Source organism: Pseudomonas sp. KBW05 (assembly GCF_003852405.1).
Classification (GTDB): Bacteria; Pseudomonadota; Gammaproteobacteria; order Pseudomonadales; family Pseudomonadaceae; genus Aquipseudomonas.
On the sequence record NZ_QAJM01000016.1, the window covers coordinates 113,944 to 161,053 of the forward strand.

Below are 47,110 nucleotides of genomic sequence, written 5' to 3' on the forward strand. Positions count from 1 at the left end.
CCTGGGAGGCCAGCACAATCTCGTAGATCGCCTTTTGCTCGGGCGAAAACCTGCCGTTGACCGGCCAGGTGCGGGTGATATCGCTGGCGTAGCAGTCGATCTCGCAACCGGCGTCGATCAGCACCAGGTCGCCGTCCTTGAGCAGCGCGTCATTCTGCTGGTAATGCAGGATGCAGCTGTTGCGCCCGGCGGCGACGATGGAGCCATAGGCCGGCATTTTCGCGCCGCCCTTGCGGAATTCGTAGTCCAGCTCGGCTTCCAGGCTGTATTCGTGCAACCCCGCGCGACTGGCCTGCATCGCCCGTACATGGGCGGCGCAGGAGATGCGTGCGGCCTCGCGCATCACCTTCACTTCTGCCGCCGATTTATACAGGCGCATGTCGTGGAGCAGATGATCCAGGGCAACAAATTCGTTCGGCGGCTGGGCGCCGAGGTGCGCTTTAGAGCGGATCACGTTGATCCACTCCATCAGGTGCCGGTCGAATTCGGCATTGCTGCCCATGGCCGAATACACCCGGTCGCGGCCTTCGATCAGGCCGGGCAGGATGTCGTCGATGTCGGTGATGGGAAACGCGTCGTCGGCGCCAAAGTCACGGATCGCGCCTTCGGTGCCGGCGCGCAGGCCGTCCCACAGTTCGCGTTCGGCGTTGCGTTCGCGGCAGAACAGCACGTACTCGCCATGCAGGCGACCGGGCATCAGCACGATCACCGCTTCGGGCTCGGGGAAACCGCTCAGGTACTGGAAGTCGCTGTCCTGGCGGTAGACGTGCTCGACATCGCGGTTGCGAATGGCCACGGCGGCGGCCGGCAGGATCGCGATGCTGTTGGGTTCCATCTGCGCCATGAGCGCCTTGCGGCGCCGAGTGTATTCCGCTCTGGGGATATGAATCATGGGCAGATGGGCGTCCTTTCTCAGTGCAGCGACGGCTTGGGTGCGGCGGGTTCAGCGGACTTCTTGGTCTCGGTGAACAGCAGCAGCGGCGCGACGCGCAGGTATTCCATGACTTCCATGTAGTCGCCTTCGCCGTCTTCGGACTCTTCCAGGGCGTCTTGCACCTGGGAGATCGCTGCCAAGTCTTGCAACACTTCCTTGGCGTCGGTGCTCAGTTCCAGGCCGCCGGCGTTGACGCCGAAACCGTGGAGGAAACCCTGGCACCATTGGCCCAGCGCGGCGGCGCGTTCGGTCAGTGGCGCGTCGTCCGTCGGCAGCAGCAGGACCACAGTGACGTCGTCACCGGTCAGCTCGCCCTTGACCATTTCCTGCAGGCCGATCAGCGCATTACGCACGTTCTCGGTCGGCTCGGTTTCCAGCAGCTCAGCCACATCGGCCAGCCAGTTGTCGGCATCAAAGCCTACGCCGGTGCAGCTGCGGCCCAGCAACACGCCGTGCAATTCGGCCGGCGAGCAAGGGTGGCCGCTGGTGCTCAGCAGTTTGGAGAAAGCATCGTACGGGGAGTTCTGAATAGGCATGGTGAGCTAGGCGCCAGACGGCGCAATGTCTAGAATGGAGCGCTGTATCCTAGCACCGGCAGACGTACCAAGACTATCAAGGGCGTCAGATCGTTTATCCTGCAGTTGCCATTCATCAGACAAATCCAGTGGAACCCAATGGAAGACACCGACCTGCAAGCGCTGATGGCCAGACTCGAATTGCTAATTGATCGGGTCGAGCAACTTAAGAGTCAAAATGGACTCCTACTAGCTCAGGAAAAAACCTGGCGCGAGGAACGCGCTCACCTCATTGAAAAAAACGAAATCGCCCGGCGTAAGGTCGAATCGATGATTTCGCGCCTGAAGGCCCTGGAGCAAGACTCATGAGTTCAAGCAATAGCGTCACCGTGCAGATCCTGGATAAAGAATATTCGATCATCTGCCCCCAGGAAGAGCGCAACAACCTGGTGAGCGCCGCCCGCTACCTGGATGGCAAGATGCGTGAAATCCGCAGCAGCGGCAAAGTCATCGGCGCCGACCGTATCGCCGTGATGGCCGCGCTGAACATCACCCACGATCTGCTGCACAAGCAGGAACGCCCTGACGTACAGGCCAGCGGCTCGACGCGCGAGCAGGTGCGCGACCTGCTGGAACGTGTGGATCTGGTGCTTTCCACCGATTCAGACGCACCCAAGGGCTGATTGCCGCCGACGTTTAAGGTATACTCGCCCCACTCCCTGGCGTGTTTGCCAGTCGGCGATGTCCCTGAGCCGATTCGCACTACCCTGGAAGTTGCACGTTGGGCTGGTGTGCATGTCCGCTAGACGGAAAGCCTTAAAGCCTACTGCTTCTTCCACCTTGAACTTTCGGGTTCAAGGGCTAAGTCGACAGCGGCTCTGTCGGGGAGCCTGAATTCCCAAACTCAATGCCAGTCTTCGGACTGGCATTGTTTTATGAGCCGAACACCATGACCGAACCTGCGCCGCTTTCCCGTCCGCAACTTCGACGCATGTTGCGCAAAGCCCGCCGCGCACTCACGCCGAGCGAGCAGCGCAAGGCCGCCCTCGGCCTGTATCGGCAACTGGCACAGCAGCCGCTGTTTCGCCGGGCCAAACATATATCCCTGTATCTGCCGACGGACGGTGAAATCGATCCGCGCCTGCTGCTGCGCGCCGCCCAGCGCCGGGGCAAGGCCACCTACCTGCCGGTGCTCAGCGCGTGGCCGCGTACGAAGATGGTGTTCCAGCGCGTGCGCCCGGGGGAAAAGCTGCGGCCCAACCGCTTCCGCATCCTCGAGCCACGGGTGAACATCGGCCAGCAGCGCAACATCTGGGCGCTGGACCTGGTGTTATTGCCGTTGGTCGGTTTCGATGATGTGGGCGGACGCCTGGGCATGGGCGGCGGTTTCTACGACCGCAGCCTCGCTTACCTGGCGCGCCGCAAGAGCTGGCGCAAGCCGACGCTGCTGGGCCTGGCCCATGAATGTCAGAAGGTCGAACGATTGGCGCAGGCGAGCTGGGATGTGCCATTGGCTGGCACCGTCACGGATAAGCAGTGGTATATCGCGCAGACGCCGCAGTAAACAGCGGCGTCTGGAAGAAGGGTCAGCGCTTGAACGGTTGCGGTTGTTGCTGAGTCAGTTCAATGGGTGCATCGGTCTTGTTCGACCAGAGGCTTTGGGCATACCCGGTGGTCACGACGCCCAGACCAAACAAAATAACCAAAATCCATAGTAAATCCGGTTTACGTTGCATCGATTGCCCCCCTTCAGGCACCTCGTACACGATGACAACAACGTTCCAAAGAAGTCCGTTGCAGCGGCGTCAAGCTTAAAAGCGGGCATTCTGCGGTAACGTGAACCAACACGCAAACCTTGACGCCAACCGACTGTCGGTTTGTCATTTAATTGCCTGACAACTTGCCCAATCCCATTTTCAGGAGCGCACAAATGGCCTATTGGCTGATGAAATCCGAGCCCGATGAACTCTCCATCAAGGGCCTGGAAAAGCTCGGCGAAGCCCGCTGGGACGGGGTGCGCAACTATCAGGCGCGCAATTTCCTGCGCGCCATGGCCGAGGGTGACGAGTTTTTCTTCTACCACTCCAGCTGCCCAGAGCCAGGGATTGCCGGCATCGGCAAAATCATCAAGGCGGCTTACCCGGATCCCACAGCGCTGGAGCCGGAAAGCCACTATTTCGACGCCAAGGCCACCCCGGAGAAAAACCCGTGGAGCGCGATCGATGTGGCGCACGTCAAAACCTTTCCCAAGGTGCTGGGCCTGGGCTACCTGAAACAACAAACCGCCCTCGCCGAGTTGCCGCTGGTGCAAAAAGGCAGCCGGTTATCCGTGATGCCGGTGACTGCCGAACAATGGGCGGCGGTGCTGGCCCTGGGCTGATCGCACCGGAACCCGGCGGTCACGCGCCTGACGCATGCATCTGTGCGCCAAGCGCGTTAGGCTTGCGCTTCATTTGACCGGTATCAACCGCCTCTGGGCGCCGCCCGGTCAAACTAGGACGCTAATGCCGCAGGAAGCCGCCATGTCGCAGAACAACCACACCTCCCGTATTTTCGCCATCGCCTTGATCGCCCTGCTGCTCGGCGCCGGCGGCTTCGGTTACTGGCGCTCCACCCAGGACCGCCTGCCCGAAGGCCTGAGCATGGGCAACGGGCGCCTGGAATCCACTGAAGTGCAGATCGCCGCAAAGATCCCCGGGCGCCTGGCGGAAGTGCGTGTGGATGAAGGCGACAAGGTGCTCAAGGGCCAACTGCTCGCGCGCATGGACACCCGCACCCTCGAAGCCCAACGCGCCCAGGCCGAAGCCGAAGTGCTGCGCGCCAAGGAAAACTTCGCCGCCGCCGAGGCCAATGTGCAACTGCGCCAAAGCGAGCAGTTGCTGGCCAACCAGGAACTCAAGCGCACCCAGGAGCTGTACAAGCGCGGCTTCGCCAGCAGCCAATTGATCGACCAGCAGCAAGCCCGGCAAAACACCGGCAACGCGGCAGTGATCGCTGCGCAAGCCCAGGTCAATTCGGTAAAAGCCGCCATTGGCGCCGCCCAGGCCCAGGTCGCCCAGCTCAACAGCGAAATCGACGACAGCAGCCTGCGCGCGCCCATCGACGGGATCATCCAGCTGCGCCTGGCCGAGCCCGGTGAAGTGCTCGGCGCGGGCGGACGCGTGCTGCTGCTGATCGATCCAAATGACCAATACATGAACCTCTACCTGCCCGCCTCCGTCACCGGTCGCCTGACCGTCGGCAGTGAAGCGCGCATCCTGCTCGACGCCCTGCCCCAGCAACCGCTGCCGGCGAAAATCAGCTTTGTCGCCGCCAAGTCGCAGTTCACCCCCAAAGAAGTGGAAACCCGCGACGAACGCCAGAAACTGGTGTTCCGCGTCAAACTGCGCCTGACCCACCCCGACGCCGTGCCCCAAGCCAAACCGGGCATGCCCGGCGCCGGCTACGTGCGTACGGCCGATATCGACTGGCCGGCCAACCTGCAATGACCGGCCTGGCGCTGCACGCCACCGGGATCAACCATCGCTACGGCAAGCAACAGGCCCTGCTCGACATCGCCTTCAGCCTGCCCGCCGGCACGCGCTGCGGCTTGATCGGCCCGGATGGCGCGGGCAAGTCGAGCCTGTTGGGGTTGATCGCCGGGGTCAAAAAGCTTCAGGAAGGCCAATTGCAGGTGCTCGGCGGCTCGATCCAGGACCGCCGCCACCGCAACAGCCTGTACCCGCGCATCGCCTTTATGCCCCAAGGCCTGGGCGGCAACTTGTATCCCGAGTTGTCCATCAGCGAAAACATCCGTTTCTTCGCCACCCTGTTCGGTCTGTCCAAAGCCGATTGCGACCAGCGCATGCACAACCTGCTGCTGGCCACCGACCTCGCACGCTTTGCCGAACGCCCGGCGGGCAAGCTGTCCGGCGGGATGAAGCAGAAGCTCGGCCTGTGCTGCGCGCTGATCCATGACCCGGACCTGCTGATCCTCGACGAACCGACCACCGGCGTCGACCCGCTGTCGCGCCGCCGCTTCTGGGAACTGGTCGAAACCGTACGCAGCGAACGCCCGCAACTGACGCTGCTGGTGGCCACGGCCTACATGGAAGAAGCCGAACAATTCGAACACTGCCTGATGCTCGATCGCGGCAAGCTGATCGCCGATGGCCTCAGCAGCGAGCTGGCGGCTGTTACACCCAGCGGCAAATTGGACGAGGCCTTCACCCACTTCCAGGGCGACAGTGCCCACAACAACCAGCCGTTGGTGATCCCGCCGCGCGAGAGCGACAACACCGACATCGCCATCGAAGCCCACAACCTGACCCTGCGTTTTGGTGACTTCACGGCGGTGAACCAGGTCAGCTTCGCCATTGGTCGCGGGGAGATCTTCGGTTTTCTCGGTTCCAACGGTTGCGGCAAGACCACCACCATGAAAGTCCTCACCGGCCTGATGCCGGCCACCGAAGGCAGCGCCAAGCTGCTGGGCAACCCGGTGAACGCCAAGGACCTGGCCACCCGCAAGCGCGTGGGGTTCATGTCGCAAAGCTTTTCGCTGTACGGCGAACTCAGCGTGCGCCAGAACCTGGTGCTGCATGCGCAACTGTTCGATTTGCCCAAGGCCGACAGCGGCCCGCGCATTGATGAGCTGATCCAGCGTTTCGACCTCGGTGACGTGGCCGAGCAACCTTCCGGCGAACTGCCCCTCGGCTTGCGCCAGCGCTTGTCGTTGGCCGTGGCGGTGCTGCATCGCCCGGAAGTGCTGATCCTCGATGAACCGACCTCGGGCGTTGACCCGGCCGCGCGGGATGATTTCTGGCGCTTGCTGATCGAACTGTCCCGCGAACAGGGCGTGACCATCTTCCTGTCCACCCACTTTATGAACGAAGCCCAGCGCTGCGACCGCATCTCGCTGATGCACGCCGGCAAGGTGCTCGCCTGCGACACGCCCGACGCGCTGCAACGGCAATTCCACGGCGACACCCTGGAAGCCGCCTTCGTCACCTGCCTGGAACAGGCCCAGGGCGAACCCGAACCCAGCGCGCCCACTGCCACCGTCAGCGAAACCGCCGCGCCGCCCGTGAGCAAGCGTGGCTTCAGCCTGACGCGCCTGTTGGCGGTGGCCAGCCGCGAAGGCAAGGAGCTGCTGCGGGACAAAGTGCGCATGGCGTTTGCCCTGCTGGGGGCGATGTTCATGATGGTGATCTTCGGCTACGGCATCTCCCTGGATGTGGAAAACCTCGCCTTTGCCGTCTACGACCAGGACCAGACGCCCCAGAGCCGCGCCTACCTGGAAGCATTCCGCAGCTCGCGCTACTTCGCCGAGCAGCCTGCGATCCAGGATTCGAACGAACTGCACCGGCGCCTGCAACGCTCGGAAATCAAACTGGCCCTGGAGATTCCACCGGGCTTTGGCCGTGACCTCTACGCCGGGCGCCAACCCACCGTGGCGGCGTGGCTCGACGGCGGCATGCCATTTCGCGCGGAAACCAGCCGCAACTATGTCGAGGCCGTACACCAGGCCAACCTCCAGCAACTGGGCGAACTGAGCAGCCTGCCGCAACACAGCCAGGCAGCGGCCAAGCTGGAAACGCGCTTTCGCTATAACCAGGACGTGGTCAGCGTGAACGCCATCGGCCCCGGCGTGATGGCACTGATCCTCGCGTTTATCCCGGCGATGCTCACCGCCCTCGGCATCGTGCGGGAAAAAGAGCTGGGCTCGATCACCAACTTCTACGCCACGCCACTGACACGCCTGGAATTCCTGCTGGGCAAACAGGCGCCGTACCTGGCCGTCAGCCTGGTCAACCTGGCGCTGCTGGTGGCGATGAACCGCTGGCTGTTCGGCGTGCCCTTCAAAGGCAGCGGCCTGACCCTGGCGTTCGGCGGCCTGCTGTATGTGCTGGCCACCACGGGCATGGGCCTGCTGATTTCCGCATTCACCCGCACCCAGATCGCGGCGATCCTCGGCACCATGATCATCACCAGCCTGCCCACCATCCAGTTCTCCGGGCTGATCGTGCCGCGCTCGTCCCTGGAAGGCGCGGCGGCGTTGATGGGCATGCTGTTTCCGGCGGGGCACTTCCTGGATATCGCCGTGGGTACCTTCACCAAAGCCCTGGACCTGCGCCAGTTGTGGCCGCAATGCCTGGCGCTGTTCGGGTTCTTTGTCGGGTTTACCGGGCTTAGCCTGATCATGCTCAAGAAGCAGGAGGCCTGATGCACAAGTTCGCGCACATCCTGCGCCTGGGCCTCAAGGAACTCACCAGCCTGCGCCACGACAGCGTGTTGTTGCTGTTTCTGTTCTACGCCTTCACCGTGGCTATCTATATGCCCGCCGCCGGTTCGGTGATTGGCGTGCACAACGCCAGCGTGGCGTTTGTCGATGAAGACCACAGCGCACTCTCGCGGCAAATGGCCGAGGCCCTGCAACCGCCCGAATTCCAGGCGCCCGTGCCGTTGCCCTACGACCAATTGGACAAGGTCATGGACAGTGGCGAGTACACCTTCGTGATCAACGTGCCGGCGAACTTCCAGGCCGACCTGTTGGCCGGTCGCCAGCCCGGCGTGCAGGTGAACGTGGACGCCACGGCGATGAGCCAGGCGTTTATGGGCGCCGGTTACATCGGCAGGATTTTCCAGCGCGAACTACTGGCCTACGGCGGCCAGACCGACGCCGCCAGCCAGGCGCCGGCGCTGCTGACGACGCGGGCGCTGTTCAATACCAACCTGGAAGGTGGCTGGTTTTTGGCGGTAATCCAGATCGTCAACAACATCACCATCCTCGCCATCGTACTCACCGGCACCGCGCTGCTGCGCGAGCGGGAACACGGCACCCTCGACCACTTGCTGGTGCTGCCGCTGACGGCACTGGAGATCATGCTGGCGAAAATCTGGAGCAACATGCTGGTGGTGGTGTTGTGTACGTGGATTTCGCTGGAGGTGGTGGTGAAGGGTTTGCTCGGCGTGCCGCTGGCCGGGTCGCTGAGTTTGTTCCTGTTTGTGACGGCGTTGTACCTGTTTGCCAGTACGGCGCTGGGGATCTTCCTGGCCACGCTGGCCCGCTCGACGCCGCAGTTTGGCTTGCTGGCGATCCCGGTGATTATCCCGATGCTGTTGTTGTCCGGTGGCAGTACGCCGTTGGACAGCATGCCCGAGTGGTTGCAGTGGGTGATGCAGGGGTCGCCCTCGACGCATTTTGTGAGCTTGAGTGCGGCGATTCTGTTTCGGAATGCGGGGGTGGGGGTGGTGTGGCCGGATTTGCTGGCGCTGGCGGGGATTGGGTTGGTGTTTTTCTTGGTGGCGTTGGCCAGGTTCAGGAAGAGTTTGGCGTCTTGAGGTGACTGTCAGGGCCTCTTCGCGAGCAAGCCCGCTCCCACAGTTGACCGCATTCTCATGTTGAAACGCGGTCAACTGTGGGAGCGGGCTTGCTCGCGAATGGCGCGAAGCGCCCGGCTTACTGAATGATGAGGTTGTTGAACAACAGGTCTTCCACCACCGGCTTGCCGGTTTCGTCATTCATCACTTGCTGAGTCTGCTTCAGGGCTTCCTGGCGCAGCTTCTCCTTGCCTTCAACCGTGCTCATGGTCTCGTTGGTCTGTTGGGTAAACAGCGCCACCAACTGATTACGGATCAACGCGTCGTTGGCTTTGACCGCTGCGGCGGCTTCGGTGCCGGTCACGCGCAGGGCGATGTCGGCCTTGAACACCTTGAGCTTGGCCGTGCCATCCAGACCATAGTTGCCCACGAATGGCGGGCTGAGGCTGATGTAGCTGACTTTTGGCGCCTCGCCTTCTTTGGCTTCTTCGGCCTGGGCTGCCATCGGCAGGGTCAGGGCCAGCATCAACAGGATCCACGCTTTCACAGTTCATTCCTCACATTCGGTTGCGCGCTAGCATAACGCTAGCAACGCTGAGCACAAGCTTATGGCGACTTATCAGGCACGAGCATGCTCGTTGACCCACAGACCTGCCCTTCTACACTTATCGGCCACGACGCCCAAAGGAATAGTCCGATGAAAGCTGTGCTGTGCAAAGCCTTCGGCCCTGCCGAAACCCTGGTGCTGGAAGAGGTCGCCAGCCCAGCGATCAAGAAGAACGAGATCCTGCTGGACGTGCATGCCGCCGGGGTCAACTTCCCGGACACCTTGATCATCGAGGGCAAGTACCAGTTCAAGCCGCCCTTCCCGTTCTCGCCAGGTGGCGAGGCGGCGGGCGTGGTCGGTGAAGTCGGCGAGAAGGTCAGCCACCTCAAGGTCGGCGACCGGGTCATGGCCCTGACCGGCTGGGGCAGCTTTGCCGAGCAGGTCGCGGTGCCGGGCTACAACGTGCTGCCGATCCCGCCGAGCATGGACTTCAACACCGCCGCCGCCTTCAGCATGACCTACGGCACTTCAATGCACGCGTTGAAACAACGCGCCCACCTGCAACCCGGCGAAACCCTGCTGGTGCTCGGCGCCTCCGGTGGCGTAGGCCTGGCCGCCGTGGAAATCGGCAAGGCCATGGGCGCCCGCGTGATCGCCGCCGCCAGCAGCGCCGACAAACTTGCGGTGGCCAAGGCGGCCGGCGCCGATGAGTTGATCAACTACAGCGAAACTAGCCTGAAAGACGAGATCAAGCGCCTCACCGACGGCAACGGCGCCGATGTGATCTACGACCCGGTGGGTGGCGACCTGTTCGACCAGGCCATCCGCAGCATCGCCTGGAACGGGCGCTTGCTGGTGGTGGGCTTTGCCAGCGGGCGCATTCCCGAGCTGCCGGTGAACCTGGCGTTGCTCAAGGGCGCGGCAGTGGTCGGGGTGTTCTGGGGCTCGTTTGCCCAGCGCCAGCCGCAGGATAATGCGGCGAATTTCCAGCAGCTGTTTACCTGGTATGGCGAGGGCAAGTTGAAGCCGTTGGTGTCGCAGGTGTATCCCCTGGAGCAGGCGGCCCAGGCGATCAATAACCTGGGGCAGCGCCGGGCGGTCGGGAAAGTCGTCGTCCAAACCCGATAACAGCTTTGAAATGCAATCAGTGTGGGAGCGGGCTTGCTCGCGAAAGCGGTGTGTCAGTCAATACATTCAGTGACTGATCCACCGCTTTCGCGAGCAAGCCCGCTCCCACATTTGATCTGCTTTGATCTCAAGAATTGATAACGACCCACACTTATCCATTCGCGACATGTTCGTAAGAGAACATGCACTTGCGCTCATTTCCTGTGTTTGCAGATAAGAGGCGATGCTATTTTCGGTAACGAAACTGTAACATTCGCATCCGCAGTCAAAACAAGAAATTTGGAGCTCTTGAATGTTTGCTTTCTTTCGTCCTGCCGCACATCAGGCGCCCCTGCCTGAAGAAAAAATAGACAGCACTTACCGACGCCTGCGCTGGCAGATCTTCGCCGGTATTTTCTTCGGTTACGCCGGCTACTACCTGCTGCGCAAAAACTTCTCCCTGGCCATGCCCTACTTGATCGACGAGGGTTATACCCGTGGCGAACTGGGCTTGGCGATGTCGGCCATCGCGATTGCCTACGGCCTGTCCAAGTTCCTCATGGGCCTGGTGTCCGACCGCTCCAATCCACGCTACTTCCTGCCCTTCGGCCTGCTGGTTTCAGCGGGTGTGATGTTCATTTTCGGTTTCGCACCTTGGGCAACGTCCAGCGTGACCATGATGTTCATTTTGCTGTTCATCAACGGCTGGGCCCAAGGCATGGGCTGGCCGCCAAGTGGGCGGACCATGGTGCACTGGTGGTCGCAGAAAGAACGCGGTGGCGTGGTGTCGGTATGGAACGTGGCGCATAACGTCGGTGGCGGCCTGATCGGCCCGCTGTTCCTGCTCGGCATGGCGTGGTTCAACGACTGGCACGCGGCGTTCTACGTGCCGGCTACCGTGGCGTTGGCCGTGGCGGCGTTTGCCTTCATCACCATGCGCGACACCCCGCAGTCGGTCGGCCTGCCGCCGATCGAGAAGTACAAGAACGACTACCCGGAAGGCTACGACGCCAGCCACGAAGACGAATTCAGCGCCAAGGAAATCTTCGTCAAGTACGTGCTGCGCAACAAAATGCTTTGGTACATCGCCTTCGCCAACGTCTTCGTCTACCTGCTGCGCTACGGCGTGCTGGACTGGGCGCCGACGTACCTCAAGGAAGCCAAGCACTTCACCGTTGACAAGTCGTCGTGGGCGTACTTCTTCTACGAGTGGGCGGGTATTCCGGGCACGCTGCTGTGCGGCTGGATGTCGGACAAGATCTTCCGTGGCAACCGTGGCCTGACCGGTATCGTGTTCATGGCGTTGGTGACGGTCGCGACCCTGGTGTACTGGCTCAACCCGCCGGGCAACCCGATGGTCGACATGATCGCGCTGTTCTCCATCGGCTTCCTGATCTACGGCCCGGTGATGTTGATCGGCCTGCAGGCGCTGGAGTTGGCACCGAAGAAAGCCGCCGGTACGGCCGCGGGCTTCACAGGCCTGTTCGGTTACCTGGGCGGTTCGGTGGCGGCGAGTGCGGCCATGGGCTACACCGTGGACCACTTCGGCTGGGACGGTGGTTTTGTCCTGCTGATCGGCGCGTGTGTGCTGGCGATTGCGTTCCTGATCCCCACGCTGTGGCACACCAACAGCGTCAGTTCGGCGCGTTAACCGCCTGAACAATCCTTTGCACAACGCTTGAGCCGCGCCTCCAGATTCTTATCTGGCATGGCGTGGCTACGCAGGGCGTTGACGGTCTGCTCGACATAATCGCGCGTAGTGCCGTAACGCCCGCAAGCGCTTTGCAACACGTGGTTCAGCACAATGTCCGGCAAGTTGCCGGCGTAGCTGGGCAAGTGCCGCTCCAACACAAACCCCAACGCCTGCACCTGACTGCCATCTTCCAGACGGCAGCTGAGCCAGTGTGGCCGGTACGAGGGATAGGGCATTTCGCGGCACCACAGGGCGTACAGCGAGGCTTCCAGCTGATCTTCCGGCAAGCGGTAGGCAAACCCGCTGCACGAGCCGCCGCGATCCAGGCCAAACACCAAGCCCGGCACTTCCGGCGTGCCCCGATGCTCGTGGGACCACAAATACAGGCCCCGGTGATAACCGTGGACCCGTGCCCGCACCCGTTGCGTCGAGGAACATTCCGGGCGCCAGATCAGCGAACCGTAAGCAAAAAGCCAGACCGGCCCACCCTTGTGCCGGCCCATGGTGGCCTGCATCGAGCTCATCAACTGTTCGTGAGTGAGTTGCGGCCCCAGATCGAGCCGCGGAGGGTAAGCCAATTGCATAAGATCGGATTCAATAACGGTCATGGCAGATCGCTTAGGTCTCCTGTTTGTTACCAGTTGTAAGCAACTTTACCGTAATAAAACGCGCCGCTGTAACCGTACGGCGAAAAAGTGCTATAGGCGAGGTTGCCGCCGCTGCTGGCGAACGCGTTGACCTTTTCCGGGTACTTGTCGGTGACGTTGTCGCCGCCCAGGGTGAAGGTCCAGTTGTGCAATTTGTAGTCTGCCGACAGGTCCAGCACCCACGCCGCCTTGAAGGTCTGGTCGTTGACCTTGTCCGCCTGATAGCTGGTGAATTCACCATAGCGCACCAAATTGCTGTGCAGCGCCCAATTGCCGAAGGTGAAGTCGTTGCCCAGGCTCAGCTTGTGTTCCGGCGTGGTGTCGCCGAGCAAGCCGCTTTTCTCGCGACGGTCCACGCGCACCAGGTTGGCGCCGAGGCTGTCGAGGATCGCCGGGTTGGCCTTCACGTCCGTGACTTTGGTGTGGTTGTAGTTGTAGCCCACGGTGCTGTTCCAGCGGATGCCGTTATCGAACTGGTAGCGATAATTGGCCACCAGGTCGACGCCGTCGGTGCTGGTGTCGGTGGCGTTGGTGAAGTAGCGGGCGGTGGTGTAGTTGATGTTGCCGACGCCGTTGGCTTGCAGGTAGGCCTGGGTCGCCGGGCTCAGGTTGAGGTTGGACGACAGGCTGATGCGGTCGCGAATATCGATGCGGTACACATCCACCGTGAGCGTCAGGTCATCGGCGGGCTCCAGCACCAGGCCAAGGCTGTAGTTGCGCGATTTCTCGGCCTTCAGGTCTTCTGCGCCGAGCAGGCGCGCGACCTGGCTGGAGGCCGGGAATGTGCCGGCCTCGCGGATTTCGCTGCCGATCAGTTGGGACGAGGTAAACGCAAAGTTCTGCTGGGCCAGGGACGGCGCGCGGAAGCCGTTGGAGATACTGCCGCGCAAGGCCACTTGCGGGGTGAAGTCGTAGCGCGCCGACAGCGAACCGCTGACGTTGGAGCCGAAGTCACTGTAATCCTCATGCCGCACGGCGGCCGAGGCGCTGAGTTTTTCGGTGAAGTTGGTTTCCAGGTCCAGGTACTGCGCCCAGTTGTGCCGCGAACTGCTGCCGGCGTCAGCCGCACGGAAGCCGCCGAGGCCCGAACTGCCGCTCTGGTAGTAGGACGCGGCGTCGCCCGCTTCGATTTCATAGCCCTGGCGCAGGTATTCGCCGCCAAACGCCACGGACACCGGATACGGCAGGAAGCCCACGTCGAATTCACGGGACAGGTCGAGGCTGACCTGCTTCTGGTCGTTGCTCAGGGTGCCGTTGTCGAACTTGCGTGGTGTGGCCAGGCCCAGTGAGGTGTTGATGGTTTCGGTACTGAGTTCGTACTGGTTCTTGCCGTAGTTAGCCGACAGGTCGTAATGCCAGTCATAGGCCAGCAACCCGCGCAGGCCTACCACCAGCGAGGTGTCTTCGAGGTTGCCCTTGATCAGCGGCAGGTAGCCGTTGGGGTTGAGCGCCGCGATATTGTTGGACGCATTGCTCGCGCGGTAGAACGCCGCCGTCTCGCCACGCCGCTTGCTGTAGCCGCCGAAGCTGTAGAACTCGGCCGCATCGTTGAAGGCATATTCGGAATTGAACTGGAATTTGCCTTCATTGGTCGCCGGCTCGCCCTGGCGGAACACCTGCTGGCCATAGGTGGTGGAGCCAATGCTGGCGGCGCGGTAATCCTTGCCGGCACGGTTGGTGTAATCGTTGTCGGCGCCTTCGCCGGAAAGGCTGATAAAACCGTTGTCACCCAGCGCCAGCCCGGTGTTGCCGCTGATGTTGCGCTGGATGCCGTCGCCCTTCTTGTACTGGCCGAACTTGCTGGAGATCGAGCCGCCATGGTCGGCGTGCTTGAGGATCACGTTGATCACCCCGGCAATCGCGTCCGAACCGTAGCGCGCCGAGGCGCCGTCGCGCAGCACTTCGATATGGTCCACCGCCGACAGCGGGATCGCGTTCAGGTCCGCCGGGGCCGAGCCACGGCCCACCGCGCCGCCGAGATTGACGAAGGCGCTGGTGTGACGGCGCTTGCCGTTGACCAGCACCAGCACCTGATCCGGCGACAGCCCGCGCAACTGCGCCGGGCGCACCAGTTCGGCGCCGTCCACCAGGCTTGGGCGTGGGAAGTTGATCGACGGGATCAGGCGCGCCAATACCGCACCCAACTCATCGGAGCCGGTGCTGCGCAGGGTATCGCCAGAGATCACATCCACCGGCGACAGCGAAGCGCTGGCGGTGCGCTCCTGGGCGCGGGTGCCGGTGACGATCACGGTGTCGAGTTTAGGTGCATCAGTGGCCGAAGTTTCGGCGGCAAAGACTGGATTGAAGCCAACGGCGGTCAGCAAATTGGCCGACAAAATCGCCGCGTACAGCGTGTGTTGCTTGTAACTCCCCATACCGCTCCCCTTGGAATCAAGACTCAGAACGTCATGCTCTGAATGCGTACGATCGATCCGGCTGGCGGGCGGTGGCGGTCAGTTATTGGTGTTTGGCAGAAAGTCGGTAGTCCGTTGTTATATAGCTTAATGATATTTATGTAACAAATTAAATACCTTTAAAGCATAAGCGAATGCATAAGCAAACGGCTCCATTCGTCAGGATTGCGCGTGCCAATCCCGCTACTTTCAGCCCCGGTTCAGCCTGGGAACGCGTCAAGCCGTCAAAATAGCGTGCACACATCGACCCACTTAGCCGCCCATCAAACCGACTATCGAGGTCGTACCCATGAAAAAATTCCGATTGCCGGGCCTGCTGTTCCTGGCCCAGGCCACCACTGCACTGGCGGGCGAAGCGCCGGTTACCGACGATGACAAAGGCTTCTGGTACGCGCAGACCAGCGTCTACACCCGGCACTTCGCGCCCGACCCCGAGCACAACAACCATCAGGACCTGATTGGCCTGGAGCGCAATGAGGCCTCAGGCTTTGTGTATGGCGGGGCAACGTTTCGCAACTCGTTCAGGCAGCGCTCGTACTACGCGTATGCGGGCAAGCGCTACGATATGGCCGACTATCCGGTGTACCTGAAGCTGACAGGCGGGGCGATCCAGGGTTATCGCGGCAAGTACCGCGACAAGATCCCGTTGAACCGTTTTGGCGTGGCGCCGGTGATCATTCCATCGGTGGGCGCCCATTACGGGCCGGTGGCGGCGGAGTTGGTGTTGTTGGGGTTCAATGCGGCGATGGTGACGACTGGCGTGCGTTTCTGACCCTGACACGACACAAACCAATGTGGGAGCTGGCTTGTGTGGGAGCGGGCTTGCTCGCGAAAGCGGTGTGTCAGTCAATACATTCGGTGACTGGTCCACCGCATTCGCGAGCAAGCCCGCTCCCACAGGGTTTCAGCGTAAGGCTTCAGGGGCGGGGGGCGTAGGCAAATACGTCAGCACGCATCTGGTGCGCATCCATCCCCGCCTCGACCAGCGCATCCAAGGTGCCGTAGATCATCGCCGGTGAACCGCTGGCGTAGACGTGCACGGCCTTGAGGTCGCTGATGTCTTCGCACACCGCTTCATGCAGCAACCCGCAACGCCCTTCCCAGCCGCACAGATCGCTGACGACCTTGTGCAGGAACAGATTGGGCAGTTGCTGCCACTGGTCCCAGTGTTCGATCTCGTAGAAGTCTTCCGGGCGACGCACGCCCCAGTACAGGTGCACCGGGTGCTTGAAGCCGGAAGCACGGCAATGTTCGATCAGGCTGTGCATCTGCGCCATGCCGGTGCCGGCGGCGATCAATACCAGCGGCCCGTCCGGCAGTTCGGCCAGGTGGGTGTCGCCAAAGGGCAGTTCGATGCGCGCCATCTGGTCGCGCTGCAGTTGGGCCAGCAGGCTGCGGGCGCTGTCTTCGCGGGCCAGCACATGCAGTTCCAGCTCGCGCCCGCCGTGGGGCGCCGACGCCAGGGAGAACGCCGACTTCTCGCCATTCTCCCGTTCGATCATCAGGTATTGCCCGGCGTGGTAACGCACCGCCTTGCCGGCCGGCGCGCGCAGGCGCACGCGCCACACGTCGCCACCGACGTCCACGCACTCGCTCAATTGGCACGACAACTTGCGCAACGGCAACTCTCCCGGCGCCAGCACGCCATCCCACAGCACGATGCAATCTTCCAGCGGCTCGGCAATGCAAGTGTAGAACTCACCGTGGTCGCGCACCTCACCGGCTTGCTGCACCCGGCCTTCCACCAGCAGCGCGGCACACACGTGGCACACGCCGTTGCGACAGGCCTGGGGGCATTCGTAGCCCAGGCGGCGCGCGCCTTCGAGGATTCGCTCGCCGGGGACCAGCTCCAGGATGGCGCCGGAAGGTTGCAGGGTTACACGCATCAATCTATTCCCAATTCTTTCCACATGGCATCGACACGGGCCGTGACGGCTTCATCCTTGACGATCACCCGGCCCCACTCGCGGGTGGTTTCACCCGGCCACTTGTGCGTAGCGTCCAGGCCCATCTTCGAGCCCAGGCCTGACACCGGCGAGGCGAAGTCGAGGTAGTCGATCGGCGTGTTGTCGATCATCACCGTATCGCGCTTGGGATCCATGCGCGTGGTGATGGCCCAGATCACGTCGTTCCAGTCGCGGGCGTTGATATCGTCGTCGGTGACGATAACGAACTTGGTGTACATGAACTGTCGCAAAAACGACCACACACCCAGCATTACCCGCTTGGCATGGCCCGGGTACGACTTCTTCATGGTCACGATGGCCATGCGGTACGAGCAGCCTTCGGGCGGCAGGTAGAAGTCGGTGATTTCCGGAAATTGCTTTTGCAGGATCGGCACAAACACTTCGTTGAGCGCCACGCCGAGGATCGCCGGCTCATCCGGTGGACGGCCGGTGTAGGTACTGTGGTAGATCGGCTTGATCCGATGGGTGATGCGCTCGACGGTGAACACCGGGAAGCTGTCGACTTCGTTGTAGTAGCCGGTATGGTCGCCGTAAGGGCCTTCATCGGCCATTTCACCCGGGTGAATCACACCTTCAAGGATGATTTCGGCAGTGGCCGGCACTTGCAGGTCGTTGCCACGGCACTTCACCAGTTCGGTGCGGTTACCGCGCAGCAGGCCGGCGAAGGCGTATTCGGACAGGCTGTCAGGCACCGGGGTCACGGCGCCGAGGATGGTGGCTGGGTCGGCGCCGAGGGCGACCGAGACCGGGAACGGCTGGCCCGGGTGCTTCTCGCACCACTCGCGATAGTCCAGCGCGCCGCCACGGTGGCTCAGCCAACGCATGATCACCTTGTTGCGGCCGATCACTTGCTGGCGGTAGATGCCGAGGTTCTGACGGTCCTTGTTCGGGCCTTTGGTGACGGTCAGGCCCCAGGTGATCAGCGGGCCGACATCGCCGGGCCAGCAGGTCTGCACCGGGAGCATGGCCAGGTCGACGTCATCGCCTTCGATGACCACTTCCTGGCACACCGCGTCTTTGACCACCTTGGGCGCCATGGCAATGATCTTGCGGAAGATCGGCAGCTTCGACCAAGCGTCCTTCAGGCCCTTGGGCGGCTCAGGTTCTTTGAGGAAGGCCAGCAGCTTGCCGATTTCGCGCAGTTCGCTGACCGATTCGGCGCCCATGCCAAAGGCCACGCGCTCAGGCGTGCCGAACAGGTTGCCGAGCACCGGAATGTCATAGCCGGTCGGGTTTTCGAACAGCAGCGCCGGGCCCTTGTTGCGCAGGGTACGGTCGCAAATCTCAGTCATTTCCAGCACCGGGGACACCGGCATCTGAATACGTTTCAACTCTCCGCGCTGCTCAAGTTGCTGCACGAAATCCCGAAGATCCTTGAATTTCATTAACCATGCCACCCGTAAAATAGGCGTACATCCTACCTGCTCCGAGGGGTATTTGGCTGCCGGGCGCTGAAAAAGCGGGCGCAAAAAAAATGGCGCCCCTGAGGGCGCCATTCTTTAGGACCTGAAACGCGGTATTACTTGCGCTTCATCGACAGGAAGAACTCGTCGTTGGTCTTGGTGGTCTTCAGCTTGTCGACCAGGAACTCGATGGCGGCGACTTCGTCCATCGGGTGCAGCAGCTTGCGCAGGATCCACATGCGCTGCAGTTCGTCGTCGGCGGTCAGCAACTCTTCGCGGCGGGTGCCGGAACGGTTGATGTTGATCGCCGGGAACACGCGTTTTTCCGCGATGCGACGGTCCAGGGGCAGTTCCATGTTGCCGGTACCCTTGAACTCTTCGTAGATCACTTCGTCCATCTTCGAACCGGTTTCAACCAGTGCGGTGGCGATAATGGTCAGCGAGCCGCCTTCTTCGATGTTCCGCGCGGCGCCGAAGAAACGCTTCGGTTTCTCCAGGGCGTGGGCATCGACACCACCGGTCAATACCTTGCCGGAGCTCGGGATCACGGTGTTGTAGGCACGGGCCAGACGGGTGATGGAGTCGAGCAGGATCACCACGTCTTTTTTGTGTTCGACCAGGCGCTTGGCCTTCTCGATCACCATTTCGGCAACCTGCACGTGGCGGGTTGGCGGCTCATCGAACGTCGAGGCAACCACTTCGCCGCGCACGGTGCGCTGCATTTCGGTCACTTCTTCCGGACGCTCATCGATCAACAGCACGATCAGGTGAACTTCAGGATTGTTACGCGCGATGTTCGCTGCAATGTTCTGCAGCATGATGGTCTTACCGGCTTTCGGCGGGGCGACGATCAGGCCACGCTGGCCCTTGCCGATCGGGGCGCACAGGTCGATCACACGACCGGTCAAGTCTTCGGTGGAACCGTTGCCGGCTTCCATCTTCATGCGCACGGTCGGGAACAGCGGAGTCAGGTTCTCGAAGAGAATCTTGTTCTTCGCGTTCTCAGGACGATCGAAGTTGATCGTGTCGACCTTGAGCAGGGCGAAATAACGCTCGCCTTCCTTTGGAGGGCGGATCTTGCCAACGATGGTGTCACCGGTGCGCAAGTTGAAGCGACGGATCTGGCTCGGCGAGACGTAAATGTCGTCTGGGCCGGCGAGATAGGAGGCGTCAGCAGAGCGGAGGAAGCCGAAGCCGTCCTGGAGAATCTCCAGCACGCCATCACCGGAGATTTCCTCGCCGCTTTTCGCGTGCTTTTTCAGCAGGGAGAAAATCACGTCCTGCTTGCGCGAACGGGCCATATTTTCTATGCCCATTTCTTCGGCCAGCTGGAGCAGGTCGGTAATCGGCTTTTGCTTGAGTTCAGTCAGATTCATATAGGAATGACGTAATCATTTATGGAGGGGGGAAATTAAGCTTTTGGCTTAATGAGGCCGCGCCGCAGAGAAGGCGACAGGATCGCGTACTAATCGAAAAGGAGTGCGTCGGCGACGGCATGCAGGGGGCAGTGGAGAAACCAGTGCGGGGCCGAATGTACCACCTGAGTTTCGGAGCGTCTAGCCCTGTTTCACGAAAAAGCCCCGCAATTTGCGGGGCTTTTTTGACGACGTTTAGATGTTCGCGTCGAGGAAAGCTTGCAGCTGGGACTTCGACAGTGCGCCTACTTTAGTGGCTGCAACGTCACCATCCTTGAACAGCATCAGCGTCGGGATACCACGCACGCCGTGCTTGGCCGGGGTTTCCTGGTTGTCGTCGATGTTCAGCTTGGCAATGGTCAGTTTGCCTTCGTAAGCAGTCGCAATGTCGTCCAGAACAGGCGCGATCATTTTGCAAGGGCCGCACCATTCAGCCCAGTAGTCAACCAGCACCGGGCCAGCAGCCTTGAGTACTTCGGCCTCAAAGGTCGCGTCGGTGACGTGCTTGATAAGATCGTTGCTCATGGATGTCTCCGGTTTGTAAGCAAAAAAAACGTGGCCCATCATAGCCGCCCTTCCACCGTTCAGGAAGCCGCCTCTGATTGAGTCTTGCTATGACCGGTATAGCCCAACTCAGGGCGTTACGGGCGTGACGAAGGCAATCCCGGTGCGCAGCGCGGCATTGCGCACGTGTTCCTGCATGGTTTTCTGCGCTGCGGCACTGGCACGCCGGGCCAGGGCGCGCAGGATCTTGCGGTGTTCCTGCCAGGTTTCCATGGCCCGTTCCGGCCGGATGAACGGTAGTTTCTGGCTCTCCAGGAACACCTCGGCACTGGCGCTGAGGATGCTCACCATCGCCTGGTTACCGCTGGCCAGCAGGATGCGCTGGTGGAATTCGAAGTCCAGCCGCGCAGCCGCTTCAAAGTCGCCCGCCTTGAGCACCTTGCGCATCGCCTCGACATTATCCTCAAGACTGTCCAGTTCAGCCGTGCTCAGCGTCACCGCCGCCAACCCCGCTGCAAAACCTTCAAGGGCGTAGCGCAACTGGAAGATGTCCAACGGCGTGGCCTGCGCCGCAAAGGGCCAGGCAAACCCCGGCGCCTCGTCGGTCGCCTGCACAAACACGCCTTTGCCCGGCTGCACGCTGACCACGCCCAAGGCGCTCAATGACGACAGCGCCTCGCGCAACGACGCCCGGCTCACCCCCAACTGCACCGCCAAATCGCGCTGGGAGGGCAATGCATCGCCCGGTCCGAAGCCTTGCTCCTTGATGAGTTTGCGAATGGCCTGCAGGGCCGCTTCCGGTACGGCTTGGGCGATGGAATTCATAAAAAACTCAAGGTTCCAGTCAACTGAGTGACTAGTTGTAAAGCTATTCGCAACGGGCGGCAAGCCACGCCCCAAAGGGGCTCGTGGGGATTTCGCAGCGCTCGATAAAGGTGCGAAAAATGCGCCCACTGTTCAGACCAGTAAGACCACCTCAACTCAACAAAACTCTGGGTTACAGCCAATCCTGCGGGTCATGGCATGGGCTGTGCAATCACCCCATGAGCCAAATCCAGTAAATCCCTTCGCCCCCCGGAGAGTTGCCATGACCAAGCGCTACAGCGCCCTGCTCACTGCCCTGTTTGCCAGCCTGATGCTGAGCCAGGCACCCGCCCAGGCCAACGGTCTGGACGATATCGTCGCCCGTGGCACCCTCAAGGTTGCCGTACCCCAGGATTTTCCGCCTTTCGGCTCAGTCGGCCCGGACATGAAGCCGCGCGGCCTGGACATCGACACCGCCAAGCTGTTGGCCGAGCAGCTCAAGGTCAAGCTGGAACTGACGCCGGTGAACAGCACCAACCGCATCCCCTTCCTGACCACCGGCAAGGTTGACCTGGTGATCTCCAGCCTGGGCAAAAACGCCGAGCGGGAGAAGGTCATCGACTTCTCCAGGGCCTACGCGCCGTTCTACCTGGCGGTGTTCGGCCCGCCTGATGCGCCTATCACCGGCCTCGATGACCTCAAAGGCAAGACCATCAGCGTGACCCGTGGCGCCATCGAAGACATCGAGCTGACCGCCGTCGCGCCCAAGGAAGCCACGATCAAGCGCTTCGAAGACAACAACTCCACCATCGCCGCCTACCTCGCCGGCCAGGTCGACCTGATCGCCAGCGGCAACGTGGTGATGGTGGCGATCAGCGAACGCAGCCCGAAACGCGTGCCCGCGCTGAAAGTGAAACTCAAGGACTCGCCGGTGTACGTGGGCGTGAACAAGAACGAGCCGGCGCTGCTGGAGAAGGTCAACCAGATCTTGGTCACCGCCAAGGCCGACGGCAGCCTGGAAAAGAACGCGCTGCAATGGCTCAAAGAGCCGCTGCCGGCTGATCTCTGAGGCGGAGCTGACCCATGGCCTATCAATTCGACTTTGTGCCCGTGCTGGCCAATACCGACCTGCTGTTGCGCGGCGCACTGTTCACCCTTGAACTGACGGCCATCGGCGCCATCCTCGGCGTCGCATTGGGCACTGTCGGCGCCGTGGTGCGGGCGTGGAAGATCCAGCCGTTTGCCTGGCTTTTTGGCGTGTACGTCGAGTTGATCCGCAACACGCCGTTCCTGGTGCAGCTGTTTTTCATCTTCTTCGGCCTGCCGTCCCTGGGGCTGAAGATTACCGAGTGGCAAGCCGCCGTGCTGGCGATGGTGATCAACCTCGGGGCCTACTCCACCGAGATCATCCGCGCCGGCATCCAAGCCATCCCGCGCGGGCAGCTGGAAGCCGCGGCGGCCCTGGCGATGACACGCTTCGAAGCGTTCCGCCATGTGGTCCTGCTGCCGGCGCTGGGCAAGGTGTGGCCGGCCCTGAGCAGCCAGATCATCATCGTGATGCTCGGCTCGGCAGTGTGCTCGCAGATCGCCACCGAAGAGCTGAGCTTTGCCGCCAACTTTATCCAGTCGCGCAACTTCCGCGCCTTTGAAACCTACGCCCTGACCACCCTGGTGTACCTGTGCATGGCGTTGATGATTCGCCAACTGCTCAACTGGATCGGCCGCCGCTTCGTGATGAGGAATAGCCGATGAGTGATTTTTCGTTCTGGGACATCGTGCGCAACCTGCTCACCGGCCTGCAATGGACGCTGTTGCTGTCGCTGGTGGCGTTTATCGGCGGCGGCGTCATCGGCTTGCTGGTGATGACGATGCGCATCAGCAGCAAGGCCTTCGCGCGCAATCTCGCGCGCACCTATATCGAACTGTTCCAGGGCACACCGCTGCTGATGCAGCTGTTCCTGGTGTTTTTCGGTATCGCCCTGCTCGGTGTGGACATTTCGCCATGGCTCGCCGCCGCGATTGCCCTGACCCTGTTTACCAGCGCCTACCTCGCCGAAATCTGGCGCGGCTGCGTCGACTCCATCGCCCATGGGCAATGGGAAGCTTCGGCCAGCCTGGCGCTGAACCCGCTGGAACAACTGCGCTACGTGATCCTGCCCCAGGCCCTGCGCATTGCCGTGGCGCCCACCGTGGGCTTCTCGGTGCAGGTGGTCAAAGGCACCGCCGTGACCTCGATCATCGGCTTCACCGAACTGACCAAGACCGGCGGCATGCTCGCCAACGCCACCTTCGAGCCCTTTATGGTCTACGGCCTGGTGGCCCTTGGTTACTTTTTGCTCTGCTACCCCTTGTCCCTCAGTGCGCGCTACCTGGAAAGGAGACTGCATGCCTCTGCTTAGAATTTCCGCCCTGCATAAGTATTACGGCGATCACCATGTACTCAAGGGCATCGACCTGACGGTTGAAGAAGGCCAGGTGGTGGCAATCATCGGCCGCAGCGGCTCGGGCAAGTCCACCTTGCTGCGCACCCTCAATGGCCTGGAATCCATCAACGACGGTGTGATCGAAGTCGACGGTGAATACCTCGACGCCGCCCGCGCCGACCTGCGCAGCCTGCGGCAGAAAGTCGGCATGGTGTTCCAACAGTTCAACCTGTTCCCCCACCTGACCGTCGGCGAAAATGTGATGCTCGCGCCGCAAGTCGTACAGAAAGTGCCCAAGGCCAAGGCAGCCCAGTTGGCCAAGCAAATGCTGGAGCGCGTAGGCCTGGGTGAGAAGTTCGACGCCTTCCCTGATCGCTTGTCCGGTGGCCAGCAGCAACGCGTAGCGATTGCACGCGCCCTGGCCATGTCACCCAAAGTATTGCTGTGCGACGAAATCACCTCGGCCCTCGACCCGGAACTGGTCAACGAGGTGCTGAGCGTGGTGCGCCAACTGGCCAAGGACGGCATGACCCTGATCATGGTGACCCACGAAATGCGCTTTGCCCGGGAAGTCGGCGACAAGCTGGTGTTCATGCACCAGGGCAAGGTGCATGAAGTGGGTGACCCCAAGGTGTTGTTCGCCAACCCGCAAACCGCCGAGCTGGCCAACTTCATCGGTTCTACGGAGCAGCCGGGCTGACCAGTTCGAAACGGCCCTGCCCCTCCAGCTCCGCCTGATTGCGCACCTGCAAGGCGTCGGCGGGCAGCTCGGTGTCGATCTCGACCTGGGCCGTCAAGCGCCGACCGGTCACCGCCACACCGGCTGCTCGCGCGACCAACACCTGGCCCGGCAGCAGGCGCCCACTGGCGGCGTCACCGGGCGAATAGGTGGCCGCCCACTCAACGGCGCGACCGTCCACCAGGGCCTGCTTGAGGCTCAAGCGGAAACGCCCCTGCTGGCCAAAGCGAAAATCCTGCCCCTCGGCGGCACCCACGAATCGCAATGCCATCGTTGACGGCTCTGCGCACGCGACGCTCAGGTGCAGCGTGCGCGTGCCGAGCGCCACGGTGGGGCTTTCAAGCAATGCCAGCGGGCGAATAACGCCATAATCGATGCGCGACTGGCTCACCGACAATCGGCAGTTTTGCGCCCACACGGCCTGAGGCAGCAATACTGCGCAGCACAATACAACGCCCATGCCTTTCAACTTAGCGGCCATGGCATACCGCCGATGCAGTCTCGTAGAACTTGTCATGATCAGGCTTGGCCTCGGTGGAAAGGTTGAGCAGGCAGGAGGAAGAATCCGGCAATGAAACCCGCAGGCTTTGCGTGTCGTTGGCGTCGTTCAGGAAGATCATGCCCTCGCCCACCACGCTCGTCAGGAAGCGATTGTCCGCGCCGAACACGGCAGCGCCCTGGGGCAGCGGCTGGCCCTGCCCATCGCTGGCGCTGAGCAACATGCGGCGCACCTTCACCACGTCGAAGGCCACAGTATTCACCGACCCCCGACCGGCACTGAGCACCCGGGTGCCGTTCTTCAAATCCACGTGGCGCGGCAACGACTGGGTTTGCACCTCAATGCGGCTGCTGGTGTAGGCCGGCAAGCCCGGGATCACCGCCTGGCCGCTGAAGTCGGTCCACACCGGGCCTTGCGGGGTGTCGAGAGTTGCGGCGCCGATATCCCCAACCGAGGCAATGCCGAATGTGTCCTGCACGGTGTACGGCGAGAAGGTCACCCCGCCGCCGTGGGCCACAACGCCACCCTGCAACTGCCCGTTGTAGCGGGTGCCCAGCGAGTCGCGGCTGACGCCCAGGCCGACCCGGGTATAACGTGGCATCAGGTCCAACTGGCCACGCATCGATTGCTCCCGGTTACTGAGGTCGCGCTCGACTCCCACTTCGTAGTTCACATACTGATTCACCCGTTCAGTGAGCGCTGTGCCGGCTCGGGCCTGGTCCCCACGGCGGCTGACATAGCTGTTCACTCGACGATCCCCACCCAGGGGCACGCTGACCTGCAACCGCAGGGACAGGTCATTATCCAGGGTTTCATCGCGCCGGCTGCCGGTACGTGTGGTGTCACGGCGCGCTCGGGAGCCACCCACCTGCGAGTCGGCGATCAACGCAACATCTGCGTGGCGCAACGATTTGTTCCACGAAGCGAACACGTGTTCGGCCGCTCGCCCATCAAATTGCGCGCCGTGGCTGTAGCCCACGGAAAACGCACCCAGCGTGGGATCGACCCAGCTTACGCTCGCCGTGTAGTGGTTTTTGAAACGCGAATCCAGCTCGCCGGCCTTGAACGAACGGCCCGCTTCAAGCACCTCGCGATACCCTCTGGTTTGAGTGGTTGCGCTGAGACTGAGGTCGACGCTGGCCGACACCGGACTGCTCACGGACAGGCTGCTGCGCCCTCCGGATACGGCGTTACGGCTGTCTCGGGAAAGGTTATGACGCGCGCCCACGGACATCCGCTGAAAAAAAACGCTACTCAGGGTGCCACCTGCCGACCAGTAGTCATCGGTGCTCAACAAGCCAAAGCCAGCAGACGAGTCACGCCCCACCCCCCAGGTGCCACTGCCCATGGCGACAACCGGCGACAGCGCCTCCCCATAGGTATCCGCACGCACCTTGCCAAGGGAGAAGTAATAACCCGGCGCCGCCGGCGCTGCCCCCGCGAACGAAGCCGCTGGCACCACGAAGCTTCGCTTGGCGCCCCGCACATCGATCACGCTGACTTCAAGGTCGCTGGTGCCATTGAGCAACGGTAATCCCGTCAGCCTGAAGGGGCCTTCGGGCACCAGCGTGCTGTGGATCAACACGCCGGATTGGCGTACTTCGATCCGCGACTGGCTCTGGGCCAGGCCTTCCACCACCGCATTGTTGCTGCCCTGGGGCACTCGCGATTGACCGTCCGGGGAAAACTGCACCCCAGACAACTGGATGCCACCAAACAACGGGTTGTTGCTGGAGAGCTGGCCCACCTGGAAAGTCGATTGCAACGCAGCCATGTCCCGCTGCGCATAGGCATACAGGTGCTCAGTGCTGCTCGCGCCATTGTCAGACAGGTAGTACTGGCGGCTGCGTACAATCCAGTCACCAAGGTTGAAGCCCGCCTCGGTATAGGCCGACACAAACCGGCTGGACTCACTACCGGACCGGCCGTCGAACCCCAGCACGTCATAATTGAACAGCGCGGCGGCACCGCCCCGGGCAAGGTCCCCGCTCTCCCATTGCGGCGCGAGCAGTGACTGCGTCGGTACTACCAGCGCGACTTCATCGCTGCCCGGCCGCAGCCGCACCATCGTCGTCGGGAAAGCGCCGAGAAAGTCATGGCAGGTCTGGTCCGCAGTGGCGCCCTCACGGGCGATTGCGCCGGGCTTGACCAACCCGGCTTTCTCCAGCAGCCCCGGGGTAAAGCACAATTGCCCTTGCGCATCGAAGCGCGCGTCCACCAACCCGAGCGGGTTGCCATTGACCCGCAGCCCCACCACATGCACGCCTTCGCGAAAACGTGCGGCATGGCGAAAGTAGTCGGAAACCTTCGGGTCAATACCGTGGGTAGTGAGTGCCGCGAGGTCGAAGCCTTCGCCCAGTTCCAGCGCGTTTACCAGGCCAGGCAGGCTCCACAGCGTCGCAAACCCCACAAGCAGTGTGGATCGCTGGGGCCAAGTCACAGGCCTGTTGTTCGAGAGATTTGCCATGGGTCATTCAGCTCCCATCCGCATGGATCGGAGCGCGGTAGTTGTCGGCCGAGAACCCGTAGGTCGTCGCCGGCTGGATCTCGACCTCGGTCAAAGCGCCCAAAGCCCCTTCAACCGTCACCGCCAGCACTTCTCCCGGCAAGATGTAGGTGCGTGGCAACGTCGCCGCGCGCCGCTGCGGAAGCAACAGCAACTCCGACGCCAGGCGCACCACATAGGCACTGTCGTTGTGCACCGAGAGCCGTTCCCCTGCGCGCCGCCACTTCAGCAACTCCCAGGGGGTGTGATGCACAGGCAGGCCTTGTGGGTGCAGGATCAGCGGCAAGTTCTGGCGCAGGGTGATACCAATGGTCGCACCACCTGCAGTGCGTGCCTGGGGGATGCCTTCGAAGGACACGCGTTTCAACCGCTGGGTCTTCAATGGCGCCTTCAACGTGCTGATGAAGCGCACCAGCTGGGTTTCACCCGCTTCCACCCGCGTAATGGGCGGTGTCACGATCAATAGCGGCTCCACATCCTCGGGCACGTTCTGCACGACTGAATGAAGCAGCGCCGGCGCTGCATCGGTATTCTTGATATTTATCGTGGCCTCGCCCTGTTCTTCGTAAAGCACGACCACCGTGGTTTCCGGCAACATGCCATCCGCTACTGCACTGCCGAAAAATCCAAGATACAAACTTACATACAACAGCCACACATAATTTATTACTGAAAGTCTGCGCACTCAGCATTCCCCACAACCCTTAAGTTGACGACCGACAACCAGGCGCCCACATAAAAACAGCCGACAAGAAACAAATAGTTTCTGATCGGCTGTACTTCAGTCGCTTAGATGTAACTCAGTTCAAGTGTCGCGCGCCCGTCAAGGGTCACGTCACGGCTCAGGTCCAGGTCCTGGGCTTTGTTGATAACCGCCCTGACCACGATAGTCCCGGTCAACTGAGCGACCGAGGCCGGCACGGCGGTCGCACCACTGCGCCACGAATGCTGACTGGGTGACTGAGCAACCTTGCCGTCACTGGTCTGCCAGGCACCGGTGCCTACCCGGACAATGGGATACAGCGTCGCACCAGACGACCTGAGATCCCTGAGGGTGACCGAGAAACCACCGGTCTTGCGGCCGGAGACAATGCCCAGACCAAAGTTGTGCGCCTCGGTGTAGCCTGGACCGAACGCACTGAGGATGCCCGGCACCTTGCTCGCCGCCTGCAGGTCAACGAATTTCAGACCGAACTTGGCAGGGGTGGTACCGCAGCTGACGTTCAGGGGCGTGGTTTTCTCGGTCAGCGGATTGAAGGCAGTCGGGAGCAATTGCCCCGAAGGGATATCCTCGTATTTGACAATGCCGCCACCGGTCATGCTGAGGTTGCAGGCGGCGGGTTTGATCGTGCCCCTGACAATCAGCTCGGCACTGGTAGTGGCATGGGCGTTGAGGGCGGCAGCCAAGCAAGCGATACCGAGGGTCAATCCAACAATTTTTTTCATATTCGACCTGTCACTTAAAGTTGTCAGGCGTATTTATTTTCGTTTCAAACATATAAAAACTTAAATAAATAACACCACGGCAAGATTGCCGAGTGACAGTCTGTGGTCTTGGCGCCCACTTAAAGAATCGGACAACACCTCAATAACGGTAGGAGTCGTAAAATCAAGTAGCCCCGTGAACCCAACAACAAGGTAGTCCAGAACAAAACAACGAATAAACCTTCCCCAACTCATCTGTAGGATAATTCAGGAGTAACCTCATGAAATCACATAGTCAAATAATCCTACGACACTGAAGAGTTTATTCCGACGCAACTTAACTCCCCCCCTTACATTTCATACAAGCCCCCCCACAGACAACCTCGGAAAAATTCCAGAAGCACAACGCGTTGGCGCCAGCGGTCGATCGTGGCACGATGGCAAGGTTATCGACCGAGACCCCCAAACCATGCCGCAATCCCAAGCCAAGAATCTGTCCCTGATCGCCGCCATCGACCTGGGCTCCAACAGCTTTCACATGGTCGTGGCCAAGGCCCAGAACGGTGAGATCCGCATCCTTGAGCGGCTCGGCGAGAAAGTACAACTGGCTGCCGGGATCGACGACGAGCGCCAGCTCAATGAAGAGTCCATGCAGCGCGGCCTCGATTGCCTCAAGCGGTTTGCCCAACTGATCAACGGCATGCCCCTGGGCGCCGTACGCATCGTCGGCACCAACGCCCTGCGCGAAGCGCGCAACCGCGGCGAGTTCATCCGCCGTGCCGAGGAAATCCTCGGCCACCCGGTAGAAGTCATCTCCGGCCGTGAAGAAGCGCGTCTTATCTACCTCGGCGTGTCCCACACCCTGGCCGACACGCCGGGCAAGCGCCTGGTCGCCGACATCGGCGGCGGCAGTACCGAATTCATCATCGGGCAGCGATTCGAGCCGTTGCTGCGCGAAAGCCTGCAGATGGGCTGCGTCAGCTACACCCAGCGCTACTTCAAGGACGGCAAGATCACACCGGCACGCTACGCCCAGGCCTATACGGCGGCGCGGCTGGAGATCATGAGCATCGAGCACGCCCTGCACCGCCTGACGTGGGATGAGGCCATCGGCTCATCCGGCACCATCCGCGCCATCGGCCTGGCCCTCAAGGCTGGCGGCCATGGCACCGGCGAAGTGAATGCCGAAGGCCTGGCATGGCTCAAGCGCAAGCTGTTCAAGCTGGGTGATGCGGAGAAGATCGACTTTGACGGCATCAAGCCTGACCGTCGCACCATATTCCCGGCGGGCCTGGCGATTCTCGAAGCGATCTTCGACGCCCTCGAACTGCAACGCATGGACCACTGTGACGGCGCCCTGCGTGAAGGGGTGCTCTACGACCTGCTCGGCCGCCATCACCACGAAGACGTGCGTGAGCGCACCCTCAGCTCGCTGATGGAGCGTTATCACGTCGACCTGGAACAAGCGGCCCGGGTAGAGCGCAAAGCCCTGCACGCCTTCGACCAGGTGGCCGAGGACTGGGACCTGGAAGACGGCGTCTGGCGCGAGTTGCTCGGCTGGGCAGCCAAGGTGCATGAAGTGGGCCTGGATATCGCCCACTACCATTACCACAAGCACGGCGCCTACCTGATCGAGCACTCCGACCTCGCCGGCTTCTCCCGCGAAGACCAGCAAATGCTCGCCCTGCTGGTGCGCGGCCATCGCCGTAACATCCCCAAGGACAAGTTTGCCGAATTCGGCGATGAAGGCAGCAAGCTGATCCGCCTGTGCGTACTGCTGCGCTTCGCGATCCTGTTCCACCACATCCGTGGCACCCAGGAAATGCCCCAGGTGACCCTGCGCGCCAACGGCGACAGCCTGGACGTGGTGTTCCCCAAAGGCTGGCTGGATGAGAACCAACTGACCCAGGCGGATTTTGCCCAGGAAGCGGATTGGTTGACGCGGGTAGGGTTCACGCTGAACGTGCGCTAAAGAACACTGCAAAAACAAATGTGGGAGCGGGCTTGCTGTGGCGAGGGAGCTTGCTCCCGCTGGGCTGCGTAGCAGCCCCAAAGCTCTTGGGAGCGCTGCGCACTCCAGCGGGAGCAAGCTCCCTCGCCACAAGAGCCCGCTCCCACACCAGGTTTAGTTCACGGTGAGGATCGGGCTACCCAACCGCTCCAACAACGTCGCCTGCGCACTGCGCGGGTTCTGGTTGCCGGTTGGCGTGTTGCGCACGTAGCGGCCGTCCGATTGCAGGCTCCAGCTGTGGGTGTTGTCGGTGAGGTAACTTTCCAGCTCCTTCTTGACGCGCATGATCAGCTTCTTGCCTTCCACCGGGAAGCAGGTCTCCACACGCTTGTCGAGGTTGCGCTCCATCCAGTCGGCGCTGGAGAGGAACATCTGCTCTTCGCCTCCATTGAGGAAGTAGAACACCCGCGTGTGCTCCAGGAAGCGGCCGATGATCGAGCGCACATGGATGTTGTGCGACACGCCGACAATGCCCGGACGCAGGCAGCACATGCCACGCACCACCAGGTCGATACGCACGCCGGACTGACTGGCCTTGTACAGCGCGCGGATGATCTTCGGATCGGTCAGCGAGTTGAACTTGGCGATGATGTGCGCCGGTTTGCCGTCGAGGGCGAACTGGGTCTCGCGGGCAATCATGTCGAGCATGCCCTTCTTGAGGGTGAACGGCGCGTGCAGCAGCTTCTTCATGCGCAGGGTCTTGCCCATGCCGATCAACTGGCTGAACAACTTGCCGACGTCTTCGCACAAGGCATCGTCGGACGTCAGCAGGCTGTAGTCGGTGTAGAGCTTGGCGTTGCCGGCGTGGTAGTTACCGGTGCCCAAGTGGGCGTAGCGCACGATCTCACCGGCTTCGCGGCGCAGGATCAGCATCATCTTGGCGTGGGTCTTGAAGCCGACCACGCCGTAGATCACCACCGCGCCCGCCGCTTGCAGGCGGCTGGCCAGTTGCAGGTTGGACTCTTCGTCGAAGCGCGCGCGCAGCTCGATCACTGCGGTGACTTCCTTGCCGTTACGCGCGGCATCCACCAACGCATCGACGATTTCCGAGTTGGCGCCGGAGCGGTACAGGGTCTGGCGTACAGCCAATACGTGCGGGTCCTTGGCGGCCTGGCGCAGCAGGTCGACCACCGGGGTGAAGGACTCGAACGGGTGCAGCAAGAGGATGTCCTGCTTGCTCACCACGCTGAAGATGTTCTCGCTGTTTTGCAGCAGTTTCGGGATCTGCGGGGTGAACGGCGTGTATTGCAGCTCCGGGTGGCTGTCCAGGCCGGTAATGCTGAACAGGCGCGTCAGGTTCACCGGGCCGTTGACTTGATACAGCTCGGACTCTGCCAGATTGAACTGCTTGAGCAGGTAGTCGGACAGGTGTTTCGGGCAGGTATCTGCCACTTCCAGACGCACCGCATCACCGTAGCGCCGCGAGAACAGCTCGCCGCGCAGGGCGCGGGCCAAGTCTTCGACGTCTTCGGAGTCCAGCGCCAGGTCGGCGTTTCGGGTCAGGCGGAACTGGTAGCAGCCTTTTACCTTCATGCCCTGGAACAGGTCATCGGCGTGGGCGTGGATCATCGACGAGAGGAATACATAGTTGTCGCCAGCGCCCCCCACCTCTTCCGGTACCTTGATGATCCGTGGCAACAGACGCGGCGCCGGGATGATCGCCAGGCCGGAATCGCGACCGAAGGCGTCGATGCCTTCCAGCTCGACGATAAAGTTCAGGCTCTTGTTCACCAGCAACGGGAACGGGTGCGTCGGGTCAAGGCCGATCGGGGTGATGATCGGCGAAATCTCGTCGCGGAAGTAACGGCGCACCCAGGTCTTGATCTTGGTGGTCCAGTGACGGCGACGGATGAAGCGGACCTGATGTTTTTCCAGTTCCGGTAGCAGGATGTCGTTGAGAATCGCGTACTGGCGATCCACATGGCCGTGTACCAGCTCGCTGATGCGTGCCAGGGCTTGATGGGGTTGCAGGCCGTCGGCGCCGGCTTGTTCACGGGCGAAGGTGATCTGCTTCTTGAGGCCGGCAACGCGGATCTCGAAGAACTCGTCCAGGTTGCTGGAGAAGATCAGCAGGAACTTCAGCCGCTCCAGCAACGGGTAGGACTCATCCAGCGCCTGTTCCAGCACGCGGATGTTGAATTGCAGTTGCGACAGCTCGCGGTGGATGTACAGGCTGCTGTCATCCAGGTTGGTCACCGCGACCACCGGTGCCGGTGCTGGCACTTCGGCCACCACGGCAGGCGGCGCTGGCTCCAGCTCTGGCGGGGTCTCGGTGACTTGTTCAACCACTGGGTGAGCGTCTTTTACGGCAACTTCTGTGAGTCCTTCGGTATTCATCGAGTGTTCCTGTGAGGGCTATTGTTGCTCTCTAAGCAATTGGGCAGCGCGGGCGGCGAAGTAAGTCAGAATGCCATCAGCGCCGGCACGTTTAAAGGCAGTCAGGGATTCAAGGATCACCCCTTCACTCAACCAACCATTCTGGATCGCGGCCATGTGCATGGCGTATTCACCGCTGACCTGATAGACAAAGGTCGGCACTTTGAATTCCTCTTTGACCCGGTAAAGGATGTCCAGGTAGGGCATCCCGGGCTTGACCATCACCATGTCGGCGCCTTCGGCCAGGTCAGCCGCCACTTCGTGCAGGGCTTCCTGGCTGTTGGCCGGGTCCATCTGGTACGAGGCCTTGTTGGCCTTGCCCAGGTTCAGCGCCGAACCCACCGCATCGCGGAACGGGCCGTAATAGGCGCTGGCGTACTTGGCCGAGTAGGCCATGATCCGCACATTGACGTGGCCGGCCAGCTCCAGGGCTTCGCGAATCGCCTGGATGCGGCCGTCCATCATGTCCGACGGTGCAACCACCTGGGCACCCGCCGCCGCGTGGGACAAGGCTTGCTTGACCAGCGCATCGACGGTGATGTCGTTCTGAACATAGCCGTCTTCGTCAAGAATGCCATCCTGGCCGTGGGTGGTGAACGGGTCCAACGCGACGTCGGTGATCACCCCCAGTTCCGGGAAACGCTCGCGCAGGGCACGGGTAGCGCGCTGGGCGATGCCCTCCGGGTTCCAGGCTTCGGCGGCGTCGAGGGACTTGAGTTCAGGCGGCGTAACCGGGAACAGCGCCAGCGCCGGAATGCCCAACTCGACCCAGCCGGCCGCTTCGATCAGCAGTTGATCGATGGTCAAGCGCTCTACACCCGGCATCGAGGCTACCGCTTCCCGGCGATTTTCACCGTCGAGCACAAACACCGGCAGGATCAGATCATTCGTCGTCAGCACGTTTTCACGGACCAGGCGGCGAGAAAAATCATCACGACGATTGCGACGCAGACGGGTAGCGGGGAACAGGCGATTGGCAGGGGTAAAGCTCACGACAGACTCCTGAGCCCGCGTTTACGGGCGAGCGTTGCAGTTATAAGCGGGCATTATGACGAATGAATGACAGTTGTGCTTATCGGTGCGACCTGTAGCCGCATTCGCGGTTTATGTAGGAATTGTTCACTTCGTGACACATCTCGATACTTTCACGAATGTTCACGAAGGCGTAGGCTGCGCGTTCATTTCGCCAGCACCCCCAGACCATGCTTCAACAATTTCTGCATGACTTCGGCTACTTTGCGCTCTTCCTGGGCACCTTCTTTGAAGGCGAGACCATTCTGGTTCTCGCAGGCTTCCTGGCGTTCCGTGGGTACATGGATATCAACCTCGTGGTGGTCGTGGCCTTTTTTGGCAGCTACGCCGGCGACCAGCTTTGGTATTACATGGGCCGCAAACACGGGCGCAAATTGTTGGCACGCAAGCCCCGCTGGCAACTGATGGGCGACAAGGCCCTGGGGCATATCCGCAAGCATCCGGATCTCTGGGTGTTGAGCTTCCGCTTCGTTTACGGACTGCGCACGGTCATGCCGGTAGCGATTGGTCTTTCCGGCTACCCACCGTTGCGCTACCTGATTCTCAACGGGATTGGCGCGGCGATCTGGGCGGCCGCACTGGGCGCGGCCGCTTACCACTTCGGCGCGGTGCTGGAAGGCATGCTGGGCAGCGTCAAGAAGTACGAGCTGTGGGTGCTGGGCGCCTTGCTGGTACTGGGCTTCGGCCTGTGGCTGCGCCGCCGCATCAAGAACGCCCGCATCGCCCGCGAGGCGTGTGCCGACGCCAAGGCCCGGCTCGCCGCCGAGCCGGCCCCGGTCGAAACGACTAAGACGCCAGTCGAGTAAGCCGGCTTCTGCAACAATAGAGGCCGATCACGCTGAGCAGGCTGTAGCTCAGCAGGCCCAGCCAGCCCAGGTTGCTGGCTGACCACAGCCCCACCTGCGGCGCCAGCCACACCAGCGGCACGTTCAGCGCCAACCGCGCCAGTTCCGCCTTCAACGCCCACGGGCGGTTCTCCAGGGCCACGCCCAAGGTAAACAAACCCAGCGCCATCGCACTCCAACCCAGGATCAACGCGGCGGTGGGCAAACCCTCGCCGAAATTCATCAGGTAGCTGCCAAAGCCCACATACGCGGCAAATTGCAGGGCGATGTACACCTGCTGGCGCACATCCAGCGCCACCTCGAACTTACGGAACTGACTCAAGTCGTGCTTGGCCAACGGGTACTTGGCCTTCACATCCGCCGGGCGCCAGCCGGTGCGCATGAACCAGATGCGCAGCTTGTCCCACCAACGCTCGGTGCGCCGCGCATCACTCCACAGCTGTGCATAAAACTGCAGGTTGGCCCACAGCGGGTTCCAACTGGCCAGGGGCGTGGTCACGCCGAAAATCACCGGTTCGTTGTCGTCTTCTTCCTGGAAGGTGCCGAACAGGCGGTCCCAAATAATGAACACCCCGCCGTAGTTGCGATCCATGTAGAGAGCGTTCTGCGCATGGTGCGCGCGATGATTGGACGGCGTGACGAAGAACCACTCGTACCAGCCCAGCTTGGGCACGTGGCGCGTGTGCACCCAGAATTGATACAGCAGGTTAAGGGAGGCCACGCTGATAAACACCACCAGCGGCACGCCGACCACGGCCAGCGGCAGGTAGAAGATCCAGCTCAGCAGGAAGCCGGTGCTGGTCTGGCGCAGGGCAGTGCTGAGGTTATAGTCCTCGCTTTGGTGATGCACCGAGTGCGCGGCCCAGAGGATGTTGCGCTCATGGCCCATGCGGTGCAGCCAGTAGTAGCAAAAGTCGTAGAACACAAAGGCGAGCACCCAGGTCCAGGGGTTCTGGGCAGGCAACTCAAACAGCGCCAGGTGCTTGAGGGCGAAGGCGTAGGTCAACAGGCCCACGCCCTTGGTCAACAGCCCCGTGGTGGTGGACAGCACACCGGTGCTGAGGCTGTTGATGGCATCTGCCACCCGATAGTTGCGCTCGCCGCGCCAGCGGTCGGCGAGCAGCTCCACCACGATCAAGGCGATGAAAAACGGTACCGCGTAAGGCACGAAGTCCATGGGCTAGTCCGGTCTATTTTTGTTACATCTAGAGTAGGTGTAGCGGCGAAAGAGCCCATTGGCAACAGGTGACAAATTAGTAGACATTTAACGCCATGAACCCAGGAGAAATGCCCATGAGCAAAAAGATTGCAGTGATCCTTTCCGGCTGTGGCGTGTACGACGGCGCAGAGATCCACGAAAGCGTGATCACCCTGCTGCGCCTGGACCAGCGCGGCGCTCAGGTCCAATGCTTTGCCCCCGACATTGCGCAACTGCACGTGATCAACCACCTCACCGGCGAGGAGATGCCCGAGACCCGCAACGTGCTGGTGGAATCGGCGCGCATCGCCCGCGGCGAGGTGAAGGACATTGGTCAAGCCAACGCCGACGACTTCGACGCGCTGATCGTGCCGGGTGGGTTTGGGGCAGCGAAGAACCTGTCCACCTTTGCCGTGGAAGGCGCTGGGTGCAGCGTCAACCCGCAGGTGTTGGAACTCGCCGAAGCCTTTGCCGAAGCGGGCAAGCCAGTGGGGCTGATCTGCATCTCCCCTGCCCTGGCCGCGAAGATCTACGGCCCCGGCGTGACATGCACCATCGGCAACTGCGCCGACACGGCGGCGGCGCTGGACAAGATGGGCGCCACCCACCAGGAATGTGCAGTGGACGATATCGTCGAAGACAAGGCGCGCAAGCTGGTGAGCACGCCGGCCTATATGGTGGGCAAGAGCATCAGCGAGGTGGCTTCAGGCATCAACAAGCTGGTGGATCGGGTGCTGGAGTTGACCCACGAGAACGACTAACCGGCCCGCATCAATCGGGTCAGGATACGGTCCAGGGCATTGGCAAATGCTTGCTTGTCCTTCTCGCCATGGGGCGGTGGCCCGCCGCCCATCTGGCCCTGTTCGCGCAGATCGGTGAACAGGTTGCGCACCGCCAGGCGCTCACTCATGTTCGCCGGGCTGAACTCCTTGCCCCGTGGGTCGAGGGCCGTTACGCCCTTCTTCACCAGGCGATCCGCCAGCGGCACATCGCTGCAAATCACCAACTCACCGGGCACGGCGTGCTCCACCAGGTAGTCGTCCGCCGCGTCCGGGCCGCTGGGGACCACGATCAGCTTTACGCATGAAAAGCTCGGCTTGATCTGGCTCTGCCCGGCCACCAGCACCACTTCGAACTGGCGCTTGAGGGCGAACTTGACCACCTGGTCCTTGGCTGCCCGAGGGCAGGCGTCGGCATCGATCCATACGCGCATAAACACTCCTTCCAGAAACAACATCGATCCAATGTGGGAGCGGGCTTGCTCGCGAAAGCGGTGGATCAGACAAAACATCTGTGACTGACCGACCGCATTCGCGAGCAAGCCCGCTCCCACACTGACGGTGCCAACTCAAGCGCTGGCGCGACGCTTCTCGGCCAACCGGCTGCGGCCATACAACACCACAATCGCCAGGATCGCCACCGCCTGCGCACTCAACGAGTACGCATCGGCATGAATCCCCAGCCAATCAAAGTCAAAGAACGCCACCGGCCGGGTGCCGAAGATCCCGGCTTCCTGCAACGCCTTCACGCCATGCCCGGCAAACACCACCGACAACGCGCACAACAGCGCCGCATTGATACCAAAGAACAGCGCCAACGGCAGCTTCGCCGAGCCGCGCAGGATCACCCACGCCAGGCCCACCAACAGCACCAGCGCCGTGGCGCCACCGGCCAACACCGCGTTGTGCCCGGCCGGGCCGGCTTGCAGCCACAGGGTTTCATAAAACAGGATCACTTCGAACAGCTCGCGGTACACCGAGAAGAACGCCAGCATCGCAAAACCGAAGCGCCCACCGCCGCCCACCAGGCTGCTCTTGATGTAGTCCTGCCACGCGGCGGCATGGCGGCGGTCGTGCATCCACACGCCAAGCCACAGCACCATCACGCTGGCAAACAGCGCTGTGCAGCCTTCCAGCAGTTCGCGCTGGGCGCCGCTGACGTCAATCACATACGCCGCCAGCGCCCAGGTGGCCAAGCCCGCCAACAGCGCCAGGCCCCAGCCGACGTTGACACTGCGCACCGCCGACTGCTGGCCGGTGTTGCGCAGGAACGCGAGGATCGCCGCCAGCACCAGGATCGCTTCCAGGCCTTCGCGCAACAGGATCAGCAAACCCGAGATGTAACTCAGCGACCAGCTCAAGCCATCGCTGCCCAGCAGGCCGGCGGATTCAGTCAGCTTGCCCTTGGCCACATCCAGGCGCTGCTGCACTTGCTCGATCGGCAGCCCGTCCTGCAACGACTGCCGGTAGGCCATCAGGGCCTTCTCGGTGTCCTTGCGCACGTTGGCGTCGACGTTATCCAGCGAACTTTCCACCAGCTCGAAGCCTTCCAGGTAGGCGGCGACGGACAAGTCATAGGCTTGCTCGTGGTCACCGTTGCGGAACGCGGCGAGGCTCTTGTCCAGGGTACTCGCGGTGTAGTCGAGCAACTGCGCCGGGCCGCGCTTGACCTGCGGCGGTTGCGCGCGCTGGGCGCGAAAGGTCGCGGCGGCGGCCGGGCCGCTGGCAGCCAGCACTTCATTCGGGGTCTGGCGGGCCAGGTCGGCGAGGTTGAACGGTTGCTCGCTCTTGGCCGCAGCCGGGTCGGCGGTGAAGCCGGCGATGTAGGTAGCCAGGTCCCAGCGCTGGCGGTCGTCCAGTTGGTCGGCAAAGGACGGCATGTCGGTGCCTTCGACGCCCAGGCCGAGGGTGTTGTAGATCGCATAAAGGCTCAGGCGATCCAGGCGCGTAGCGTCCGTCAGGTTGGCGGGCGGCGGCGTCATGCCTGTGCCCGCTGGGCCATCACCGGCGCCGGCAGCGCCGTGACACACCGAGCACTGCTGGGCGTAAAGCGGCGCGCCACGCACAGGATCGGGGGTGATCGCCGGGGCCTGGCTGACTTCATAGGCCACCGCCAGCTTTGCGCCCAACTGCCGGGCCTGGTGGGCGACGGCCGCGCCGTCCGCATGGGCAGTGACCGCCGCCAGCAACTCATCGACGCCGGAGATCAACTCGGCGCGCTCGGGCTTGGCCGGCAAATCCGCCACCAACCCCTGCAAGACCCCAAGAAATTCCAGCTGCTCGCGGTACTCGGAATCATCGACAACCTTGCCCGCCTCCACCGTCGGCGGGTAGTCGGCGCCAATGTAGTCCAACAAATGCAGGGCTTGCGGCGCGCCCTCGGTCGTCGCGGCCAGCAGGGGGAAGCTGCACGACATCAACGCCGGCAGCATCAGCCAGGCGAGAAAACGGAAGGGGGCAGTCATGAATGAATCTCAAAGGGAAATACGAAGTAACATATTGTTTAACGTTAAGCGCTTTGACTCAAGGCGTTAGTGATTTGACGCAGGGAATAGCGTCGCATCAGTGATGGCGCCCCCCTCTATCTTCCAGGCACAAAGCCATTGTTTTGCCAGCAACCGCGCCTATAATGCCGCGCCCTGTTATCGCGAAAGGGTCTTTATTTCCTCGTTTTAATGAGGAATTGGCACATCAGCTGGTTACGTTCAGGGAAGAAGTCTGCATGGCATTTCGCGCCGTTACCCCGCTTGCGCTCGCGGCGGTCACCTTGCTGTCGGGTTGCTCGATGTTTCGCAGCTACGACACCGAGCTGCAAGCCACCAACCAGCAGTTGGTCAGCGGTAATGTGGAGGGCGCACTGACCCTGCTGGAGAAAAACAACAGCGGCGAAGACAAGGACCTGCTGTATTTCTTCGAAAAGGGCGAATTGCTGCGGGCCAAGGGCGACCTGAGCGGCAGCCAGACCGCCTGGCGCAGCGCCGACCTGCAAGTCTACAAGTGGGAAGAGTCGGTCAAGTTCGACAGCGAGCGCTACCTCGCCCAGTTCGGCAGTTTCCTCGCCAACGATAAGGTGCGTCGCTACGAAGGCTATGACTACGAAAAAGTCATGCTGACCACGCAAATGGCCCTGAACCTGCTGGCCCTGAACGACTTCGACGGCGCCCGCACCGAGATCAAGAAGACCCACGAACGCGAAGCGGTGATCGCCGACCTGCGCGACAAGGAATACCTCAAGCGCGAGAACGAAGCCGAACGCCAAGGCGTGACGACTCAATTCAAGGACCTGCGTGGCTACCCCGTGGAGGCCCTGGACGCGCCGGAAGTGGTCGGCCTGAAGAACAGCTATCAAAGTGCCTTCAGTCATTACCTCGCCGGTTTCGTCTACGAAGCCCTCGGCGAAAAAGACCTGGCCGCCCCCGGCTACCGCAAGGCCGCCGAGCTGCGCCCCAATACGCCCTCGCTGGAACAAGCCCTGCTCGACCTCGACAAAACCAGCCTCGGCGCCGATGAAACCGACGTGCTGATCGTGGTGCAGAGCGGCCTGGCGCCGGCGCGTGATTCGATCCGCCTGCCGCTGCCGATCCCGATCGACGGCCATCTGGTCATCACCCCGCTGTCGTTCCCGGTGATCAAGGCCGACACCTCCACCGCGCACTTCGCGCAGATCGGTGTGGATGGCCAGCAACAGAACCTCACCGCACTCAACAGCACCACCGCCATGTCGCGCCGCGCCCTGCGCGATGACATGCCGGGGATCATCCTGCGCACCACCGTGCGCGCCGTGACCCGGGGCGTGACGCAAAACAACCTGAACAAGACCAACCCCATGGCCGGGCTGGTGCTGGGCATCGCCTCGGCCGTCACCGAAGGCGCCGATACGCGCACCTGGCGCACCCTGCCGGACCTGACCCAAGTCACGCGCCTGCGCCTCAAGCACGGCGAGCACCAGGTCAGCCTGCCCAATGCCCTGGGCGGCACGCGGGTCACCGTCAAGGCCGACCAGCGCTACCAAGTCATCACCCTGCGCGTGGTCGGTAACCAGGTGTTCACCAGCGGCCTGGCGGCCCACGTGGTACCAAACCCGGCCACCCAGGCCATCGCCCTCAAACAACCTTAAAGGAGCACGTTATGCGTCATTTCATCCTCGGCGCCCTGGCGCTGGTCCTGCTGGCCGGCTGCGCCACCCCGCCGCCACCGGAACCTGGCAGCGCGGCGAGCAAAATCGTGGTGATGGGCAAGTTCAAGGGCATCGCCGTCGGCGCCATCCGTGTGGCCCGCGAGAACGGCTTCCTCACCGCCAAGGTGCAGCTGAGCAACATCACCAGCAGCAACCAGACGATGTATTACCGCTTCGCCTGGCTGGGGGCCGACGGCTTCCCGGTAGGCGACGAAGACACCTGGAAAGTGCTGAACCTGTACGCCAACCAGGCGACCTTCCTGCCGGCCATTGCCAATTTGCCTCAAGCCGCGGACTTCCGCCTTGAAGTGAAGACGCCTTGACGCCCGCCCCTATTCAGCTCCGGAGAAATTCCCCCATGTTTGCACGCTTCTCGATCCTTGCCGTGGTTGCCGTCCTGGCCAGCGGTTGCTCCAACACCTCGCCGGTACTGGGCAGCAAGAACATCAGCTACGGCGACACCAAGGCCGTGGAAACCGTGACCAACGAGTTCGGCTCCACCGACCTGCAGATGATCGCCGAAACCATGACCCGCTCCCTCGCCCAGTCCGGCATCCTGCAAGGCCGCCCGGTGGTGCAGGTGTATGACGTGAAGAACAAGACCAGCGAGTACATCGACACCCGCGAGATCACCACGTCGATCAAGACCCAGCTGATGAAGACCGGCACCGCACGCTTCGCCAGCGACAACACCGACATGCAAAGCCAGGTCGACCAGCTCAAGCTGCAGAACCAGAGCGGCCTGTACAAGAAGTCCACGGTGAGCAAGACCGGCAACATGGTCGCCGCCAAGTACCGCCTGGAAGGCTCCATCAGTTCCATCGTCAAGCGCAGCTCGGACTACAAGGACGTGTTCTACAAGTTCAGCCTGCAACTGGTGGACGTGGAAAGCGGCCTGGCCGAGTGGATGGACGAAAAAGAAATCCGCAAGACCACGGAGCGCTAAGCCATGCGTACATGGATCGGCATGATCGGCCTGCTGTGCGCCTTTGGCGCCTCGGCCGCCCCGAAAATCGCGGTGACCGACCTGGCCTATCAGGCACGGGTCGAGGAATATATCCACGCGGTTTCGGCCAGCAACAACTTCCAGGCCAGCGGCTACCACGCCAGTGGCGCGTCGAGCTACGCCGAGTTCGAGAGCCGCTCCAGCTACATCGAGCAGCTTGAGCTGCGCAAATTCAGCGGTGACATCAAGGGCGAGATCCTCAAGTCGCGCCAGTTCCAGCTGGTGCAAGGCACGCCCTACACCGCCGATGCCAAGGGCGACGTGTATGACGTGATCAAACGCATCAAGGCCGGCAACTTCAAGGGCGCGGACTACGTGCTGTTCGGCACCCTGTCCGACATCGACTTCACCCAGGACCTCAACGCCATCGACCGCACCAACAGCTACTCGGCAGTGCTGAGCCTGACACTGGTGGCGGATTTCAGCCTGATCAACACGCGCACCTTCGAGATCACCTCGGCGTTTACCGCCATGGGCGAAGGGCAAGACACCAAGCTGGTGAACAGCCGCGACGTACGCGTGAACCTGAACCGCCCACGGGTGGTGAAGGACGTGTCGAAAACCCTGGGTGAGGATGTGGCGCGGCAGTTGGCGGAACAGTTGGGTGGCGGCTATCAAGCGCCGGGGCAACCGGTGTTGCGCAACAACCTGCCGAGGGATGAGGCGCCGAAGATCCTGCGCTGAGCCGCGATCTCACAAACACCAAAAACCCAATGTGGGAGCGGGCTTGCTCGCGAAGACGGAGTGTCAGTCACCAGATGTATTGACTGATCTACCGCATTCGCGAGCAAGCCCGCTCCCACATTTTGATTGGGTTTCTTCAGCTATATCGCGATTTATGCCGTAGCACGGTGCAGGCTGGCGAGGAAGCCAGCGGCCCCCACGAACAACCCGGCAAACGTACGGTTCATGCGCTTCTGCTGCTTCGGCGTACGCAACAAGCGCAACACCTTCGACGCCAACCCCGTATACCCCGCCATCACGATCATATCCACGCAGATCATCGTCGCGCCAAGGATCACGTACTGGATCACCAGCGGCGCCTGCGGGTTCACGAACTGCGGCAGCACCGCGAGCATGAACACCAAGGCCTTGGGGTTGCTCGCATTGACCAGGAAACCGCGGAACATCATCGCCATCGGCTTGCCGATCGGGCGCACGGCCGCGTCATCGGACATGTCCATGGGCAAGGCGCGCCATTGCTTGATGGCCAGGTACACCAGATACGCCACGCCAAACCATTTGATCGCATAAAACGCGGTGGAAGACGTCGCCAGAATCGCGCCCAGGCCGCCCGCGACCACGGCAATCTGCATCGCCAGGCCGATTTGCAGGCCAATGGCGTTCCAGTAGCCGCGCGCAAAACCGTATTGCAGGCCGCTGGACATCGAGGCGATGGCGCCTGCACCAGGGGAAAGGGAGATGACCCAACTGGCCACGAAAAAGGCCAGCCATGTATCGAGTGCCATTACACACCTCGTTTCAAATTCGTCGTGAGCGTTAAGCTAACTCCGAGCACCGAGGCCTGGCTATAGAATTTTTACGCAGGGGTGATCCAGCGGCGCACCGAGCGTTGGAAGAACAGGCTGTTGGGCACCTGCACCATCGCACTGTCGGTACCGGCCTCTGCCACTTCGATCAGCGTGGTGTACAACAGGTTGATCGCCACCACCCGGCCTTTCACGCCCGGTTTGTCCACGGTGTCCACCAGTTCGACGATGTCGCCGATGCGGAATGGCCCGACGGTAAAGATCAGGATCGCGCACAACAGGTTGGACAGCACCGACCACATGGCAAAAAACGCCACGGCCGCGACGGCGACAAAACCCGACAGAGCGGTCCACAGCACCGTGGCGGACACGCCCACGCGCTCCAGCACAAAGATCAGCGCGCTGCCCATGATCAGCCAGCGCAAGCCACCGCGCAGCGGCATCAACAGTTGCGGCGGGAACGGGTAGCGTTCGCCCAGGCGCGTCAGGCCCTTGGCGACAAAACGCTGCGCCAGGTAGCCGGCCAGCAGGATCAGCAGGATCTGCACGCCGATCCAGATGGGCTCGACCCACTGCGGCGGCAGCGGCAACTGCAAGGCTTCCATCAGGACAGCGCCTCCAGCTCCGCTTGCAGGGTTTCGAGCAATTCGAGGGCTTCCATCCAGGTTTCCTCCAATTGCCCTTCACGCACCTTGAGCTTGGCCTGTTCGGCCAGCAGGTCGCGCAGTTCATCCTTGCGTGCGGCTTCGTACACAGCGCTGTCACCCAGGCTGGCTTCGATCTTGGCCAGGCGCTCATGCACCTTGCCCAGTTCGGCTTCCAGCTTGTCGGCTTCACGCTTGTGCGGCGCCAGTTGTTGGCGCAAGGCGGCAGCGGCCTGGCGCTGGGCTTTCTTGTCGGTCTTGTCCGGGTTGACCGGGGTGTTGCTGACCGGCGCGTTGCGCAGGCGGTAATCCGTCAGCCAGCGCGCGTAGTCGTCGAGGTCGCCGTCGAATTCTTCGACTTTGCCGTCGGCCACCAGCAGGAAGTTGTCGGTGGTGCTCTTGAGCAAGTGGCGATCGTGAGACACCACCAGTACCGCACCGCTGAATTCCTGCAAGGCCATGGTCAGCGCCAGGCGCATTTCCAGGTCCAGGTGGTTGGTCGGTTCGTCGAGCAGCAACAGGTTCGGCCGGTCCCAGGCGATCAACGCCAGGGCCAGGCGGGCTTTTTCGCCGCCGGAGAAATTCAGCACCGGCTCGTCGATACGCGCGCCACGGAAGTCGAAACCGCCAAGGAAATCGCGCAGGACCTGTTCGCGCTCGGTCGGCGCCAGGCGTTGCAGGTGCAACAGCGGGCTGGCCTTGGCGTCGAGGGAGTCCAGCTGATGCTGGGCGAAATAGCCCACCACCAGGTTCTCGCCACGGGTCAGGCGACCGGCCAGGGGTTGCAGCTCGCCGGACAGGTTCTTGATCAGCGTCGATTTGCCCGCGCCGTTGGGGCCCAGCAAACCGATGCGCGCACCCGGTGTGAGTTGCAGCTTCACTTTTTCCAGGATGGTTTTTTCGCCATAACCCAGGCGAGCATCCGAGAGGTCCAGCAACGGGCTGGAGATTTTCACCGACTCGCGGAACACAAAGTCGAACGGCGAATCGACGTGGGCCGCCGACAGTTCTTCCATGCGCTCCAGGGCCTTGATCCGGCTCTGTGCCTGGCGGGCCTTGGTGGCCTGGGCCTTGAACCGGGCGATGTAGCTTTCCATGTGCGCACGTTGCGCCTGCTGCTTCTCGAACGCCTGCTGCTGTTGGGCCAGGCGTTCGGCACGGGCGCGTTCGAACGCGGTGTAGCCGCCACGGTAGAGGGTGATTTTCTTCTGTTCGACGTGGGCAATGTTATCGACCACGGCGTCGAGGAAATCCCGGTCGTGGGAAATCAGCAGCAAGGTGCCCTGGTAGCTCTTGAGGAAGTCCTCCAGCCACAGGATCGCATCGAGGTCCAAGTGGTTGGTAGGTTCGTCGAGCAGCAGCAGGTCGGACGGGCACATCAGCGCCTGGGCCAGGTTCAGACGCATGCGCCAGCCGCCGGAGAAGTCGGCGACCGGGCGATCCATCTGTTCGTTGGTGAAGCCCAGGCCGGCGAGCATCTTGCGCGCACGGGCGTCGGCGGTGTAGCCGTCGGCACTGTCGAGTTCCGAGTGCAGGCGCGCCTGGGCGGCGCCGTCCTGGGCTTTCTCGGCCTCGGCCAGGTCGTGTTGCACCTGCCGCAGGCGCAGGTCGCCATCGAGCACGTAGTCGATCGCGATGCGGTCCAGGGTGTCGATCTCCTGGCGCATATGGGCGATGCGCCAGTCGGCCGGCAGCAAGCAGTCCCCGGAATCCGGGGTCAGCTCACCCAGCAACAGGGCGAACAACGTGGATTTGCCGGCGCCGTTGGCACCGATCAGGCCGGCTTTGTGACCGGCGTGCAGGGTCAGCTCGGCGTCTTCAAGAAGACGTTGCGGGCCACGCTGTAATGTTAGGCTTTGAAGTCGGATCATAATGGCGGCGGAGTCTACCAGCTTCGTTGGCCGCTGGCTTGGGTGTGAATATGTGCGCTGACCTGTGGAGCTTTGCCCTCTCGACTTACGCCCGGCCGGGCGTCGAAGCCGCTTGCCTGCGCTTGCAGGAACAAGGCGCGGATGTGTGCCTTTTGCTCTGTGGTGCCTGGTTGGAGCAGCGCGGTGTAGTGGCTGAGCCTGAGCGCGTGCAGGCCTTGCAACAACTGGCTCGCCCATGGCGCACGCAGGTGATCGAACCGTTACGAAGCCTGCGCGTGCAATGGCGCGTCATGGCGCAGCAGGATCAGCCATTGGCGGCGCTGCGCGAACGGATCAAGGCGTTGGAGTTGGAGGCCGAGCGGGAACTGCTGACACGCCTGGAAGCGTTGGCGCAGGCATGGCCGATAGCGCAAGGTCAACAACAGTGGCTGGAAGGACTGGCGGCTGAGGATGCCGCCAACCTTGACCATGACGCGCTGCAGCTGCTGCGCGTCATGGCCACCGGCACTTAGGAAGCGCTGGTTGGGGTAGAGCTTGGCGCTACCGGTGCAGGCGTGCTGCTGGCCGATGCGGTTGGAGCGGTGGACGCGGTAGCAGCAGGTGCAGCTGGCTTGGTCGGTGCTGGTTTGGCAGCAGCGGGCTTTGCAACAGCAGGTTTGGCAGCTGGTTTAGCGGCGGGCTTTGCAGCGGCAGCTTTAGCAACTGGCTTGGCAGCTGGTTTTGCAGCAGCAGGTTTGGCAACTGGCTTAGCGGCTGGCTTTGCAGCAGCAGGCTTTGGCAGCTGGTTTGGCGGCTGGTTTTGCAGCAGCAGTTTTAGCAACTGGCTTGGCAGCTGGTTTT

General features: G+C 61.9%; 45 protein-coding genes, 1 other RNA gene and 1 pseudogene (1 of these 47 cut by a window edge). 23 read left to right on the plus strand and 24 right to left on the minus strand.

What is annotated here, in order from left to right; all coding sequences use genetic code 11:
- Both pepP and DBR46_RS15110 read right to left on the minus strand, forming a co-directional pair.
- A protein-coding gene (pepP, locus tag DBR46_RS15105) for a Xaa-Pro aminopeptidase (protein WP_124526846.1) crosses the window boundary here: on the minus strand, positions 1-892 show its 5' portion. 431 nt of this gene lie to the left of the window's left edge; only the first 892 of its 1,323 coding nucleotides appear in the window; its start codon is at positions 890-892; its stop codon lies beyond the left edge, outside the window.
- A 20-nt stretch (positions 893-912) separates the two neighbouring features.
- Positions 913-1,470, minus strand: coding sequence for a YecA family protein (locus tag DBR46_RS15110; protein WP_017739071.1), 558 nt, complete (start codon positions 1,468-1,470; stop codon positions 913-915).
- A 138-nt stretch (positions 1,471-1,608) separates the two neighbouring features.
- Between DBR46_RS15110 and DBR46_RS15115 the strand changes: the two genes are divergently transcribed.
- The 4 genes from DBR46_RS15115 (at position 1,609) to DBR46_RS15130 (ending at position 3,013) form a co-directional block, all read left to right on the plus strand.
- Positions 1,609-1,818 carry a TIGR02449 family protein gene (locus tag DBR46_RS15115; RefSeq protein WP_003177365.1) on the plus strand — a complete coding sequence of 70 codons (210 nt, stop codon included), beginning with the start codon at positions 1,609-1,611 and terminating at the stop codon, positions 1,816-1,818.
- Positions 1,815-2,132, plus strand: coding sequence for a cell division protein ZapA (locus tag DBR46_RS15120; protein ID WP_124526847.1), 318 nt, complete (start codon positions 1,815-1,817; stop codon positions 2,130-2,132). The genes DBR46_RS15115 and DBR46_RS15120 overlap by 4 nt, the downstream gene beginning before the upstream one ends.
- Before the next feature lie 30 nt (positions 2,133-2,162).
- A non-coding RNA gene (ssrS, locus tag DBR46_RS15125) (6S RNA) lies at positions 2,163-2,341 on the plus strand.
- Positions 2,342-2,398: 57 nt separating this feature from the next.
- Positions 2,399-3,013: a 5-formyltetrahydrofolate cyclo-ligase gene (locus tag DBR46_RS15130; RefSeq protein ID WP_124526848.1), complete on the plus strand. Its 615-nt coding sequence runs from the start codon at positions 2,399-2,401 to the stop codon at positions 3,011-3,013.
- Between the two features lie 22 nt (positions 3,014-3,035).
- On the opposite strand, the gene DBR46_RS15135 is transcribed toward DBR46_RS15130, so the two are convergent.
- On the minus strand, positions 3,036-3,185 hold the full coding sequence (locus DBR46_RS15135) for a hypothetical protein (protein ID WP_085986534.1): 150 nt from the start codon (positions 3,183-3,185) through the stop codon (positions 3,036-3,038).
- A gap of 194 nt (positions 3,186-3,379) precedes the next feature.
- Here DBR46_RS15135 and DBR46_RS15140 point away from each other — a divergent pair, with 194 nt between their 5' ends.
- From DBR46_RS15140 to DBR46_RS15155, 4 genes are all read left to right on the plus strand, one after another.
- Entirely contained in the window at positions 3,380-3,829 is a 450-nt protein-coding gene (locus tag DBR46_RS15140) for an EVE domain-containing protein (protein WP_124526849.1), read from the plus strand.
- Between the two features lie 142 nt (positions 3,830-3,971).
- Entirely contained in the window at positions 3,972-4,937 is a 966-nt protein-coding gene (locus DBR46_RS15145; protein WP_017739075.1) for an HlyD family secretion protein, read from the plus strand.
- Positions 4,934-7,651 carry a ribosome-associated ATPase/putative transporter RbbA gene (gene rbbA / locus DBR46_RS15150; protein WP_124526850.1) on the plus strand — a complete coding sequence of 906 codons (2,718 nt, stop codon included), beginning with the start codon at positions 4,934-4,936 and terminating at the stop codon, positions 7,649-7,651. Before DBR46_RS15145 ends, rbbA begins: the two co-directional genes overlap by 4 nt.
- Positions 7,651-8,769, plus strand: a complete 1,119-nt coding sequence (locus DBR46_RS15155; protein ID WP_124526851.1) for an ABC transporter permease — start codon at positions 7,651-7,653, stop codon at positions 8,767-8,769. Before rbbA ends, DBR46_RS15155 begins: the two co-directional genes overlap by 1 nt.
- A 118-nt stretch (positions 8,770-8,887) precedes the next feature.
- Here the strand turns inward: DBR46_RS15155 and DBR46_RS15160 are convergent, their stop codons facing one another.
- Complete coding sequence (locus DBR46_RS15160) at positions 8,888-9,295, minus strand: flagellar basal body-associated protein FliL (protein ID WP_099585937.1); 408 nt, start codon at positions 9,293-9,295, stop codon at positions 8,888-8,890.
- Positions 9,296-9,445: 150 nt separating this feature from the next.
- Between DBR46_RS15160 and DBR46_RS15165 the strand changes: the two genes are divergently transcribed.
- Positions 9,446-10,423 carry an NADPH:quinone oxidoreductase family protein gene (locus DBR46_RS15165; RefSeq protein ID WP_124526852.1) on the plus strand — a complete coding sequence of 326 codons (978 nt, stop codon included), beginning with the start codon at positions 9,446-9,448 and terminating at the stop codon, positions 10,421-10,423.
- Between the two features lie 292 nt (positions 10,424-10,715).
- Positions 10,716-12,053, plus strand: coding sequence for a glycerol-3-phosphate transporter (glpT, locus tag DBR46_RS15170; protein ID WP_005792400.1), 1,338 nt, complete (start codon positions 10,716-10,718; stop codon positions 12,051-12,053).
- Here glpT and DBR46_RS15175 read toward each other — a convergent pair.
- Both DBR46_RS15175 and DBR46_RS15180 read right to left on the minus strand, forming a co-directional pair.
- A complete protein-coding gene (locus DBR46_RS15175; RefSeq protein WP_124526853.1) occupies positions 12,050-12,703 on the minus strand; it encodes a gamma-glutamylcyclotransferase in 654 nt (217 codons plus the stop codon). The genes glpT and DBR46_RS15175 overlap by 4 nt on opposite strands.
- Positions 12,704-12,729: 26 nt before the next feature.
- A complete protein-coding gene (locus DBR46_RS15180) occupies positions 12,730-15,117 on the minus strand; it encodes a TonB-dependent siderophore receptor (protein WP_124526854.1) in 2,388 nt (795 codons plus the stop codon).
- Positions 15,118-15,445: 328 nt separating this feature from the next.
- Here DBR46_RS15180 and DBR46_RS15185 point away from each other — a divergent pair, with 328 nt between their 5' ends.
- Positions 15,446-15,928 carry a sn-glycerol-3-phosphate transporter gene (locus DBR46_RS15185; protein ID WP_124526855.1) on the plus strand — a complete coding sequence of 161 codons (483 nt, stop codon included), beginning with the start codon at positions 15,446-15,448 and terminating at the stop codon, positions 15,926-15,928.
- Positions 15,929-16,073: 145 nt separating this feature from the next.
- Here the strand turns inward: DBR46_RS15185 and DBR46_RS15190 are convergent, their stop codons facing one another.
- From DBR46_RS15190 to DBR46_RS15210, 5 genes are all read right to left on the minus strand, one after another.
- Positions 16,074-17,042 (minus strand): CDP-6-deoxy-delta-3,4-glucoseen reductase, encoded by a 969-nt coding sequence (locus DBR46_RS15190; RefSeq protein ID WP_124526856.1) that lies wholly within the window; start codon positions 17,040-17,042, stop codon positions 16,074-16,076.
- Positions 17,042-18,508: a 4-hydroxy-3-polyprenylbenzoate decarboxylase gene (gene ubiD, locus DBR46_RS15195; RefSeq protein WP_124526857.1), complete on the minus strand. Its 1,467-nt coding sequence runs from the start codon at positions 18,506-18,508 to the stop codon at positions 17,042-17,044. The genes DBR46_RS15190 and ubiD overlap by 1 nt, the downstream gene beginning before the upstream one ends.
- Before the next feature lie 134 nt (positions 18,509-18,642).
- A complete protein-coding gene (gene rho, locus DBR46_RS15200) occupies positions 18,643-19,902 on the minus strand; it encodes a transcription termination factor Rho (RefSeq protein WP_016973082.1) in 1,260 nt (419 codons plus the stop codon).
- 234 nt (positions 19,903-20,136) lie between these two features.
- Positions 20,137-20,466 (minus strand): thioredoxin TrxA, encoded by a 330-nt coding sequence (gene trxA / locus DBR46_RS15205; protein WP_017736946.1) that lies wholly within the window; start codon positions 20,464-20,466, stop codon positions 20,137-20,139.
- A gap of 108 nt (positions 20,467-20,574) precedes the next feature.
- On the minus strand, positions 20,575-21,270 hold the full coding sequence (locus DBR46_RS15210; RefSeq protein ID WP_124526858.1) for a FadR/GntR family transcriptional regulator: 696 nt from the start codon (positions 21,268-21,270) through the stop codon (positions 20,575-20,577).
- 262 nt (positions 21,271-21,532) lie between these two features.
- On the opposite strand from DBR46_RS15210, the gene DBR46_RS15215 reads away from it, so the two are divergent.
- From DBR46_RS15215 to DBR46_RS15230, 4 genes are read left to right on the plus strand one after another with little or no spacing between them, the layout of a single operon-like run.
- Complete coding sequence (locus DBR46_RS15215; protein ID WP_124526859.1) at positions 21,533-22,318, plus strand: transporter substrate-binding domain-containing protein; 786 nt, start codon at positions 21,533-21,535, stop codon at positions 22,316-22,318.
- Positions 22,319-22,332: 14 nt separating this feature from the next.
- Positions 22,333-23,001: an amino acid ABC transporter permease gene (locus DBR46_RS15220; protein WP_058426445.1), complete on the plus strand. Its 669-nt coding sequence runs from the start codon at positions 22,333-22,335 to the stop codon at positions 22,999-23,001.
- A complete protein-coding gene (locus DBR46_RS15225) occupies positions 22,998-23,648 on the plus strand; it encodes an amino acid ABC transporter permease (RefSeq protein WP_124526860.1) in 651 nt (216 codons plus the stop codon). The genes DBR46_RS15220 and DBR46_RS15225 overlap by 4 nt, the downstream gene beginning before the upstream one ends.
- The gene (locus tag DBR46_RS15230) at positions 23,635-24,372 is read left to right on the plus strand and encodes an amino acid ABC transporter ATP-binding protein (protein ID WP_124526861.1); all 738 of its coding nucleotides are present in this window, start codon (positions 23,635-23,637) and stop codon (positions 24,370-24,372) included. The genes DBR46_RS15225 and DBR46_RS15230 overlap by 14 nt, the downstream gene beginning before the upstream one ends.
- Here DBR46_RS15230 and DBR46_RS15235 read toward each other — a convergent pair.
- The 4 genes from DBR46_RS15235 to DBR46_RS15250 all read right to left on the minus strand — a co-directional run bounded on the left by DBR46_RS15235 (position 24,353) and on the right by DBR46_RS15250 (position 28,862).
- A complete protein-coding gene (locus DBR46_RS15235; RefSeq protein WP_124526862.1) occupies positions 24,353-24,892 on the minus strand; it encodes a hypothetical protein in 540 nt (179 codons plus the stop codon). The genes DBR46_RS15230 and DBR46_RS15235 overlap by 20 nt on opposite strands.
- Positions 24,882-27,377 carry a fimbria/pilus outer membrane usher protein gene (locus tag DBR46_RS15240; RefSeq protein ID WP_124526863.1) on the minus strand — a complete coding sequence of 832 codons (2,496 nt, stop codon included), beginning with the start codon at positions 27,375-27,377 and terminating at the stop codon, positions 24,882-24,884. The genes DBR46_RS15235 and DBR46_RS15240 overlap by 11 nt, the downstream gene beginning before the upstream one ends.
- Before the next feature lie 7 nt (positions 27,378-27,384).
- Positions 27,385-28,074, minus strand: coding sequence for a fimbria/pilus chaperone family protein (locus DBR46_RS15245; protein ID WP_124527117.1), 690 nt, complete (start codon positions 28,072-28,074; stop codon positions 27,385-27,387).
- A gap of 131 nt (positions 28,075-28,205) precedes the next feature.
- Positions 28,206-28,862, minus strand: coding sequence for a DUF1120 domain-containing protein (locus DBR46_RS15250; RefSeq protein WP_124526864.1), 657 nt, complete (start codon positions 28,860-28,862; stop codon positions 28,206-28,208).
- A 448-nt stretch (positions 28,863-29,310) separates the two neighbouring features.
- Here DBR46_RS15250 and ppx point away from each other — a divergent pair, with 448 nt between their 5' ends.
- The gene (gene ppx / locus DBR46_RS15255; RefSeq protein ID WP_177414061.1) at positions 29,311-30,813 is read left to right on the plus strand and encodes an exopolyphosphatase; all 1,503 of its coding nucleotides are present in this window, start codon (positions 29,311-29,313) and stop codon (positions 30,811-30,813) included.
- A gap of 153 nt (positions 30,814-30,966) precedes the next feature.
- Here the strand turns inward: ppx and ppk1 are convergent, their stop codons facing one another.
- Positions 30,967-33,189, minus strand: coding sequence for a polyphosphate kinase 1 (ppk1, locus tag DBR46_RS15260; protein WP_124526866.1), 2,223 nt, complete (start codon positions 33,187-33,189; stop codon positions 30,967-30,969).
- 18 nt (positions 33,190-33,207) lie between these two features.
- Complete coding sequence (gene hemB / locus DBR46_RS15265) at positions 33,208-34,221, minus strand: porphobilinogen synthase (protein WP_017736958.1); 1,014 nt, start codon at positions 34,219-34,221, stop codon at positions 33,208-33,210.
- A gap of 209 nt (positions 34,222-34,430) precedes the next feature.
- On the opposite strand from hemB, the gene DBR46_RS15270 reads away from it, so the two are divergent.
- On the plus strand, positions 34,431-35,066 hold the full coding sequence (locus DBR46_RS15270; protein WP_124526867.1) for a DedA family protein: 636 nt from the start codon (positions 34,431-34,433) through the stop codon (positions 35,064-35,066).
- On the opposite strand, the gene DBR46_RS15275 is transcribed toward DBR46_RS15270, so the two are convergent.
- Positions 35,047-36,282 (minus strand): sterol desaturase family protein, encoded by a 1,236-nt coding sequence (locus DBR46_RS15275; RefSeq protein WP_124526868.1) that lies wholly within the window; start codon positions 36,280-36,282, stop codon positions 35,047-35,049. The genes DBR46_RS15270 and DBR46_RS15275 overlap by 20 nt on opposite strands.
- A gap of 116 nt (positions 36,283-36,398) precedes the next feature.
- Here DBR46_RS15275 and elbB point away from each other — a divergent pair, with 116 nt between their 5' ends.
- Entirely contained in the window at positions 36,399-37,064 is a 666-nt protein-coding gene (gene elbB / locus DBR46_RS15280) for an isoprenoid biosynthesis glyoxalase ElbB (protein WP_124526869.1), read from the plus strand.
- On the opposite strand, the gene DBR46_RS15285 is transcribed toward elbB, so the two are convergent.
- Together DBR46_RS15285 and DBR46_RS15290 are read right to left on the minus strand one after the other, a co-directional pair.
- Positions 37,061-37,516 carry a YaiI/YqxD family protein gene (locus tag DBR46_RS15285; RefSeq protein WP_124526870.1) on the minus strand — a complete coding sequence of 152 codons (456 nt, stop codon included), beginning with the start codon at positions 37,514-37,516 and terminating at the stop codon, positions 37,061-37,063. The two genes, elbB and DBR46_RS15285, sit on opposite strands and share 4 nt — an antisense overlap.
- 135 nt (positions 37,517-37,651) lie before the next feature.
- Positions 37,652-39,547, minus strand: coding sequence for an FTR1 family protein (locus tag DBR46_RS15290; RefSeq protein ID WP_124526871.1), 1,896 nt, complete (start codon positions 39,545-39,547; stop codon positions 37,652-37,654).
- Between the two features lie 257 nt (positions 39,548-39,804).
- On the opposite strand from DBR46_RS15290, the gene DBR46_RS15295 reads away from it, so the two are divergent.
- The 4 genes from DBR46_RS15295 to DBR46_RS15310 are packed head-to-tail and all read left to right on the plus strand — an operon-like array spanning position 39,805 to position 42,949.
- On the plus strand, positions 39,805-41,199 hold the full coding sequence (locus tag DBR46_RS15295; protein ID WP_124526872.1) for a COG3014 family protein: 1,395 nt from the start codon (positions 39,805-39,807) through the stop codon (positions 41,197-41,199).
- 11 nt (positions 41,200-41,210) lie between these two features.
- Positions 41,211-41,582, plus strand: a complete 372-nt coding sequence (locus tag DBR46_RS15300) for a YcfL family protein (protein ID WP_017530843.1) — start codon at positions 41,211-41,213, stop codon at positions 41,580-41,582.
- Positions 41,583-41,617: 35 nt separating this feature from the next.
- Positions 41,618-42,205, plus strand: coding sequence for a penicillin-binding protein activator LpoB (gene lpoB, locus DBR46_RS15305; RefSeq protein ID WP_124526873.1), 588 nt, complete (start codon positions 41,618-41,620; stop codon positions 42,203-42,205).
- A gap of 3 nt (positions 42,206-42,208) precedes the next feature.
- A complete protein-coding gene (locus DBR46_RS15310; protein ID WP_124526874.1) occupies positions 42,209-42,949 on the plus strand; it encodes a penicillin-binding protein activator LpoB in 741 nt (246 codons plus the stop codon).
- Between the two features lie 152 nt (positions 42,950-43,101).
- Here DBR46_RS15310 and DBR46_RS15315 read toward each other — a convergent pair whose 3' ends face one another.
- The 3 genes from DBR46_RS15315 to DBR46_RS15325 form a co-directional block, all read right to left on the minus strand.
- Complete coding sequence (locus DBR46_RS15315) at positions 43,102-43,734, minus strand: LysE family transporter (RefSeq protein WP_124526875.1); 633 nt, start codon at positions 43,732-43,734, stop codon at positions 43,102-43,104.
- 71 nt (positions 43,735-43,805) lie between these two features.
- Entirely contained in the window at positions 43,806-44,360 is a 555-nt protein-coding gene (locus DBR46_RS15320) for a mechanosensitive ion channel family protein (RefSeq protein WP_124526876.1), read from the minus strand.
- Positions 44,360-46,270: an ATP-binding cassette domain-containing protein gene (locus DBR46_RS15325; RefSeq protein ID WP_124526877.1), complete on the minus strand. Its 1,911-nt coding sequence runs from the start codon at positions 46,268-46,270 to the stop codon at positions 44,360-44,362. Before DBR46_RS15325 ends, DBR46_RS15320 begins: the two co-directional genes overlap by 1 nt.
- A 50-nt stretch (positions 46,271-46,320) precedes the next feature.
- Between DBR46_RS15325 and DBR46_RS15330 the strand changes: the two genes are divergently transcribed.
- Positions 46,321-46,782 carry a TIGR02444 family protein gene (locus DBR46_RS15330; RefSeq protein WP_124526878.1) on the plus strand — a complete coding sequence of 154 codons (462 nt, stop codon included), beginning with the start codon at positions 46,321-46,323 and terminating at the stop codon, positions 46,780-46,782.
- Here DBR46_RS15330 and DBR46_RS30420 read toward each other — a convergent pair.
- A pseudogene (locus DBR46_RS30420) lies at positions 46,779-47,110 on the minus strand (hypothetical protein); the annotation flags it as partial. The gene DBR46_RS15330 and the pseudogene DBR46_RS30420 sit on opposite strands and share 4 nt — an antisense overlap.

What these genes read in the sequence shown, in the direction of transcription:
- lpoB (WP_124526873.1), top strand. Translation starts at nt 41,618, where the DNA reads ATGTTTGCACGCTTCTCGATCCTTGCCGTGGTTGCCGTCCTGGCCAGC.
- DBR46_RS15325 (WP_124526877.1), bottom strand. Translation starts at nt 46,270, where the DNA reads ATGATCCGACTTCAAAGCCTAACATTACAGCGTGGCCCGCAACGTCTT.
- DBR46_RS15230 (WP_124526861.1), top strand. Translation starts at nt 23,635, where the DNA reads ATGCCTCTGCTTAGAATTTCCGCCCTGCATAAGTATTACGGCGATCAC.
- DBR46_RS15140 (WP_124526849.1), top strand. Translation starts at nt 3,380, where the DNA reads ATGGCCTATTGGCTGATGAAATCCGAGCCCGATGAACTCTCCATCAAG.
- DBR46_RS15315 (WP_124526875.1), bottom strand. Translation starts at nt 43,734, where the DNA reads ATGGCACTCGATACATGGCTGGCCTTTTTCGTGGCCAGTTGGGTCATC.
- ubiD (WP_124526857.1), bottom strand. Translation starts at nt 18,508, where the DNA reads ATGAAATTCAAGGATCTTCGGGATTTCGTGCAGCAACTTGAGCAGCGC.
- DBR46_RS15145 (WP_017739075.1), top strand. Translation starts at nt 3,972, where the DNA reads ATGTCGCAGAACAACCACACCTCCCGTATTTTCGCCATCGCCTTGATC.
- DBR46_RS15190 (WP_124526856.1), bottom strand. Translation starts at nt 17,042, where the DNA reads ATGCGTGTAACCCTGCAACCTTCCGGCGCCATCCTGGAGCTGGTCCCC.
- DBR46_RS15330 (WP_124526878.1), top strand. Translation starts at nt 46,321, where the DNA reads ATGTGCGCTGACCTGTGGAGCTTTGCCCTCTCGACTTACGCCCGGCCG.
- DBR46_RS15115 (WP_003177365.1), top strand. Translation starts at nt 1,609, where the DNA reads ATGGAAGACACCGACCTGCAAGCGCTGATGGCCAGACTCGAATTGCTA.
- DBR46_RS15210 (WP_124526858.1), bottom strand. Translation starts at nt 21,270, where the DNA reads ATGAATTCCATCGCCCAAGCCGTACCGGAAGCGGCCCTGCAGGCCATT.
- rbbA (WP_124526850.1), top strand. Translation starts at nt 4,934, where the DNA reads ATGACCGGCCTGGCGCTGCACGCCACCGGGATCAACCATCGCTACGGC.
- DBR46_RS15225 (WP_124526860.1), top strand. Translation starts at nt 22,998, where the DNA reads ATGAGTGATTTTTCGTTCTGGGACATCGTGCGCAACCTGCTCACCGGC.
- DBR46_RS15310 (WP_124526874.1), top strand. Translation starts at nt 42,209, where the DNA reads ATGCGTACATGGATCGGCATGATCGGCCTGCTGTGCGCCTTTGGCGCC.
- DBR46_RS15175 (WP_124526853.1), bottom strand. Translation starts at nt 12,703, where the DNA reads ATGACCGTTATTGAATCCGATCTTATGCAATTGGCTTACCCTCCGCGG.
- DBR46_RS15270 (WP_124526867.1), top strand. Translation starts at nt 34,431, where the DNA reads ATGCTTCAACAATTTCTGCATGACTTCGGCTACTTTGCGCTCTTCCTG.
- DBR46_RS15295 (WP_124526872.1), top strand. Translation starts at nt 39,805, where the DNA reads ATGGCATTTCGCGCCGTTACCCCGCTTGCGCTCGCGGCGGTCACCTTG.
- DBR46_RS15120 (WP_124526847.1), top strand. Translation starts at nt 1,815, where the DNA reads ATGAGTTCAAGCAATAGCGTCACCGTGCAGATCCTGGATAAAGAATAT.
- DBR46_RS15180 (WP_124526854.1), bottom strand. Translation starts at nt 15,117, where the DNA reads ATGGGGAGTTACAAGCAACACACGCTGTACGCGGCGATTTTGTCGGCC.
- DBR46_RS15300 (WP_017530843.1), top strand. Translation starts at nt 41,211, where the DNA reads ATGCGTCATTTCATCCTCGGCGCCCTGGCGCTGGTCCTGCTGGCCGGC.
- DBR46_RS15135 (WP_085986534.1), bottom strand. Translation starts at nt 3,185, where the DNA reads ATGCAACGTAAACCGGATTTACTATGGATTTTGGTTATTTTGTTTGGT.
- DBR46_RS15185 (WP_124526855.1), top strand. Translation starts at nt 15,446, where the DNA reads ATGAAAAAATTCCGATTGCCGGGCCTGCTGTTCCTGGCCCAGGCCACC.
- DBR46_RS15155 (WP_124526851.1), top strand. Translation starts at nt 7,651, where the DNA reads ATGCACAAGTTCGCGCACATCCTGCGCCTGGGCCTCAAGGAACTCACC.
- DBR46_RS15220 (WP_058426445.1), top strand. Translation starts at nt 22,333, where the DNA reads ATGGCCTATCAATTCGACTTTGTGCCCGTGCTGGCCAATACCGACCTG.
- ppk1 (WP_124526866.1), bottom strand. Translation starts at nt 33,189, where the DNA reads ATGAATACCGAAGGACTCACAGAAGTTGCCGTAAAAGACGCTCACCCA.
- rho (WP_016973082.1), bottom strand. Translation starts at nt 19,902, where the DNA reads ATGAATCTGACTGAACTCAAGCAAAAGCCGATTACCGACCTGCTCCAG.
- DBR46_RS15165 (WP_124526852.1), top strand. Translation starts at nt 9,446, where the DNA reads ATGAAAGCTGTGCTGTGCAAAGCCTTCGGCCCTGCCGAAACCCTGGTG.
- ppx (WP_177414061.1), top strand. Translation starts at nt 29,311, where the DNA reads ATGCCGCAATCCCAAGCCAAGAATCTGTCCCTGATCGCCGCCATCGAC.
- DBR46_RS15320 (WP_124526876.1), bottom strand. Translation starts at nt 44,360, where the DNA reads ATGGAAGCCTTGCAGTTGCCGCTGCCGCCGCAGTGGGTCGAGCCCATC.
- DBR46_RS15275 (WP_124526868.1), bottom strand. Translation starts at nt 36,282, where the DNA reads ATGGACTTCGTGCCTTACGCGGTACCGTTTTTCATCGCCTTGATCGTG.
- glpT (WP_005792400.1), top strand. Translation starts at nt 10,716, where the DNA reads ATGTTTGCTTTCTTTCGTCCTGCCGCACATCAGGCGCCCCTGCCTGAA.
- trxA (WP_017736946.1), bottom strand. Translation starts at nt 20,466, where the DNA reads ATGAGCAACGATCTTATCAAGCACGTCACCGACGCGACCTTTGAGGCC.
- elbB (WP_124526869.1), top strand. Translation starts at nt 36,399, where the DNA reads ATGAGCAAAAAGATTGCAGTGATCCTTTCCGGCTGTGGCGTGTACGAC.
- DBR46_RS15290 (WP_124526871.1), bottom strand. Translation starts at nt 39,547, where the DNA reads ATGACTGCCCCCTTCCGTTTTCTCGCCTGGCTGATGCTGCCGGCGTTG.
- DBR46_RS15110 (WP_017739071.1), bottom strand. Translation starts at nt 1,470, where the DNA reads ATGCCTATTCAGAACTCCCCGTACGATGCTTTCTCCAAACTGCTGAGC.
- DBR46_RS15130 (WP_124526848.1), top strand. Translation starts at nt 2,399, where the DNA reads ATGACCGAACCTGCGCCGCTTTCCCGTCCGCAACTTCGACGCATGTTG.
- DBR46_RS15215 (WP_124526859.1), top strand. Translation starts at nt 21,533, where the DNA reads ATGACCAAGCGCTACAGCGCCCTGCTCACTGCCCTGTTTGCCAGCCTG.
- DBR46_RS15235 (WP_124526862.1), bottom strand. Translation starts at nt 24,892, where the DNA reads ATGGCCGCTAAGTTGAAAGGCATGGGCGTTGTATTGTGCTGCGCAGTA.
- DBR46_RS15285 (WP_124526870.1), bottom strand. Translation starts at nt 37,516, where the DNA reads ATGCGCGTATGGATCGATGCCGACGCCTGCCCTCGGGCAGCCAAGGAC.
- DBR46_RS15250 (WP_124526864.1), bottom strand. Translation starts at nt 28,862, where the DNA reads ATGAAAAAAATTGTTGGATTGACCCTCGGTATCGCTTGCTTGGCTGCC.
- DBR46_RS15240 (WP_124526863.1), bottom strand. Translation starts at nt 27,377, where the DNA reads ATGGCAAATCTCTCGAACAACAGGCCTGTGACTTGGCCCCAGCGATCC.